This window comes from Streptomyces sp. NPDC018045, from assembly GCF_044327445.1.
Classification (GTDB): domain Bacteria; phylum Actinomycetota; class Actinomycetes; order Streptomycetales; family Streptomycetaceae; genus Streptomyces.
In genome coordinates this window covers 280,091-334,905 of record NZ_JBIRFL010000007.1, presented here as the reverse complement: position 1 = coordinate 334,905, position 54,815 = coordinate 280,091, and the positions used below count along the sequence as shown (strand labels likewise).

55 protein-coding genes, 1 pseudogene and 1 riboswitch (2 of these 57 running past the window's edge) are annotated in these 54,815 nt (G+C 72.8%); of the genes and pseudogenes, 21 read left to right on the top strand and 35 right to left on the bottom strand.

From position 1 onward, the window contains the following. Window positions 1-383, top strand: partial view of an anion permease gene (locus tag ACH4EB_RS19905; protein WP_398348846.1) — the 3' portion only. It extends 616 nt beyond the left edge of the window; the window shows 383 of its 999 coding nt (coding positions 617-999); its start codon lies off the left edge, out of view; its stop codon occupies window positions 381-383. A gap of 139 nt (window positions 384-522) precedes the next feature. Here the strand turns inward: ACH4EB_RS19905 and pstB are convergent, their stop codons facing one another. The 4 genes from pstB to pstS form a co-directional block, all read right to left on the bottom strand. Then, on the bottom strand, window positions 523-1,299 hold the full coding sequence (gene pstB, locus ACH4EB_RS19900; protein WP_398348845.1) for a phosphate ABC transporter ATP-binding protein PstB: 777 nt from the start codon (window positions 1,297-1,299) through the stop codon (window positions 523-525). A 93-nt stretch (window positions 1,300-1,392) separates the two neighbouring features. Beyond that, window positions 1,393-2,472, bottom strand: coding sequence for a phosphate ABC transporter permease PstA (pstA, locus tag ACH4EB_RS19895; protein WP_398348844.1), 1,080 nt, complete (start codon window positions 2,470-2,472; stop codon window positions 1,393-1,395). Beyond that, window positions 2,469-3,470: a phosphate ABC transporter permease subunit PstC gene (pstC, locus tag ACH4EB_RS19890; protein ID WP_398348843.1), complete on the bottom strand. Its 1,002-nt coding sequence runs from the start codon at window positions 3,468-3,470 to the stop codon at window positions 2,469-2,471. Before pstC ends, pstA begins: the two co-directional genes overlap by 4 nt. Before the next feature lie 97 nt (window positions 3,471-3,567). Next, on the bottom strand, window positions 3,568-4,695 hold the full coding sequence (gene pstS, locus ACH4EB_RS19885; protein WP_398348842.1) for a phosphate ABC transporter substrate-binding protein PstS: 1,128 nt from the start codon (window positions 4,693-4,695) through the stop codon (window positions 3,568-3,570). Window positions 4,696-5,037: 342 nt separating this feature from the next. On the opposite strand from pstS, the gene ACH4EB_RS19880 reads away from it, so the two are divergent. Continuing rightward, on the top strand, window positions 5,038-6,282 hold the full coding sequence (locus tag ACH4EB_RS19880; protein ID WP_398348841.1) for an NlpC/P60 family protein: 1,245 nt from the start codon (window positions 5,038-5,040) through the stop codon (window positions 6,280-6,282). A gap of 419 nt (window positions 6,283-6,701) precedes the next feature. Further along, window positions 6,702-8,123, top strand: coding sequence for a PP2C family protein-serine/threonine phosphatase (locus ACH4EB_RS19875; protein WP_398348840.1), 1,422 nt, complete (start codon window positions 6,702-6,704; stop codon window positions 8,121-8,123). Window positions 8,124-8,140: 17 nt separating this feature from the next. On the opposite strand, the gene ACH4EB_RS19870 is transcribed toward ACH4EB_RS19875, so the two are convergent. The 8 genes and pseudogenes from ACH4EB_RS19870 to ACH4EB_RS19835 form a co-directional block, all read right to left on the bottom strand. Further along, window positions 8,141-8,482 (bottom strand): DUF2516 family protein, encoded by a 342-nt coding sequence (locus ACH4EB_RS19870; protein ID WP_398348839.1) that lies wholly within the window; start codon window positions 8,480-8,482, stop codon window positions 8,141-8,143. 128 nt (window positions 8,483-8,610) lie between these two features. Further along, window positions 8,611-9,228, bottom strand: a complete 618-nt coding sequence (locus ACH4EB_RS19865) for a hypothetical protein (protein ID WP_398348838.1) — start codon at window positions 9,226-9,228, stop codon at window positions 8,611-8,613. A gap of 34 nt (window positions 9,229-9,262) precedes the next feature. After that, window positions 9,263-9,697 (bottom strand): helix-turn-helix domain-containing protein, encoded by a 435-nt coding sequence (locus tag ACH4EB_RS19860; RefSeq protein ID WP_398348837.1) that lies wholly within the window; start codon window positions 9,695-9,697, stop codon window positions 9,263-9,265. Window positions 9,698-9,992: 295 nt separating this feature from the next. After that, window positions 9,993-10,109, bottom strand: a pseudogene (locus tag ACH4EB_RS19855) (zinc-binding dehydrogenase); the annotation flags it as partial. Between the two features lie 270 nt (window positions 10,110-10,379). Continuing rightward, on the bottom strand, window positions 10,380-10,709 hold the full coding sequence (locus ACH4EB_RS19850) for a deoxyxylulose-5-phosphate synthase (protein WP_398348836.1): 330 nt from the start codon (window positions 10,707-10,709) through the stop codon (window positions 10,380-10,382). Between the two features lie 177 nt (window positions 10,710-10,886). Continuing rightward, entirely contained in the window at window positions 10,887-11,375 is a 489-nt protein-coding gene (locus ACH4EB_RS19845; RefSeq protein WP_398348835.1) for an SRPBCC family protein, read from the bottom strand. Next, the gene (locus ACH4EB_RS19840; RefSeq protein ID WP_398348833.1) at window positions 11,363-12,259 is read right to left on the bottom strand and encodes an RNA polymerase sigma-70 factor; all 897 of its coding nucleotides are present in this window, start codon (window positions 12,257-12,259) and stop codon (window positions 11,363-11,365) included. The genes ACH4EB_RS19845 and ACH4EB_RS19840 overlap by 13 nt, the downstream gene beginning before the upstream one ends. A 289-nt stretch (window positions 12,260-12,548) precedes the next feature. After that, window positions 12,549-13,418, bottom strand: coding sequence for a putative protein N(5)-glutamine methyltransferase (locus ACH4EB_RS19835; protein WP_398348832.1), 870 nt, complete (start codon window positions 13,416-13,418; stop codon window positions 12,549-12,551). Window positions 13,419-13,766: 348 nt separating this feature from the next. On the opposite strand from ACH4EB_RS19835, the gene ACH4EB_RS19830 reads away from it, so the two are divergent. Further along, window positions 13,767-15,152 carry a carotenoid oxygenase family protein gene (locus tag ACH4EB_RS19830; protein WP_398348831.1) on the top strand — a complete coding sequence of 462 codons (1,386 nt, stop codon included), beginning with the start codon at window positions 13,767-13,769 and terminating at the stop codon, window positions 15,150-15,152. A gap of 85 nt (window positions 15,153-15,237) precedes the next feature. Then, window positions 15,238-15,441 (top strand): hypothetical protein, encoded by a 204-nt coding sequence (locus tag ACH4EB_RS19825; protein WP_398348830.1) that lies wholly within the window; start codon window positions 15,238-15,240, stop codon window positions 15,439-15,441. Window positions 15,442-15,621: 180 nt separating this feature from the next. On the opposite strand, the gene ACH4EB_RS19820 is transcribed toward ACH4EB_RS19825, so the two are convergent. The 5 genes from ACH4EB_RS19820 to ACH4EB_RS19800 form a co-directional block, all read right to left on the bottom strand. After that, on the bottom strand, window positions 15,622-16,188 hold the full coding sequence (locus tag ACH4EB_RS19820; protein WP_398348829.1) for an NADPH-dependent FMN reductase: 567 nt from the start codon (window positions 16,186-16,188) through the stop codon (window positions 15,622-15,624). Between the two features lie 181 nt (window positions 16,189-16,369). Next, entirely contained in the window at window positions 16,370-16,801 is a 432-nt protein-coding gene (locus ACH4EB_RS19815; protein ID WP_398348828.1) for an ankyrin repeat domain-containing protein, read from the bottom strand. Between the two features lie 135 nt (window positions 16,802-16,936). Further along, a complete protein-coding gene (locus ACH4EB_RS19810; protein WP_398348827.1) occupies window positions 16,937-18,178 on the bottom strand; it encodes a GNAT family N-acetyltransferase in 1,242 nt (413 codons plus the stop codon). A gap of 73 nt (window positions 18,179-18,251) precedes the next feature. Further along, on the bottom strand, window positions 18,252-19,232 hold the full coding sequence (locus ACH4EB_RS19805) for an asparaginase (RefSeq protein WP_398348826.1): 981 nt from the start codon (window positions 19,230-19,232) through the stop codon (window positions 18,252-18,254). A 53-nt stretch (window positions 19,233-19,285) separates the two neighbouring features. Continuing rightward, window positions 19,286-19,828 (bottom strand): ABC transporter substrate-binding protein, encoded by a 543-nt coding sequence (locus tag ACH4EB_RS19800; protein WP_398348874.1) that lies wholly within the window; start codon window positions 19,826-19,828, stop codon window positions 19,286-19,288. Window positions 19,829-20,137: 309 nt separating this feature from the next. Between ACH4EB_RS19800 and dtd the strand changes: the two genes are divergently transcribed. After that, on the top strand, window positions 20,138-20,563 hold the full coding sequence (gene dtd / locus ACH4EB_RS19795) for a D-aminoacyl-tRNA deacylase (protein ID WP_398348825.1): 426 nt from the start codon (window positions 20,138-20,140) through the stop codon (window positions 20,561-20,563). Window positions 20,564-20,616: 53 nt separating this feature from the next. On the opposite strand, the gene ACH4EB_RS19790 is transcribed toward dtd, so the two are convergent. From ACH4EB_RS19790 to ACH4EB_RS19765, 6 genes are all read right to left on the bottom strand, one after another. Then, entirely contained in the window at window positions 20,617-21,597 is a 981-nt protein-coding gene (locus ACH4EB_RS19790) for a YgfZ/GcvT domain-containing protein (RefSeq protein ID WP_398348824.1), read from the bottom strand. Window positions 21,598-21,644: 47 nt separating this feature from the next. Continuing rightward, entirely contained in the window at window positions 21,645-22,100 is a 456-nt protein-coding gene (locus ACH4EB_RS19785) for a Fur family transcriptional regulator (RefSeq protein WP_398348823.1), read from the bottom strand. Between the two features lie 21 nt (window positions 22,101-22,121). After that, the gene (locus ACH4EB_RS19780; protein WP_398348822.1) at window positions 22,122-23,171 is read right to left on the bottom strand and encodes an ABC transporter substrate-binding protein; all 1,050 of its coding nucleotides are present in this window, start codon (window positions 23,169-23,171) and stop codon (window positions 22,122-22,124) included. A gap of 89 nt (window positions 23,172-23,260) precedes the next feature. Further along, window positions 23,261-24,055, bottom strand: coding sequence for an ABC transporter ATP-binding protein (locus ACH4EB_RS19775; protein ID WP_398348821.1), 795 nt, complete (start codon window positions 24,053-24,055; stop codon window positions 23,261-23,263). Further along, window positions 24,055-25,164, bottom strand: coding sequence for a FecCD family ABC transporter permease (locus ACH4EB_RS19770; RefSeq protein WP_398348820.1), 1,110 nt, complete (start codon window positions 25,162-25,164; stop codon window positions 24,055-24,057). Before ACH4EB_RS19770 ends, ACH4EB_RS19775 begins: the two co-directional genes overlap by 1 nt. Before the next feature lie 99 nt (window positions 25,165-25,263). Next, window positions 25,264-25,395: riboswitch (cobalamin riboswitch) on the bottom strand. A gap of 23 nt (window positions 25,396-25,418) precedes the next feature. Next, on the bottom strand, window positions 25,419-25,982 hold the full coding sequence (locus ACH4EB_RS19765; RefSeq protein WP_398348819.1) for an FABP family protein: 564 nt from the start codon (window positions 25,980-25,982) through the stop codon (window positions 25,419-25,421). Window positions 25,983-26,297: 315 nt separating this feature from the next. On the opposite strand from ACH4EB_RS19765, the gene ACH4EB_RS19760 reads away from it, so the two are divergent. Next, window positions 26,298-26,663, top strand: coding sequence for a DsrE family protein (locus ACH4EB_RS19760; protein WP_398348818.1), 366 nt, complete (start codon window positions 26,298-26,300; stop codon window positions 26,661-26,663). A gap of 32 nt (window positions 26,664-26,695) precedes the next feature. Here the strand turns inward: ACH4EB_RS19760 and ACH4EB_RS19755 are convergent, their stop codons facing one another. The 7 genes from ACH4EB_RS19755 to ACH4EB_RS19725 all read right to left on the bottom strand — a co-directional run bounded on the left by ACH4EB_RS19755 (window position 26,696) and on the right by ACH4EB_RS19725 (window position 31,540). Continuing rightward, window positions 26,696-26,983 carry a DUF3099 domain-containing protein gene (locus ACH4EB_RS19755; protein WP_030660506.1) on the bottom strand — a complete coding sequence of 96 codons (288 nt, stop codon included), beginning with the start codon at window positions 26,981-26,983 and terminating at the stop codon, window positions 26,696-26,698. A gap of 113 nt (window positions 26,984-27,096) precedes the next feature. Continuing rightward, window positions 27,097-27,384 (bottom strand): DUF1416 domain-containing protein, encoded by a 288-nt coding sequence (locus tag ACH4EB_RS19750; RefSeq protein ID WP_398348817.1) that lies wholly within the window; start codon window positions 27,382-27,384, stop codon window positions 27,097-27,099. 55 nt (window positions 27,385-27,439) lie between these two features. Further along, entirely contained in the window at window positions 27,440-28,285 is an 846-nt protein-coding gene (locus ACH4EB_RS19745) for a sulfurtransferase (RefSeq protein ID WP_398348816.1), read from the bottom strand. A gap of 152 nt (window positions 28,286-28,437) precedes the next feature. Then, complete coding sequence (locus ACH4EB_RS19740; RefSeq protein ID WP_398348815.1) at window positions 28,438-28,545, bottom strand: putative leader peptide; 108 nt, start codon at window positions 28,543-28,545, stop codon at window positions 28,438-28,440. Between the two features lie 253 nt (window positions 28,546-28,798). Next, entirely contained in the window at window positions 28,799-29,509 is a 711-nt protein-coding gene (locus ACH4EB_RS19735; protein WP_398348814.1) for a DUF2993 domain-containing protein, read from the bottom strand. A 265-nt stretch (window positions 29,510-29,774) separates the two neighbouring features. After that, entirely contained in the window at window positions 29,775-31,286 is a 1,512-nt protein-coding gene (locus ACH4EB_RS19730; protein WP_398348813.1) for a hypothetical protein, read from the bottom strand. 8 nt (window positions 31,287-31,294) lie between these two features. Continuing rightward, window positions 31,295-31,540 (bottom strand): MoaD/ThiS family protein, encoded by a 246-nt coding sequence (locus ACH4EB_RS19725; protein WP_398348873.1) that lies wholly within the window; start codon window positions 31,538-31,540, stop codon window positions 31,295-31,297. A gap of 216 nt (window positions 31,541-31,756) precedes the next feature. Between ACH4EB_RS19725 and ACH4EB_RS19720 the strand changes: the two genes are divergently transcribed. Together ACH4EB_RS19720 and ACH4EB_RS19715 are read left to right on the top strand one after the other, a co-directional pair. Then, on the top strand, window positions 31,757-33,490 hold the full coding sequence (locus ACH4EB_RS19720; protein ID WP_398348812.1) for an ABC transporter ATP-binding protein: 1,734 nt from the start codon (window positions 31,757-31,759) through the stop codon (window positions 33,488-33,490). A gap of 59 nt (window positions 33,491-33,549) precedes the next feature. Continuing rightward, complete coding sequence (locus ACH4EB_RS19715; protein WP_398348872.1) at window positions 33,550-35,451, top strand: ABC transporter ATP-binding protein; 1,902 nt, start codon at window positions 33,550-33,552, stop codon at window positions 35,449-35,451. Window positions 35,452-35,560: 109 nt separating this feature from the next. On the opposite strand, the gene ACH4EB_RS19710 is transcribed toward ACH4EB_RS19715, so the two are convergent. Then, window positions 35,561-36,421: an alpha/beta hydrolase gene (locus ACH4EB_RS19710; protein ID WP_398348811.1), complete on the bottom strand. Its 861-nt coding sequence runs from the start codon at window positions 36,419-36,421 to the stop codon at window positions 35,561-35,563. Window positions 36,422-36,712: 291 nt separating this feature from the next. On the opposite strand from ACH4EB_RS19710, the gene ACH4EB_RS19705 reads away from it, so the two are divergent. The 6 genes from ACH4EB_RS19705 (at window position 36,713) to ACH4EB_RS19680 (ending at window position 42,844) form a co-directional block, all read left to right on the top strand. Next, window positions 36,713-37,552, top strand: coding sequence for a response regulator transcription factor (locus tag ACH4EB_RS19705; protein ID WP_398348810.1), 840 nt, complete (start codon window positions 36,713-36,715; stop codon window positions 37,550-37,552). 24 nt (window positions 37,553-37,576) lie between these two features. Then, complete coding sequence (locus ACH4EB_RS19700; protein ID WP_398348809.1) at window positions 37,577-38,647, top strand: LacI family DNA-binding transcriptional regulator; 1,071 nt, start codon at window positions 37,577-37,579, stop codon at window positions 38,645-38,647. A gap of 88 nt (window positions 38,648-38,735) precedes the next feature. Continuing rightward, window positions 38,736-39,881, top strand: a complete 1,146-nt coding sequence (locus tag ACH4EB_RS19695) for a S1C family serine protease (protein ID WP_398348808.1) — start codon at window positions 38,736-38,738, stop codon at window positions 39,879-39,881. A 253-nt stretch (window positions 39,882-40,134) separates the two neighbouring features. After that, window positions 40,135-40,434, top strand: a complete 300-nt coding sequence (locus ACH4EB_RS19690) for a hypothetical protein (RefSeq protein WP_398348807.1) — start codon at window positions 40,135-40,137, stop codon at window positions 40,432-40,434. A gap of 170 nt (window positions 40,435-40,604) precedes the next feature. After that, the gene (locus ACH4EB_RS19685) at window positions 40,605-41,342 is read left to right on the top strand and encodes a response regulator transcription factor (protein WP_398348806.1); all 738 of its coding nucleotides are present in this window, start codon (window positions 40,605-40,607) and stop codon (window positions 41,340-41,342) included. Next, window positions 41,339-42,844: a sensor histidine kinase gene (locus tag ACH4EB_RS19680; protein WP_398348805.1), complete on the top strand. Its 1,506-nt coding sequence runs from the start codon at window positions 41,339-41,341 to the stop codon at window positions 42,842-42,844. Before ACH4EB_RS19685 ends, ACH4EB_RS19680 begins: the two co-directional genes overlap by 4 nt. A 103-nt stretch (window positions 42,845-42,947) precedes the next feature. Here ACH4EB_RS19680 and ACH4EB_RS19675 read toward each other — a convergent pair whose 3' ends face one another. Then, complete coding sequence (locus tag ACH4EB_RS19675) at window positions 42,948-44,351, bottom strand: DUF2993 domain-containing protein (protein ID WP_398348804.1); 1,404 nt, start codon at window positions 44,349-44,351, stop codon at window positions 42,948-42,950. A 361-nt stretch (window positions 44,352-44,712) separates the two neighbouring features. Here ACH4EB_RS19675 and ACH4EB_RS19670 point away from each other — a divergent pair, with 361 nt between their 5' ends. Together ACH4EB_RS19670 and ACH4EB_RS19665 are read left to right on the top strand one after the other, a co-directional pair. Next, window positions 44,713-45,567 carry an SDR family oxidoreductase gene (locus ACH4EB_RS19670; RefSeq protein ID WP_398348803.1) on the top strand — a complete coding sequence of 285 codons (855 nt, stop codon included), beginning with the start codon at window positions 44,713-44,715 and terminating at the stop codon, window positions 45,565-45,567. 51 nt (window positions 45,568-45,618) lie between these two features. Beyond that, window positions 45,619-45,834, top strand: a complete 216-nt coding sequence (locus ACH4EB_RS19665; protein WP_398348802.1) for a DUF4287 domain-containing protein — start codon at window positions 45,619-45,621, stop codon at window positions 45,832-45,834. 22 nt (window positions 45,835-45,856) lie between these two features. Here the strand turns inward: ACH4EB_RS19665 and ACH4EB_RS19660 are convergent, their stop codons facing one another. From ACH4EB_RS19660 to ACH4EB_RS19650, 3 genes are all read right to left on the bottom strand, one after another. Then, the gene (locus ACH4EB_RS19660) at window positions 45,857-46,573 is read right to left on the bottom strand and encodes an NADPH-dependent F420 reductase (RefSeq protein ID WP_398348801.1); all 717 of its coding nucleotides are present in this window, start codon (window positions 46,571-46,573) and stop codon (window positions 45,857-45,859) included. A 145-nt stretch (window positions 46,574-46,718) separates the two neighbouring features. Further along, on the bottom strand, window positions 46,719-47,231 hold the full coding sequence (locus ACH4EB_RS19655) for a DUF3574 domain-containing protein (protein ID WP_398348800.1): 513 nt from the start codon (window positions 47,229-47,231) through the stop codon (window positions 46,719-46,721). Window positions 47,232-47,570: 339 nt separating this feature from the next. Next, complete coding sequence (locus ACH4EB_RS19650; RefSeq protein WP_398348799.1) at window positions 47,571-49,436, bottom strand: bifunctional metallophosphatase/5'-nucleotidase; 1,866 nt, start codon at window positions 49,434-49,436, stop codon at window positions 47,571-47,573. Window positions 49,437-49,571: 135 nt separating this feature from the next. Between ACH4EB_RS19650 and mshD the strand changes: the two genes are divergently transcribed. From mshD to ACH4EB_RS19630, 4 genes are all read left to right on the top strand, one after another. Next, window positions 49,572-50,519, top strand: coding sequence for a mycothiol synthase (mshD, locus tag ACH4EB_RS19645; RefSeq protein WP_398348798.1), 948 nt, complete (start codon window positions 49,572-49,574; stop codon window positions 50,517-50,519). 458 nt (window positions 50,520-50,977) lie between these two features. Further along, on the top strand, window positions 50,978-53,260 hold the full coding sequence (locus ACH4EB_RS19640) for an RNA degradosome polyphosphate kinase (protein WP_398348797.1): 2,283 nt from the start codon (window positions 50,978-50,980) through the stop codon (window positions 53,258-53,260). Continuing rightward, on the top strand, window positions 53,244-54,398 hold the full coding sequence (locus tag ACH4EB_RS19635; protein ID WP_398348796.1) for a CHAD domain-containing protein: 1,155 nt from the start codon (window positions 53,244-53,246) through the stop codon (window positions 54,396-54,398). The genes ACH4EB_RS19640 and ACH4EB_RS19635 overlap by 17 nt, the downstream gene beginning before the upstream one ends. A 7-nt stretch (window positions 54,399-54,405) precedes the next feature. Next, on the top strand, window positions 54,406-54,815 hold the 5' portion of the coding sequence (locus ACH4EB_RS19630) for an NUDIX hydrolase (RefSeq protein WP_398348795.1). It continues 34 nt past the right edge of the window; only the first 410 of its 444 coding nucleotides appear in the window; its start codon is at window positions 54,406-54,408; its stop codon lies beyond the right edge, outside the window.

Genomic DNA, 54,815 nt, shown 5'->3' with positions numbered 1-54,815 from the left:
ATGTCGAGGGCCAGGGCGACGCCATCCCGGTCTGGGTGAAGATCGCCTGTGCGCTGACCCTGTCGCTGGGTACGTACGCGGGCGGCTGGCGCATCATGCGCACGCTCGGCCGGCGGATCATCGAACTGGACCCGCCGCAGGGCTTCGCGGCCGAGACGACCGCGGCGTCCGTCATGTACACCGCCTCGTTCATGTTCCACGCGCCGATCTCCACCACCCACGTCATCACCTCGGCGATCATGGGTGTGGGCTCGACGAAGGGCACCCGGGCGGTGCGCTGGGGCGTCGCCAAGAACATCGTCATGGGCTGGTTCATCACCATGCCCGCCGGCGCGGCGGTGGCCGCCTTGACCTACTGGTGCGTCCACCTCGTGTTCGCGTGACGTGACCCGGCCTGCGGGCCGTACGTGCGTGTGGGCCCGCCCTCCGGTACCGGAGGGCGGGCCCTCGTCCTTGCGGTGGCACCGCCATGCAGCACCGCAGGACGTACGGGGCCGGTCGGCGCGGGACGCGCGGGGCCGGTCAGCCGAAGCGGCCGGAGATGTAGTCCTCCGTGGCCTGGACCGACGGGTTGGAGAAGATCCGCTCGGTGTCGTCGATCTCGACCAGTTTGCCGGGCTGCCCGACCGCGGCCAGATTGAAGAAGGCCGTACGGTCCGAGACGCGGGCCGCCTGCTGCATGTTGTGCGTCACGATGACGATCGTGAAGCGTTCCTTCAGCTCGCCGATCAGGTCCTCGATGGCGAGGGTGGAGATCGGGTCGAGGGCCGAGCACGGCTCGTCCATCAGCAGGACCTGCGGCTCGACCGCGATGGCGCGGGCGATGCACAGCCGCTGCTGCTGGCCGCCGGACAGGCCGGAGCCGGGCTTGTTCAGCCGGTCCTTGACCTCGTTCCAGAGGTTGGCGCCCTTGAGGGACTTCTCCACGATCGCGGACAGCTCGGACTTCTTGTACGAGCCGTTCAGGCGCAGGCCCGCCGCGACATTGTCGAAGATCGACATGGTGGGGAACGGGTTGGGGCGCTGGAAGACCATGCCGACGGTACGGCGGACCGCGACCGGGTCCACGCCGCTGCCGTAGAGGTTCTCGTCGTCCAGCATCACCTTGCCCTCGACGCGGCCGCCGGGGGTCACCTCGTGCATCCGGTTCAGGGTGCGCAGGAGCGTCGACTTGCCGCAGCCGGAGGGGCCGATGAAGGCGGTCACCGAGCGGGGCTCGACGGTCATGGAGATGTCGTCGATGGCGCGGTGGCTGCCGTAGTAGGCGGAGAGGCCGCTGACGTCGATTCGCTTGGCCATGGGGATCACTGCTTCTTTCGGGGAACTAGGATCCCCCACGCCGTGCAGGCTGTGGGTGGGGGTCCCCCCACGCCGTGCAGGCTGTGGGGGAGGTCAGCGGCCGGACTTGGGGGCCTTCCAGCGGGCGATGCCGCGGGCCACCAGGTTGAGGATCATGACGAAGGCGATCAGGACGAGCGCCGCGCCCCAGGCGCGGTCGTACGCCGCGTCCGTGCCGATCTGCCACTGCTGGAACACGTACAGCGGCAGCGACTGCTGGGCGCCTTCGAAGGGGTTGCTGTTGATCATCTTCGCGCCCCAGACCAGCAGCAGTACGGGCGCGGTCTCGCCGGTGATGCGGGCGATGGCCAGCATCACGCCGGTGGCGATGCCGCCGATCGAGGTGGGCAGTACCACCTTGAGGATGGTGCGCCACTTCGGTACGCCGAGCGCCAGCGACGCCTCGCGCAGCTCGTTCGGTACCAGTTTGAGCATCTCCTCGGTGGAGCGCACGACCACCGGCATCATCAGGATGGCCAGCGCCATCGCGCCGGCGAAGCCGGACGGGCCGAAGCCGAGGATCAGGATCCACACCGACAGAACGAACAGGCCGGCGACGATCGAGGGGATGCCGGTCATCACGTCGACGAAGAACGTGACGGCCTTGGCGAGCTTGCCGCGTCCGTACTCGACGAGGTAGATCGCGGTGAGCAGGCCGATCGGCGCGGCGATCAGGGTCGCCAGGCCCACCTGCTCCAGGGTGCCGATGAGGGCGTGGTAGATGCCGCCGCCGGCCATCGCGTCCGGCAGGGTGCCCATCGAGTGGCTGAGGAAGTAGCCGTCGACGACCTTGGCGCCGCGCGCGACCGTCTCCCAGATGAGGGAGGCGAGCGGGATCACGGCCAGCAGGAAGCAGATCCAGACCAGGCTGGTGGCCAGGCGGTCCTTGGCCTGCCGGGTGCCTTCGACGGCGGCGGCGGTCAGGAACGTGCCGAGGACGAACAGCAGCGCGGCGATCAGGCCCCACTGGATGCGGCTCTCCAGGCCGAAGACCAGGCCGATGCCGCTGCCCGCGGCGGCCGCGACGACGGCGAGGCCGGCCGGGGCCCAGCGGGGCAGCCGGGGCTGCTTGAGCGAGACCGGGAGGGGTGCGCTGTCGGCGACGGGCCGCCGCGCGGTGACCGTGTTACTCATGCGTTGGCCCCCGAGTACTCCTTGCGGCGGGCGATGATCAGGCGGGCCGCGCCGTTGACGAGCAACGTGATGACGAAGAGGACGAGGCCGGAGGCGATCAGGGCGTCCTGCCCGAACTCGTCGGCCTCGCTGAACTTGCTGGCGATGTTCTGGGCGAAGGTGCCGCCGCCCGGGTCCAGCAGACTGGTGTTGATCAGGAAGCTGGGGGACAGGACGGTGGCCACCGCCATCGTCTCGCCGAGCGCGCGGCCCAGGCCCAGCATCGAGGCGCTGATGACACCGGAGCGGCCGAACGGCAGGACCGACATCCGGATGACTTCCCAGCGGGTCGCGCCGAGCGCGAGCGCGGCCTCCTCGTGCATCTTCGGCGCCTGGAGGAAGACCTCGCGGCTGACGCTGGTCACGATCGGCAGGATCATGATGGCGAGCAGGATGCCTACGGTGAACAGCGACCGGGCGGCGCCGTCCCCGTAGGCGAAGACGCCGGTCCAGCCGAGGTGGTCGTCCAGCCAGCCGTACAGGCCGGTGAGGTGGGGCACGAGGAACAGGGCGCCCCACAGGCCGTAGATGATGCTGGGGACGGCGGCGAGCAGGTCGATGACGTACCCGAGCGGGGAGGCCAGCCTGCGCGGCGCGTAGTGCGAGATGAACAGCGCGATGCCGACCGCGACCGGGACCGCGATGACCATCGCGATCACCGAGCTGACGACGGTGCCGAAGGCGAGGACCGCGATGCCGAACTTCGGCTCGGTGCCGGTGGCGGACCAGTCGAGGTAGGTCAGGAAGTTCGCGTGGTCCCCGGAGATGGCGATCACGGAGCGCACGGTGAGGAAGGCCGCGATGGCGGCCATGATCACCAGGAGGGCGATGCCCGAGCCGCGGGTCAGGCCGCGGAAGATCCGGTCTCCGGGGCGGACCGCCCGGCCGGCCGCCGGGGCGTCGGCGGGCGCGGGTGGTGGCGGTGGTGGGGCGCTGGATATCGACGGTGCTGAGTTCATGGTTTCTCCGGTCTGCGGGGCCCGGCGGGGGCTCCTGGCGCGGCGGTGCACCGGACGGGCGGCGGCCTGCGCGGGACGCGGGCCGCCGCCCGGTGGGTCAGGAGAGCGCGGCGACGGCCGAGCGGACCTTGTCGGCGATCTCGGCCGGCAGGGGCGCGTAGCCCAGCTCCCCGAGGGCGTTCTGGCCGTCCTTGCCGGCGATGTAGGTCAGGAAGGACTTGGTGGCGGGCAGGGTCTCCGCCTTGTTGCCCTTGTCGCAGGCGATCTCGTACGTGACCAGGGTGATCGGGTAGGCGCCCTCGGCCTTGGTGGTGTAGTTCAGCTTCAGTGCCAGGTCGCTGCCCTTGCCGACCTGCTTGGCCTCGGCGATGGCCTTGGAGGCGTTGTCGACGGTGGCCTCGACCGGGTCCTTGGCGCCGGTGTCCAGCTTGACGGTGTTGAGCTTGCCGGCCGTGGCGTACGACAGCTCGAAGTAGGAGATGGCCCCGCTGGTCTGCTTGACCTGCGAGGACACACCGGCCGAGCCGGACGCGGCCTGGCCGCCCTTGCCCTCCCAGGTCTTGCCCGGCTCGTGCTTCCAGGCGTCGGGGGCGGCGCCCTTGAGGTACTTGGTGAAGTTGTCGGTGGTGCCGGAGTCGTCGGAGCGGTGGAACGCCTGGATCTTGAGGTCCGGCAGCTTGGCGTCCGGGTTGAGCTTCTTGATTGCCTCGTCGTTCCAGTTGGTGATCTCCGAGTCGAAGATCTTGGCGAGGGTCGGCGCGTCCAGTACGAGGTTGTCGACGCCGGGCACGTTGTAGCCGACCGCGATCGGGCCGCCGACCATGGGCAGGTTGATCGCCTGGCCGCCCTTGCAGACCTTCTTGGACTTCTCCACCTCCTCGGGCTTGAGCGCCGAGTCGGAGCCCGCGAAGGCGGTCTGGCCCTGGAGGAAGGTGGTGATGCCCGCGCCGGAGCCGGTGGGCTGGTAGTTGATGTCGGTGTCCTTGCAGGCGCCCGAGTAGGCCTGCACCCAGGCGTCCATGGCGTTCTTCTGCGCGGACGAGCCGGACGCGAGCAGTTTGCCCTTGCCCTCGCACTTGATGTCGCCGGTCTTCGCCGCGGAAGCCGCCCCGCCGCCACCACTGGTGTCGTCGGAGCCGCACGCCGACAGGGTCAGGGCACCGGTGACGGCGAGAGCGCCGACGGCGAGGGCGCGAGCCCGGTTCTTGCGCTGCAGCAGCTTCACTGTCGTGAGTTCCTTCCTGGGGCGCGCCGCTTGGTCGGCGTGCGGGGTGGAGATTCGGCTGGTCGTCGGCGCGGCGACCGGGTGGTGACGTTGCGGTCACTGTGCGGCGGCCGCGGGGATCGGGCAAGGGTCGCGGGGGCCGGTGGCCCGGTGGTTCAAGCAATGCCGTGCCGCGTTCCCCCCGCAGGAGGGGCGCGCCGCTCGGTACGGCCGAAATTAGGCAGATCAGGTGAAGCGGCCGATGGAGGAGAGTGAACGCGGGGTGAACCTCGGCCGTCGGATGGGGGCGGCGTACGAACGGTCCGGAATCCTCCGCGTTGCTCTGTCGGATTACCCGCCGGTATGGCAGCATCCGCGCCTGTAGAGGTGCGCGAATCGGTGCGGACCGACCGGAGGTGGCTGGTGGGGCGGCAGGGGGCAGGGCGGGGCAAGCACGGCGGGTACGGCAAACGCGACGTACGGGACCGGGCGGGTGCGGCGGACGCGCCGCGGGAGCCGGGGGAACGGAGCCGGGCGGGCGCGGGGAGCCGGCGGGGTGTGCGGAAGCCGCGCGGCAGCGTGCCGGCCGCGGCGGCGGTGGTCCTGGGGGTGACCGGAATCCTCGGCGGGACGGCTCCGGCCGCGTACGCCGATCCCGGCCCGGCCGTGTCCGAAAAGCGTCTCGAAGAGGTGCGCAAGGAGCTCGAAGGTCTCTATCGCACGGCGGAGCGGGCCACCGAGGCGTACAACGCGGCGCAGGAGCAGGTCGCCCTCCAGCAGAAGGAGATCGTCAAGCTGGCGCGGACCATCGACCGGACGCAGCGGACGATGGACGAACTCAAGCGGCAGGCGGGCGCGCTGGCCAGCGCGCAGTACCGGGGCGGCGGCATTCCCCCCGAGGCCCGGCTGATGCTCAACGAGGACCCCGAGCGCTTCCTCGACAACGCCACTCTGGTGCGCAAGGGCCAGCACGCCGCGAAGGACCTGAGCGATCAACTCGCGCGCACCAGGTCGGCGTTGGACGGGTACGCGCAGGACGCCACCGACCGCTGGGAGCGGCTGGAGGAGAACCGCAGGAAGGCCGGGGCCGCGCAGCTCGATGTCCGCAAGAAGATCGAGGCCGCACAGCAGCGGGAGTCGGAGCTGGCCGCCGGGGAGAAGGAGCGGCTGAAGAAGCTGGAGGACGCGCGGGCGCTCCAGGAGCAGCAGAAGTGGCTGGATTCCGGTGTGCTCAAGGACATCGGCGCGCATGCCTCGGACGCGGGCAAGAAGGCCGTGGCGTACGCGACTTCGCAGATCGGCAAGGACTACGTGTGGGGCGCGGAGGGCCCGGACACCTTCGACTGCTCGGGCCTGACGATGCGGGCCTGGCAGGCGGCCGGCCGGCCGGTCCCGCGGACGTCCCAGGAGCAGTGGCGTCAGTTGCCGCGCGTCGGCGTGCGGGAGATGCGCCCGGGCGACCTGATCATCTATTTCCCCGACGCGAGCCATGTCGGCATGTACATCGGTGACGGCGCGATCGTGCACGCGCCACGGCCGGGCCGGCAGATCACCGTCACCGGGGCCGGGTCGATGCCGGTCCTCGGGGTGGTGCGGCCCGACCAGTAGGGGCCGGGGCGGTGTGCGGGGGCGCACGTAGGGGGTGCGGTGCCGTGCGGGCCGCGGCTCGGGCCGTGCGTGGCGGGGCTCGTGCCGCCGTGCGCGACGGAGTCCGCGGTTCCCTACGCAGCGTGAGGGGTACGTGCGTTTCGTCACGGGGCGCGGGGGGCCAACCTGACGCGGTCGGGGTGATGTTCGTCATTCCGCGGTCCCGCTTTTCCAGGTCACACGGTGTGTGGGGGATGGCATATGACAAGTGGCGGGTGCCGCCGACCATTCCGTAAGGCTCCGCGCTAGCGCTATGGTCACCTCTCGGTGCCCGGTTGGCGCACTGCCCGGACCGACCGCCGGGCGGCGGCGGAACCGGGCACAGTGGCGCGCCGTTCGGCGGGCCGGTGCACCCTCGGGGGGAGGGAAGGAAGCAGAGCATGTCCGTACCCATTCCGCGCCAGCGGACGGCCGTACTGCCGCAGGAGGCGGCGCCGGCGGGCGACGCGCGCGACGACGCGGCGCGCGCGGCCGGACCGGCGGCGGCGCCCGCGGGCGCCGTGGGCGGCCCGGACGCCTCTGCCGCCGCCGGCCCCGAAGCCACGCACCCCGGCCCCGCCGCGCCCGCTTCCTCGGCCGCCTCCCGCTCCGGCGACACCGGCCTGACCCTGCTGCTCATAGGCGAGGACCCCACCAGCTCCGTGCCCGAGACGCGGGACTGGGAAGGCCGCAAGGTCCGCGTCCGTACGGCCCGCAACCTCACCGAGGCGGAGCGGCTGCTCACCGACGACGTGCACTGCATCCTGCTCGACCTGGCGCCCGCGGGCACGCGGGAGCGTACGGACCGGGACGGACCCGCGGCGGCGGAGGACGGCGGTCACGACGAACTGGGCGCCCTGCGCGCGGTGCTGCGGCTGGCCCCCTCCCACGCCGTCCTCGCGCTGACCTCCGAGGCCGACGCCGAGCGGGCCGCCGAGGCCGTCCGCGTCGGCGCGCAGGACTACCTCTTCCGGGACGAACTCGACGGCGCGGTCCTCAGCCGGGCGGTGCGCTACGCCGTCGAGCGCAAGCGCGCCGACCTCGCGCAGCGGCAGCTCACCGAGTCGCGGATGCTGGCCCAGGAGAACCGCCGCCTGGAGCGCGGCCTGCTGCCCACGCCGCTCCTGGACGGCTCCGACCTGCGCTTCGCGGCCTGCTACCGCCCCGGACGCAGCCGCGCGCTGCTCGGCGGCGACTTCTACGACACCGTACGGACGGCCGACGGCACCGTGCACGCGATGATCGGCGACGTCTGCGGCCACGGCCCCGACGAGGCCGCGCTCGGGGTGGAACTGCGCATCGCCTGGCGGGCGTTGACCTTCGCCGGGCTGTGCGGTGACGCCCTGCTGTGCACCCTCCAGAAGGTCCTGGAGAACGAGCGCGCCGACGATGAGATCTTCGCGACGCTGTGCCTGGTGGACATCGCGCCGGACGGGCGGCACGCCGGGGTGTGCCTGGCCGGCCACCCCGCGCCGCTGCTCGCCCGGTCCGGCGGGGCGCCGCGGCTGCTCCCGCAGGAGGACGGCGGCCCGGCGCTCGGCCTGCTGCCGCACGCCCGCTGGCCGCGCCGCCAGGTCGCGCTGGGCGGCGCCTGGAGTCTGATGATGTACACGGACGGCCTGATCGAAGGCCGCGTCGGCAACGGCAACCAGCGCCTCGGCCAGGAAGGCATGGCGGAACTGGTGGGGCGGCGGATGGCCGCCGGGCTGCGGGGCGAGGACCTGCTCGACGCGGCGGTCACGGAGGTGCGGGACCTCAACGGCGGGGAGCTGACGGACGACGTGGCCGTCCTCCTGCTGGACCGGGAACGCGCACGGAACTGACGGACGCGCTCGCGCCGCTACCGGCCGCCGTTGAACGGCCCGTACGGACCGTCGGAACTCGACCCGCCGCGGCGCGGGCCCCGGCCGCCGGCGATGCCCTTGAGCGCGGGCCGCACGTCGACCGTATAGACGATCACGGCGATCAGCCCGATGACCGGCAGGAACGACATCAGCGGCAGCAGGAACAGCAGCGCGGTGGCCAGCACCAGGAAGATCAGCCACATGCCCTTGGTCTGCTTGTCGGCCGCCCGGTAGGCGTCCTCCCGGCGCACGGCTGCGTCGACGAGCATCACGGCGGCGTACACGGCCAGCACTAGCTGCACCCAGCTCAGCACGTTCTGGAATCCGTAGATCAGCACTGCCACCACCCGTTCGACTCGGTCCGTCGTCGGCCCACCGTACCCGGAGAACGGGCCGGACACGCGTCGCGTGCCCGGCCCGCTGTCGCGGAGTCGTCAGAGCCTGGGGCCCCGACCCTTGCTTGTCGTTACTTGTCGTTCTCGCCCGGCGTGGTCTTCTTGGCCGTCGTCTTCTTGGCGGGCGTGGTCTTCTTGGCCGGAGCCGTCTTCGCCTCGGTGCCGCCCTCCGCGCCGACCGGGCCGGTCACGCCCGGGACCACGGGGCGGGGCTCCGTCACGGGCTCCGTCACGGGCTCCTGCTTCGGCTCCGGCTCGATCGCGACGGCGAGGTCCTCGGTGGCGTCGGCGGCATCGCTGCGCCAGTTCTGCACCGCGCCGCGACCGCGGTCGGCCAGACCCTCGTAGCCCTCCCGTGCCTTGACGGCGGTCTCGGCCAGCCGGCCCACGCCCTGGAGCACGAGGTCCTGCGTCTGCTGGCTCAGCTTCTTGAAGTCGGCGTCGAGCAGGCCGAACTGCCGGGTGATCCAGTCCTGCGCCTCCTTCGCCTCCTTGGTGACGCGGTCCTGCACGACCTTCGGGTCGGTGTTGCGGACGGCCTCGAAGCGCTTGGGGGCCTCCTCGCGGATCTTCTCGACCAGAGCCGGGAACTCCTTGGCCTTCTCGGCGGCGAGGTCCACACCGCCGGCGAGGGCGTACAGCGGCGTCGGGTCGGTGACAGCCTTGCGGAGGTCGTCGGTGATGGCCATGGCGTGGTTCCTCCTGGAATCGGTGGTCGGTCGCTCAGGTGGCGTGCGGGTCGCCGTCGGCCTCTCGGGCGTCCGGAGCGGGCTCGGGCGCCGTGGCGCCACCGCTCTCGCCGCGTCCGCTCCCGTGTCCGTTCTCCTTGCGGAAGGACTCGTAGATCTGGAGCAGCACCTGCTTCTGCTGCTCGGTCAGCGCGGGGTCGGTGAGGATCGCGGTGTGCACCTCGACCCCGTCCACCTTCCGCTCGTCGAGGATCCCGGCCTGCACGTACAGCGTCTCGGCGGAGATCCGCAGCGCCTTGGCGAGCTGCTGCAGGATGTCCGCGCTCGGCTTGCGCAGCCCGCGCTCGATCTGACTGAGGTACGGATTGGACACCCCGGCGGCATCCGCGAGCTGCCGCAGGCTGAGCTGCGCGGTGCGCCGCTGCTCCCGCAGGAACTCGCCGAGATTGCCGACGTTGAGTGATGCCATACCCCGATGGTGCGCCATCGTGCTAACTATTGCAAGCGAGCGCTAGCAAAAGTGGCGCAGGGCGTGGGGGCCGAGCGCTTCGGTTGGCCGGTGAGCGGTTCGTGTCGCGTCTCTGGGGAGCTGAGGCGGTGGCGGTCGTCGTGCGGCATGTGGTTGCACGCCTCACTCGATCCCGGGCATCCGGTGCGGTGTCTCGGTCATCCTGAGGCGCCTCTGCCACGAACGCCGCCGCGGCCGCGCTCACGCGAGGCCCCTCGACGTGCCGGACGGTCGAGGCCCCACGACGGGGCCGGGCGGTGAGGACGAGCTTGCCCCGGAGGTGACCGGCGTCGAGCAACCGGTGCGCGTCGGCGACGCGTTCGGACGGGCACGTCTCCCGCACATGGACCCGGAGGCTGCCCTGTTCGACGAGACCTCGACGCGCTCGACACCGCCGGTCCCGAGCCGGTCGCCCGCAGCGACTGAGGCCCCCGCCGGGGCACTCGGTCGGCGCGGCGTTCCCGTGGTCACCGGCTGGGCTCGTCACCTTTGGTGTGGCAAGCAGCCGATGCCTCGTCTCAAGCGGGGCAGACGGCTGCGCATCGTCTCGCTGGACCTGAGGTGCCGCAGGTTGGACCCTTCCCCTGCCCCACCGTGAGTGGGCCCCGACCGTTCGATGGGCCGGTTGAGTGTTCCGTGACCGTCAGGGCACGTCTCGGAGTGCGAGTGCCTCGGCGACCGTCGTGCCGCTGCGCCGCGCGTACGTCATGCGTTCGCGTACGGCACGCAGCGTTCGGGGCCGGTATCCGGATCCGCCGCAGCAGCTCTTGTGGAAGCCCACGCCGGCGTTCAGCAGCACGGTGAGCGTCCGCCATGCCGCGACGTCCCGCCGCCGGGGCGCCGCGAACGCCGATCCCGCATGGATCATCGGCTCCGCGCAGCGCGGGCAGACACGCTGTCTCGCCCGGTCGTGAGGCTGCTTGTACGAGACCCGGCAGGAGAGGCAGACGTACGAGGTTTTCCCATTGGTCACCTGGTCAGCCTATAGATCGTTGTGAAGTCCGCCAGTGGGTTTCCTGGGGCGGAGGGCTCGGTCGGGGGGGATCGGCCGTCCCGCTCGACCGGCCGGCTGAAGCGCTCAGGCACGCCACGGGTCCGCGCGCGCCCCGGTGACCGCCCGGCGCGTCCCGTGGCCCGGCGTGGTGCGCCGTCACCGAGGTGGTGGGACCTGGGCGTCCGGTGTGGGGCGGGTGGGGGCGGTCAGCGCTGTGGAGGCGGCGGTGAGGATGTTGGCGAAGGTGCGGGTGATGATCGGTCGTGCGACGGACCGGGTGAGGAAGCCGCCGATGAGGGGGACGGGGATTTCGGCGCGGGTGGTCCACCGTACGTGGGTGCCGCCGTCGGCGGTCTCGGTGAACGTCATACGGCCGAGTTCGTGCCGGGACGGCGGCAGGCTGCGCTCGACGACGTACTCGGTGGCGTACGGCGGGTCGTACTGGGTGATGCGTTCGCGGAACCAGCCGATCAGCCAGAGGTGGCTGCGTACCGCGCCGACGCCGTAGGGCGCGGTCTCGCCGTGCCGGGTCAGGCGGCAGCGCACCACCAGGGGCGAGCGGGTGTAGTGGGTGGTCGTGGTGAGCCAGGCGAACACCGTTGCGATCGGGGCGTCGATGACGCGTTCCACGGTCATGGTTTCCATGGCTGGGGTCCTCCTCTGTCGAGTGTGCGCACCGCGTCGGCGCGGTGCAGCTTGTCCGGGTTGCGGACGCCGTAGAGGCCGGTGATCCGCCCGTCGCGGACCTCGAAGGCGACCAGCCAGTCCAGCCCCTCGTCCGTCACGAACCGCGCCGCGGCCATGCCGTTGTACGTGGCGGGCTCGACGCGGGCGGTGGCGGCGCTGGTGCGGTACACGCCGAGGACGAACCGGGCGACCTCGGTGCGGCCGGTGACCGGGCGGCGGGCGGCGGCCGCCTTCCCGCCGCCGTCGGAGATCACCACGACGTCGGGCGCCAGCAGGTCCATCAGCGACTGGATCTCACCGGTGGCCGCCGCGGCCAGGAACCGCTGGACGACCTCCCCGGTGGCGTCCGAGACGGGCTCGAAGCGGCGGCGCCGCGCGTGGACGTGGCGCCGCGCGCGGTGCGCGATCTGCCGTACGGCGACCTCGGTCTTGCCGATCGAGGCGGCGATCTCGGCGTGGGTGTAGCCGAACACCTCGTGCAGCACGAACACCGCGCGCTCGGTCGGGTTCAGCGTCTCCAGGACGAGCATCATGGCCATCGACACCGACTCGGCCAGCAGCGCGTCCTCGCTCACCCCCGGCGTCGTACGGATCGGCTCCGGCAGCCACATGCCGACGTAGTCCTCCCGCCGCGCCTTGACCGCGCGCAGGTGGTTGAGGGCCTGCCGGGTCACGGTGCGGACCAGGTAGGCGCGCGGATGCTCGACCGTGGCCGGATCGACCGCGCTCCACCGCAGGTAGCTCTCCTGGAGCACGTCCTCGGCGTCGGCGGCGCTGCCCAGCATCTCGTAGGCGATGGTGAACAGCAGCGAACGGTGCTCGGTGAAGGCGTCCTCAGCCACGGTGTACCCCCACGTCGGGCGGGCTCTGGCACCCCTGCATGGCAGCCGGCTCCTTTCCTCGGATGTCATGGAGACACCCCGTGTCGCAAAAGCGTGACAGGTCGCCGGTGTGGCCCGCCTCACAGCGGACGGGCGGCGCCGCCCGGGGCGGGCGAGTGGGCCCGTACCGCCGGGGACCCGCTCCGGAGGGGGAAGGAGCGGCGGCGGTACGGGCCCGGCCGGCCCGGCGCCTGGGGCGAGGGTGCGGTGCCCGGCGGAGGGTCCGGTGCCCAGCGCGCGGGCCCGCCGCCTAGTGCGGCGGTCTGGTGCCCATGGCGACCGTGGCGCAGAGGTCGTCGTCCGTCACCAGCCGGGTGGCGAGGCCGTTGCGGCGGAAGGCTTCGAGGGTGTGCGGGGCCTGGCGTTCGCTGGTCTCGATCAGGAGGTGGCCGCCGGGGGCGAGCCACCGGAGTGCGCCGGCCGCCACCCGGCGCTGGACGTCGAGGCCGTCCGTGCCGCCGTCGAGCGCCACACGGGGCTCGTGATCGCGGGCTTCCGGGGGCAGCAGGCCGATCGCCTCGGTCGGGACGTAGGGGGCGTTGACGACGAGGAGGTCGACGCGTCCGCGCAGGGCGGGCGGCAGCGGGGCGTAGAGGTCCCCTTCGTACACCCGGCCGGCGGCGGGCGGGATGTTGCGGCGGGCGCAGCGTACGGCGGCGGGTTCGATGTCGGTGGCGTGCAGATCGATACGCGGAGCCGGGGCGGGCGGTGCGGCGGCCGGGGCCGCGGGGCCGGTCACGGCCGCGGCCAGTGCCGCGCCGACCGCGCCCGTACCGCAGCACAGGTCGACGACGACGGGCCGCGGTCCGGCCGCGGCGCGGGCGCGCAGCAGTGCGGCGGCCTGTCCGACGAGGAACTCGGTGCGGCGGCGGGGGACGAAGACGCCGGGGTCGACGGCGATCCGCAGGCCGCAGAACTCGGCCCAGCCGATGACCTGTTCGAGGGGGAGGCCGGCGACCCGGCGGTCCGTCATGGCGGTGAGGTCGGACGGGGTGCGGGCCGTGGTGGCGAGGAGGTGTGCCTCGTCCTCGGCGAACACGCAGCCGGCCGCGCGGAGTCGGGCGACGAGGCCGTCGAGGGCGGGGGCGGCGGGGGAGGGAGAGGGCGGGGGAAGCGACATGCGGTCGAGCCTTTCGGGGTGCCGAAGGGCGCTCTCGCGGTCACCTGCCTCGGAGGGACCGTTCAGCCGTGGGGTGAGAGCACCCGGCCTGGACAGCGGTAATGGGTCTCACCTCCTTGGTCGTCCACTGTGTGGGCTGGTCACTTTACCCGAACCAGGGGGCCGGGGCGGGGCGGATGCGCGGGCCGGGGCCCCGGCCAGGGGGCGCGCGGTGGCGGGCTTCGCGCCCGTCGGGCCGTCGCCGGTCTCGACGTGGCGGTGCCGGGGCTGGAGGGTGGAGGCGGGGGCCACCGCGGGAGGTGGTGACCGGCGGGTCACCGCGGCGCGTGGCCGGGAAGGCGGGCGGCTGTGGCGGGTGCCGAGAACCCTTACATGCGGGGGCTGTTCGCCCCGGTGCGGGAGGAGACCACCGCGTACGACGTGGCCGTGACCGGCCGGATTCCGGAGGAGCTGGACGGGCGCTACGTCCGCAACGGGCCCAATCCGCTGGGCGTGGACGACCCGGCGGCTTACCACTGGTTCAGCGGCGACGGGATGCTGCACGGCGTACGGCTGCGCGGCGGCCGCGCCGAGTGGTACCGCAACCGCTGGGTGCGGTCCGACGCGATGGCGCTGCGGCTGGGCGAGAAGATCCTGCACGGCCCGCGCCACCTGGACATGGACTTCGCCCCGAACACGCACGTCACGCGCTTCGCCGGGCGCCTGCTCGCGCTGGTCGAGGGCGGCGCGCTGCCGTACGAGCTGGACGGTGAGCTGGACACGGTGGGCCCCTTCGACTTCGCCGGCACCCTGCCGGGCGGCCTCGCCGCGCACACCACCATCGACCCGGACACCGAGGAGCTGCACTGTGTGGCGTACTGCTGGGCCTGGCCGTACGTGCAGTATCTGGTCGCGGGGACGGACGGCCGGATCCGGCGGCGCGTGGACATACCGGTCGACGGGCGGCCGATGATGCACGACTTCTCGCTGACCGAGCGACATGTGCTGCTGTACGACCTGCCGGTGGTCTTCAACCCGGGCGGTGTGGGAATCGGCCCGTCCTTCCCGTACGTGTGGGAGCCGGGGCGCCCGGCCCGGCTGGGTGTGCTGCCGCGCGAGGGGGAGGCGTCGGACGTGCGGTGGCTGGAGATCGACCCGTGTTTCGTCTTCCATCCGATGAACGCGTACGAGACGGAGGACGGCAGCGGCCGGATCGTCGTGCATCTGGTGCGCTACGACCGGCTGTTCGCGAAGGGGCGCACGGGTCCGGACGGGGCGCCGCCCGCGCTGGAGCGGTGGACGGTGGACCTCCGGGCGGGCCGGGTCCGGCGGGAGCGGGTGGACGACCGGCCGGTGGAACTGCCGCGGGTGGACCCGCGGCGGCTGACGCTGCCGCACCGGTACGGGTACGCGGTGCTGGAGTCCGGCGCCGCGGACGTGCGGGTGGCGCAGTTCCCGGGGACGGAGCGGGTGGGGGCCGGGCTGCTGAAGTACGACCTGGCGCGCGGCACCAGCGAGGTGCGCCGCTTCTCGCCGTGGGGCGGCGTGGGGGAGGCCGTGTTCGTGCCCGCCGGCCCGGACGCCGCCGAGGACGACGGCTGGCTGCTGGCGTACGTGCTCGACCCGGAGCGTGACGCCACGGATCTGGTCGTGCTCCACGCCCGGGACTTCACGGGCGAGCCGGTCGCCCGGGTGCACCTGCCGGTGCGGGTGCCGGTCGGGTTCCATGGCGCCTGGATACCGGACCGGGAGTGAGCGCGGAGGAGGGAAACCGTTGCCCCCGGTTTTTCCGATGCGTTTGCATTGGTACGGTGTCGGGACGGCGACGGAAGGGGACGGCATGTCCGGGAACGACGAACGGGTGGCGCGCGCCGGGGCGGCGCTGGAGACGTACACGCTCTCCGAAGAGGGCTGGCGGGCGAGCCCGGGGGAGACGCTCCAGCGGGTACTGGCCGACCTGATGCACTGGTGCGACGCCACCCAGCGCGGCTTCGACCGGTCGCTGGCGGCCGCCCGGGAGCGGTACGCGGAGGAGCGGGGGTAGCGAGTCGCCCCGGCGCGGTCCGGGCGCCCGCACGCGGTCCGGGCGCCCGCACGTGGTCCGGCTCCGCTGCGCGGTCCGGCCGGCCCTCCGCGGTCCGGCCGCCACGCGGGGCACGAGCCCGACCCCCGTGCGGGATCGTGCCCCACCTGCGAAGAACCGGGCCGGCCGGACCGTACGGACTCACCCCCCGTACGGCCGCGCCTCCCGCGCCTCGCGCAGCGCGTGCGCCCACCAGGCGAGCTGGTCCAGCAGCACGGTGGCGGCCCGGTCGGCGTCCAGGGGCTCGCGCAGCGCCCCCTCGTCGTCGAAGAGGCGGCCGGCCATCGGGAAGCTGACCGTTTCGCGCACGGTCGTCGCGTGCAACTCGGCGAACACCAGACGCAGTTGCTCGACGGCGCGCAGGCCGCCGGAGATCCCGCCGTACGACACGAAGCCGACCGGCTTGGCCTGCCACTCCTCGCGCAGCAGGTCGACGGCGTGCTTGAGCGGGGCGGGGAAGGAGTGGTTGTACTCGGGGGTGATGACGACGAACGCGTCCGCCGTGCCGACGCGCTTGGCGTAGGCCGCCATCTCCTCGCTGCCGTAGCGCAGTTCGTAGGGGCGGATCTCGTCGAGGTCGATCACGTCGGTCACGACGTCGGCGCGTCGGCCGGCGTGCCCGGCGAACCAGTTCGCGACGACGGGTGCGAACCGGCCCTCGCGGGTGCTGCCGACGATGACGGCGAGGGTGAAGGGGCGCTCGGGCATGGCGGGGCCTCCAGAAGGCGGTGGAGCGAAACCGGCGGTCGGCTTCGGAACCAGACGCTAAAACCTCAACCAAAGTTGATGTCAAGGAGTGGCCCTGGGCTCACGCCGCTCCGGCGGGCCGGCCCCGGCGGGGCCACCGCCCCGCCGCCCTCCCGCCCCGCCGCCCCCGGACGCCCCGGGGTCACTCCGCCCCGAACAGCGCCAGCAGATCGGCCTTCTGGAACATCCGGGCCGTCTCCACCGCCGACGGCGTTCCCGCGGACGGGTCGGCGCCGTGCGCCACCAGGAGGCGGACGACCGCGTCCTCGCCCTTGAAGACGGCCCCGGCGAGCGGCGTCTGGCCCCGGTCGTTGGGGCGGTCCGGATCGGCGCCGCGCTCCAGCAGGGCCGTCACCGCGCCGGCGTGGCCGTGGTAGGCGGCGAGCATCACCAGGGAGTCGCCCTTGTCGTTGGTGAGGTTGGCGGGCACACCGGCGTCCACGTACGCGGCGAGGGTGTCGGTGTCACCGTGCCGCGCCAGGTCGAAGACCTTGGCCGCGAGTTGCAGCACCTCGGGGTCGTGCGCGTGCTCGGTCGTGTCGGGACCCTGTGGCTCCGTGTTCGCGTCACTCATGGTCGCCGGCCTCCTGCTCTGGTGGTGCGGCGGTGTCCTGCAACTCCCGCCTGGGCCTTTACTTGTCCCCGCCACCCTATTCAGCACACCTGCCGGGCGGCCTCGGCGCGCGCCGGGGCCGCGTCCGGCGGCGCGTCAGAAGCTGTCCGGGCACCACGGCCGGCGCGCCGTGTGCAGCAGGAGGTCGGCGGTCGCCAGGGCGCCCGGCCGCTCCTCGTCGACGTGGCCCAGCGCGGCCAGCCGGACCGCGGACTCGTCGCCCAGGTAGAGCGCCGCGAAGGCACCGGCGTCCAGGGTGAGTTCCGCGCTCCGCCGCGTACGCGTGCAGGTGGCACCCTCCGGCCCGGCTTCCAGCAGGAACCGCCCGTCGGCCAGGCCGGCCGCGTCCCGCACCTGGAGGACCAGGGAACCGCTCAGCGGATACGTCCGGGCCGCCAGCAGCCGCGGCAGGTCCAGCGGCCGGATCCACAGGAAGTCGGCGTGCTGCGCGGTGCGCGCCGCGCGCGGGTCGCCGAGGTGGAACGGCAGCAGGTCGCCGGGCCCGCGCAGCCCCGTCCTGACGTGCAGCACCCAGTCGATCGAGCACAGGAACCGCCACAGGGCCCGCTCGGCGGCCGGGGTCGTCGCGGTCAGGCGGTCGACGATGACGGTGTTCCGCGGCAGCTTGTGCTCCCACACGTCGTCCACCCGGTACGTGACCAGGCCCCCGACCTCGCCGGACGCGGACCGGTGGACGGCGTGAAAGCGCTCCTTGGCGGGGATCTGCGGGAGCGGGACGGCACCGGTGTGGGTCTGCCACCAGGAGGGGGGCAGGTCGATCGCGCCGGGCTGCCCGGCACGGAACCGGTCGTGCAGCGCGGGGCCGACCTCCCGCACCTCGTCGGCGTCGGCGAAGTCGACCCGGCCGCCGTCGTCCGGGCCCGCGTACCGCGGATCCAGCCTGGCGCGCGCCACGTCGATGTGCCACTCGGTGCACCAGGTGGCCGGGCCGAAGCCGTACCGTCCGTAGATCGGGTACTCCGCGGAGATCAGCGTGGCGAGGGCGTCCCCGCGCTCCTTCGCGGCCCGCAGGTCGTTCGCCATCATCCGGCTGAGCAGGCCGCGCCGCCGATGGGTGGGGGAGACCGTCACGTTCGAGACCGCGTCGGCGGGCACCGCCGCCCCGCCGACGACGGTCAGCTCCTGCGCGAAGCTGCGGAACGTGGCGACACAGCGGCCGTCGTCGTACGCGCCCTGGGTGCGGTCCGGGTCGTACGTGCCGAGGCGGAGCTCGATCTCTTCCTTGGACACCTCCGGCGGCCGCAGGAAGCCCACCGCCATGGCCCGTGTCCAGTTGGGGAGATCCGTGTCGCCGACCGTACGCAGCTCGATGCCCATGGCCGTACGGTAGCGACGGCGCCGGCCCGCCCGCGCGGCAATATCGGGGGGGCGGGCCGGGCGCCGTACCGCCTCAGAACGCCGCGCGGATCTCCCCGACGCGCTCGGCGCCGCCGAGCAGCGGTGCCTCCTCGATGCGCGCCAGCACCGGCGACTCGACGCCCATCAGGCGCAGCACCCGGCCGAGTATCGGGCCGAGCGTGCGGGTCGCGCCGTCGTCCACCTTGAACGCCAGCGCCCGCCCGTCGGGCAGTGCCACCGCCTGCACGGCCTCCGCGCCCATCTTGGACAGCACGCCGGGCAGCGCCCGCATGAGCCAGGTGTCGGGGCGGCGGGTGCCGGCCACGTACTCCGGGTGGGCGCGCATCGCGTCGGCCACGCGCCGCTCCGGCGTACCGGCGTCGGCCAGCACGAAGTGCCGGAAGGAGCGGGCCAGGCCGGTCAGGGAGATCGCCATCAGCGGCGCGCCGCAGCCGTCCGTACCGATGTGCTCGACGCGCTCGCCGCTCGCGGAGCGCACCGCCTCCAGGGCGAGCCGCTGGAGCGGGTGGTCCGGGTGGAGGTAGGTGTCCAGCGGCCAGCCGTTGGCGGCGCAGGCGGCCAGCATGGCGGCGTGCTTGCCGGAGCAGTTCATGGTCAGCGACTCGCGCGCCCGGCCGGACGCCAGGTACGTCTCCGCCTCCACCGGGTCCAGCGGCAGGTCCGGCGGGGTCCGCACCAGTTCGGCGGACAGGCCGTGCTCGCTGAGCATCTTCTGTACGAGGTCGAGGTGGAAGCCCTCGCCGGAGTGGCTGGCGGCGGCCAGTGCCAGCCGTTCGCCCGACAGGTCCAGCCCCGCCCGCAGGATGGCGGCGGCCTGCATCGGCTTGTTGGCGGAGCGCGGGAAGACCGGGGAGGTCACATCGCCGAGCGCGGTCTGCACGCTGCCGTCCGCCGCCAGGACCACCAGCGCGCCGCGGTGCCGGCCCTCGACGAAGCCCGAACGCACGACTTCGGCGAGGACGGGGGATATACCGGCCGGGGCGGGCCCTTCGGTAACGGTGGTGGAGCTCATCGGCGGCCTTCCGGGAGGTGATCCGCGCCCCCCGGAGCGGTGCGGCCACCGGGTCAGGAGAGCAGATCGTCTACTTGTGCTTCACCTTCACGGTACCTGCGGGCGATCTCTGCACTGCAATCGTCGGCGGTCCGCTGCAGCGCCTGGCGCCGCCGGGACACCTGCTGCTCGTAGCGGACCAGGCGGCCCATCGCGTCGTGCAGCTCCTGGTCCGTACGGGCGGTGAGGTCCGACAGCTCCACCTCCCCGAGCATCTGCTCCGCGAGCTGCCGGTACTCCTCGCTGTGCGGCATCCCGAGCGTCACGTGGCGGGCCGAGGAGCGGTGCCGCGACGGCTCGTCCGTCAGGATCTCCGGGAGCCGGTCCAGCAGGGGCGAGTGCGGGGCCGTACGGCGGGTGCTCTCCGCCCGCAGGATGTCGATCCGGCCCTGGAGCAGCCGCCGCACATAGCTCAGATCGGCCTCCTCGCGCTGCGCCTCGCGCCGCAGTACGCGCAGGTCGGGCAGGCCCAGCAGACGCAGGTCGGGCCGCGGGACCGGGCGGAAGCGGTCGCGTTGCAGCGGCGGCCGGTGCGGTGCCGTGCCTGCCTGGAACATGGGACCGTCCTCCGTGCGGGCGGGCCCGGCGGGCGCCGGGGCCTGCGGGGTCGTACGGGCCGCCGTGGGCGCCGTACGGGCGATCGGTACGGGTCCGGGGGTGTGCCCGGGTCCGGCAGTGCTCATGAGTCGTTCCGTCCCCTCGTCCGGTGCGGTCGTGCGGGCACGTTGTCCGCGCGACGCACCGCGTGCACGCATCGTGCCACTGCGGGCGGGCCGTCCGCAGGGCCAGCCATGGCCATGGCACCCGAACGGCCCCGGACGGGCGGGGCTGTCAGGGCCCCGGCGGCGGCGTGCATCATGGGCGGTATGCGAGCTGTGGTGCAGAGGGTGGACGGCGCACGCGTCGAGGTGGACGGCGAGACGGTCGGGGAGATCGTCGGTGCGGGGCTGTGCGTGCTGGTCGGGGTGACGCACGACGACACTCCGGCGAAGGCGGCGCAGCTCGCCCGCAAGCTGTGGTCGGTGCGTGTCCTGGACGGCGAGAAGTCCTGCTCGGACACGGGTGCGGGCCTGCTGGTGATCAGCCAGTTCACTCTCTACGGTGACGCCCGCAAGGGCCGTCGGCCCACCTGGAACGCGGCGGCCCCCGGTCCGGTGGCCGAACCCCTCGTCGACGAGGTCGTCACCCGGCTCCGCGCCCTGGGCGCCGAGGTGGCCACGGGCCGCTTCGGCGCGGACATGAAGGTCACGCTGACGAACGACGGTCCGTTCACGGTCCTCCTGGAGGTCTGAGCGCCCGCGCCCGGCCGGCCCGGCGCCCTGGCCGGCCAGGGCGCCGGCCGCCCCTACGGTTCGACCACGACCTCCTGCGCCGCCGCGGTGCTCTCCGCGAGCAGCGGCGCGTCGATCGGGACGTTGCGCTTGACCAGGGCCAGCGCGATGGGGCCCAGCTCGTGGTGGCGGGCCGAGGTGGTGATGAAGCCGAGCTGGCGGCCCTCGGCACCGTCGGCGGCGAGCCGCACGGGGGCGCCGTGCGGCGGCAGGTGCACCTCACTGCCGTCCAGGTGCAGGAAGACCAGGCGGCGCGGCGGTTTCCCCAGGTTGTGGACGCGGGCCACGGTCTCCTGGCCGCGGTAGCAGCCCTTCTGGAGGTGCACGGCGGTGCCGATCCAGCCCAGCTCGTGCGGGATGGTGCGGTGATCGGTCTCCATGCCCAGGCGCGGCCGGTGCGCCTCGACGCGCAGCGCCTCCAGGGCCAGGGTGCCGACGGCCGGGCCGTGGGCCGCGGCGAAGCTCTCCAGACCGGCGCGGGGCAGGAAGAGGTCCCGGCCGTGCGGGGTCTCCCGGACGGCCGCGTCCTTCGGCGCCTCGGCGATGGAGCCGGCCGGCAGGTGGACGACCGCGTAGGCGTCCGTACGGTCGGCGACCTCGACGCGGTAGAAGAACTTCATGCTCTCCAGGTAGGCGATCAGCGCCTCCTCGTCGCCCGGCTCGGTGTGCAGCCAGGTCGTCTCCCCGTCGTCGACGAGGTAGAGGGCGTGCTCGATGTGGCCGTTGGCGGAGAGGATCAGCGCCTCGGTGGCGTGGCCGGGCGCGAGGTCGGTGACGTGCTGCGTCAGCAGCAGGTGCAGCCAGCTCAGCCGCTCGGGGCCGCTGACGGTGACCACACCGCGGTGCGAGAGGTCGACGAATCCGCGGCCGTCCGCGAGGGCGCGTTGCTCGCGGAACAGGTCGCCGTAGTGTGCGGCGACCCCTTCGTCGGGGGCCTCGGCTGGAACGGCACCGGGCAGCGACAGCAGCGGACTGGCTTCACGTTGGCGCGGCATGCCCCCAGCCTACGACCGGCGGGAAGGTGGCCGGCGCGCCCCCGGTGTCAGGCGCGCGGCCGGTCGTCCGGCGTCGGCGCCGCGCGCTTGCCGGTGCACGCCGCGCAGCGTCCGAAGATCGCGAAGTGCTTCAGGTCCGTGTCGAAGCCGAAGGTGTCCCGCAGCGTCGCCGTGAACGGTTCGGCGACCGACAGATCGGCCTCGATCACGTCCGTGCAGTCCCGGCACACCAGGTGGATGTGGTGGTGCCGGTCGGCGAGGTGGTACGTGGGCGCGCCGTGCCCGAGGTGGGCATGGCTGACCAGGTTCAGCTCCTCCAGCAGCTCCAGCGTCCGGTAGACGGTGGAGATGTTCACGCCGCCCGCCGTCCTGCGCACCTCGGTGAGGATGTCGTCGGGGGTGGCGTGTTCGAGTTTGTCCACCGCCTCCAGCACGAGCTGTCGCTGCGGGGTCAGCCGGTACCCGCGCTTGCGGAGGTCGCTCTGCCAGTCGCTGCTCACCACGCTCACAGTGTAGGAGGGTGCTCAGCGCCCGCCTACGCTCCGCAGGTAGCCGGAGAGGGCGGTGACGGCCGCCGGGTTGCGCGGGCTCTCCACCAGGTCGGCGTAGTCCATCACGTAGATGCGGTCGTTCTTGACCGCCGAGACGTTCTTCAGCGGCGCGTACGACTTCAGGAACGCCTTCTTCTGTTCGGCGGTCGGTGTGCCGTAGTCGTTGATGACGATCACGTCCGGGTCCCGCTCGACCACCGTCTCCCACCCGACCGTGGTCCAGGAGTCCTTGAGGTCCTTCATGACGTGGTCGCCGCCGGCCTTGGTGATGATGTCGTGCGGCCCGGCGAAGCGGCCGGAGGTCATCGGCTTGTCCTGGCCGCCGTCGTAGAGGAAGACGGTGGGCCGGGCGCCGTCCTCGGGCGCCTTGGCCTGGGCGTCGGCCACCTGCTTGCGGTACGTGGCGATCAGCGCGTCCGCCCGGTCCTCGACGTCGAAGATCTTCCCGAGGGTCTTCAGGTCGGTGTAGAGCGCGTCCAGCGGCGGCATCACGCCGCGCGCGCCGCCCTGACGGCCGTCGGCCCCGTTGCGGCACGACTCGGTCAGGACGTAGCTGCCGATGCCGAGCTTCTTCAGGGAGGCGGGGGTGACGTCGCTGTCCTCGCCGAAGCCGTAGTTCCAGCCCGCGAAGACCAGGTCGGCCCTGGCGTCCAGGGCGATCTCCTTGGTGATCGCCTTTTTGGAGAGCCAGGGCACCTTGGCGTACGCGTCCTTCCAGGCGACGGCGTCGATCCGGCCCCGGTACTCCGGCATGACGTACCCGGCCATGTGGTCCTCCAGGCCGAGCGCGAACATGATGTCGGCGATCCCGACGTCGTTGGTGACCACCCGCCGGGGCGCCTTGTCGTACGTCGTCCTCGTCCCGCAGTTCTCGACCGTCACCGGGTAGTGACCGGACCCGCTCGGCCCGGACGCCTTGGCCGCGCCGTCCTTGCCGTCCTCGGCGACGTGCGCGCCGCAGCCGGTGAGCGCGGCGAGCGTGAGGGCGGTGAGCAGGGCGGCGGTGCGGTGGCGGGTGCGCATGGGGCTCCTCGGGGCGGGCTTCACGACGGGCTTCGCGGGGGTTGGTACGGCAGGTTGTAGGGGGCTTGGTCCGGGGGGCGCGGCGGTCGTCAGGAGGCGGCCGACGGGGCGGTACGGCCGGGCAGGCGGTCGAACAGGAGCTGTACGGCGCCGGTTTCGGGGTGCGGTACGCGGTGTGCGCGCACCCCGAACACCTCGGCCAGCAGCTCCGGCCCCAGCACGTCGTGCGGCGCGCCGGAGGCGACGATGCGCCCGCCGGAGATGACGTACAGCTCGTCGCAGTGCCCGGCGGCCAGGTTCAGGTCGTGCAGCGCGGTCAGCACCGTCAGTCCGCTGTCCCGCACCAGCGCCAGCAGTTCGAGCTGCTGGGCGATGTCGAGGTGGTTCGTCGGCTCGTCCAGCACCAGCACCCGCGGCTCCTGGGCCAGCGCGCGGGCGATCAGGACGCGCTGCTTCTCCCCGCCGGACAGGCTCAGGAACGAGCGCTCGGCCAGGTGGGCCGCGCCGGTCCGTACCAGCGCCCGCTCGCACACCCGGAGGTCCGCCGCGCTCGGCCGCCCGGACCCGCGCTGGTGCGGCAGCCGCCCCATCGCGACGACCTCGGCGGCCGTGAACCCGAACTCGGTCGCCGACTCCTGGGGCAGCGCGGCCAGGTGCCGGGCCCCTTCGCGTACGCCCATGGTGTGCAGGTCGGTGCCGTCCAGCCGCACCGTCCCGGCGGCCGGGCGCAGCGCGCGGTAGGCGCAGCGCAGCAGGGTGGACTTGCCGCTGCCGTTGGGCCCGACCAGCCCGACGACCCGGCCGCTGTCCGCGCGCAGGGTGATGTCGTGCACGAGCCGGGCACCGGCCACGTCCACGGACACCGCGTCGATGTCGACCCGCATCAGACCCCGCCCCCGAACGTGTAGCCGCGGCGCCGCATCAGGAGGACGAAGGCCGGTACGCCGATCACGGCGGTGATCACCCCGACCGGCAGTTCGACGGGCGCCAGCAGCACCCGGGACAGGACGTCCACCCACACCATCAGCACCGCGCCCAGCAGCGGAGCCACCGCCAGCACCCGGCGGTGCCCGGCGCCCACCAGCATCCGGGTCACATGCGGCACCATCAGCCCGACGAAGCCGATCGCCCCGCTGACCGCGACCACCGCGCCGGTGACGGCCGCCGTGACCGCGAACAGTTCCCGCCGCAGCCGTCCGGGGTCCACGCCGAGCGCGGCGGCCGACTCGTCGCCCATGGCGAGCGCGTTCAGGCGGCCCGCGGAGAGCATCAGGTACAGCAGCGCGCCGGCCACCGCCGCCGCGGCGACGGGCAGTGAGCCCCAGCCCGCCCCGCTGAGGCTGCCGAGCAGCCACATCATGGCGGAGCGCGCCGCCTCGCCCCGGTCGGCGGCGAAGACCATCAGGGTGGAGAGTGCGGAGAAGCCGTAGTACATCGCGGAGCCGGTCAGCACCAGCCGCAGCGGCGTCAGGCCGTGCGCGCTGCGGGCCGCCGCGTACACCAGCGCCATGGCCAGCAGCGCCGAGCCGAAGGCGGCCGTGGACAGCGCCCAGACGCCGAGCGCCGCCAGCGAGCCGAAGAGCAGGACGGCGTTGGCACCGACCGCCGCGCCGGAGGAGATGCCGAGTACGAAGGGATCGGCGAGGGCATTGCGCACCAGGGCCTGGACGGCCACGCCGATGGCGGACAGCCCCGCGCCGACGACGGCGGCCAGGAGCGCGCGCGGGAAGCGCAGCTCCCACACGATGGTGTACGCGGAGACCTCGTCGGAGGTGATGGTGCCGCCGCTCAGCCCGGAGCCGAGGTGGCGCAGCACCTCATCCCACCCGATGCCGGCGGCGCCGAGGCCGACGCCGCACACCAGCGAGGCGAGCAGGACGACGGCGAGCCCGGCGACCAGCGGCCCGGTGGGCACCGGCGAGCCGGTACGCGGCCGGGCGCCGGCGGGGTCCGCGCCGTGGGCGGGATCTGCGGTACGGGCGGAGGCGGCCAAGAGGACGTACGCCTTCGGCTCGGGCCGTGTCCGTACGGTCAGGGGCCGGCGCGTGGCGCGAGGCCGGCGGCGGTGTCCCCTCGCAGTCCACGGCGAGTTGTCAGGAACGGGCGCCCCCGCGGGTGATCGGGCTGGCGGAACGGACGTTCCGCACACCGTTGCGGGTCAGCGCCGGACTCTCACCGGACTTCCCCCGCGGGGCGCTCTGCGACTGTGTGTGCTGTCTTGCGTGTGCTGTCTGACGTGCAGGCCGTCTACTTGAAGAAGGCGATGCCGTCGTCCGGCAGGTCCTTGAGGTCCTTGGCCCACTCGCTGGGGTCGACGACCTTCTTCAGGTGGGCCGACATGTACGGGCGCAGCGGCACCTCGGGGGTGGCCTTCTCGCCGACCCACATCAGGTCGCTGTTCACGTACCCGTACAGGCGCTTGCCGCCGGTGTACGGGCCGGAGGCGGCGGTGCGCGCCACGGCGTCGGTCGCCAGGTCGATCTGCGGCTTCTGGTCGGCCAGCTCGCCGTACCAGACCTCCGCGACACCGCCGTCGCGGATCATCACGATCTCGACCTTGCGGTCCTTGTCGATGCGCCAGTAGCCGGACTCGGTCTCCAGCGGTGCGACCTTCTTGCCCTCGGCGTCGAGCACCCAACTGTGCGAGGTGTATTCGAGGAAGTCACGCCCGTCGTGGGTGAAGGTGACCTCTTGGCCGAAGTTGCACTTCTCGGTACCGGGGAAGTCCGCGACGCCCGCGCCCTCCCAGTTGCCGAGCAGGAAGGCGAGGGGCACGAGGGCCGGGTTCAGGTCGGACGGGATCTCGATCATCAGCTCAGGCGATCTGTATCGGGGAAAAGGTGGTAGGGGCGCGCGAAGCGCTCGTACCCGGGGTGCGGGCGGCGGGCGGGAGTCAGCGCTGGCCCTGGTACAGCTTCTTCCAGGTCAGCCCGGCGAAGGCGACGACGCCGACGGCGACCAGGACGAGCAGGGTGGTGAAGACTGCCTCAAGCACGAGCGCGCTCCTCGGACGGAGTGAGGTGTTACGGACCGGAAGCGAGTCTAGTCGGCATGGCCGGTGGCGGCGCTGTGAGGTCGGTCCCGCCGGGTGACCGGCGGCGTGGGCCGCGGTTCTAGAGTGACCGTATGGCCAAGAAGCTGGTGATCAAGGTGACGGCGGGGTCGGACGCCCCCGAGCGGTGCTCGCAGGCGTTCACGGTGGCGGCGGTGGCCGTGGCCAGCGGGGTGCACGTCTCCCTGTGGCTGACCGGGGAGTCGGTGTGGTTCGCGCTGCCGGGGCGCGCGGCGGAGTTCGAGCTGCCGCACGCGGCGCCGCTGCCGGACCTGATCGACGGGATCGTGTCGGGCGGCGGCACCATCACCGTGTGCACCCAGTGCGCGGCCCGCCGGGACATCGACGAGAAGGACCTCATCGAGTGCGCCCGGATCGCCGGAGCGCAGGTCTTCGTGAGCGAGATCATGCCGGACGGCGTGCAGGCGCTCGTCTACTGAGGGCGGCTGAGGGCGGCGGGCCGGAGGACGGCTCAGCGGCGGCCGGAGCCGGGGCCGTGGTCGTCCAGCTCGCGCCACCACCGGTCCGACTCGGGGTCGCCCGACTCGTCCCACCAGCGCTCACCCGGCTCCCGCCGGTTGCCGATGATCGCCGCGAACGGCGGGATGACCATGGCGACCACGCACATCGCCACGGCCGCCGGTACGGACCACAGCCGTACGACGCCCCACGCCAGCACGAACAGGGCGATGCACACGCCCATCAGGACGAAGTACCGGCGGTGCCGGCGCTGCGCGGGCGGACGCTGGTGCGCGGACATGGTTCCACCGTAGATCCGGCCGCCGCGGCTGGGAAGCGCGGCGGGCCGCACCCCTTGCGAAGGCGTCCAAACCCCTGGGGCGCGGCCCGGCGGCCGTACGTGCGTACGTGGTGTCAGACGGCGATGGCGACCTCCGCGAGGCCACCGTGCTGCGCGACGACGGTGCGGTCCGCGGTCGCGCCCGGGACCAGGGCGCGCAGCGTCCAGGTGCCCTCGGCCGCGTAGAAGCGGAACTGCCCGGTCGCCGAGGTGGGGACCTCGGCGGTGAACTCGCCGGTGCTGTCCAGCAGGCGCACGTAACCGGTGACGGGCTGGCCGTCGCGGGTCACGCTGCCCTGGATCGTGGTCTCGCCCGGCTTGATGGCCGAAGCGTCCGGGCCGCCGGCCTTGGCTCCACACATGGGGGTACTTCCTTGGTGGTTGAGGGGTACGGGAGGGAGGCGGTGCGGCGGTGCGCTACTTGGCGGCGCCGAGCTCGATCGGCACGCCGACCAGCGAGCCGTACTCGGTCCAGGAGCCGTCGTAGTTCTTGACGTTGCTCTGGCCGAGCAGCTCGTGCAGCACGAACCAGGTGAGCGCCGAGCGCTCGCCGATGCGGCAGTAGGCGATGGTGTCCTTCGTCAGGTCCACGTTCTCGGCCTCGTAGAGGGCCTTGAGCTCGTCGTCCGACTTGAAGGTGCCGTCGTCGTTGGCGTTCTTCGACCACGGGATGTTGCGGGCGCTCGGCACGTGGCCGGGGCGCTGCGACTGTTCCTGCGGCAGGTGTGCCGGGGCGAGCAGCTTGCCGCTGAACTCGTCGGGGGAGCGCACGTCGACCAGGTTCAGGCTGCCGATCGCGGCGACGACGTCGTCCCGGAAGGCGCGGATGGAGGTGTCCTGGGCCTTCGCCTTGTAGTCGGTCCTGGCGCGGTTCGGCACCTGCGAGCCGTCGACCAGGTCGCGCGAGTCCAGCTCCCACTTCTTGCGGCCGCCGTCGAGCAGCTTGACGCTGTCGTGGCCGTAGAGCTTGAAGTACCAGTACGCGTACGCGGCGAACCAGTTGTTGTTGCCGCCGTAGAGCACGACGGTGTCGTCGTTGGCGATGCCCTTCTCGGAGAGCAGCTTCTCGAAGCCCGCCTGGTCGACGAAGTCGCGGCGCACCGGGTCCTGGAGGTCCTTCTGCCAGTCGATGCGGACGGCGTTCTTGATGTGGTTCTTGTCGTAGGCCGAGGTGTCCTCGTCGACCTCGACGAGGACCACCTTCGGGTCGTCGATGTGGGCCTCGGCCCAGTCGGCGTCCACCAGGACGTCGCTACGGCTCATGTTGTTCTCCTCCGGGGCAGTTGCGGGGCACGCGTACGCCGATGCGCGCTGCGGCGAGGGGCGCGGCGCTGCGTGGGAAGTGGCAGGGACGGCCTGGGTGGGCCGGGCGGGGACGGGGAAAGACGGGGAAAGACGAGGAAAGAGGCCGTCCGTCAGACAGTGCGACAGAGCATGGCGGCGACGCGGCACAGGTCGACTGCCCGCCGCTTCGTGAGATTCGCCTGTCCCCGCGGACGGGAACCGCTCAGAGAGCTCCGCATGCGACCGATCGTAGGGAGGGACGGTGGGACGTGTCACCGGCGTGTCGGATGGTGAGACGTGCGAGTCCGCATGGCGGTACGCGGAGTAAGAGAGGTGGCGCGCGGGGTGACCCGCCGGGGCCGTGCGGCGGAGTGGGTCTGATGTGCGGGACGGGGCGTCTCAGTGCTCGGACGCCGCCCGATTCATGGCGTTCCGTACCGTCGGCGGCCGGCCGGGGGTGGGGGGTGCCCCGGCCGGGCACCGGTGGCGGGGTCAGCCCTGGAGCTTGACGTTCGTGCCGCTGGCCGAGATCGAGATGCCGTCGCGCGTCGAGACGACCTTGTCCAGCTTCAGGCCGCCGGGCAGCCGGTTCAGCTTCCACTCGTGGTCGGTCTGCGCGCGGATCTGGTCACGGCAGGCCGAGAGCTGGGCGCACAGGGCCGGGAGCTTGTCGGCGCGCAGCCGGACGGTGTCGCCGTTCACGACGCTCACCGTGCCGGTGACCTCCAGCGAGTTCAGCATCGGCAGGTTCGGCAGATTCGGGGAGATCTTCACCTGGCTCTTGCCGTTCTTCTCCCCGCCGTAGCTCACCTTGACGTTCCTGCCCGAGGCGGTGGTCAGGTCCGCGTACGAGATACGGGCCTCGCCGGTGGCGCTCGCGGCGCTCTCGATCGAGGTGTAGTCGCCGGTCAGCTTCACGTCGTGGAACTGCGCCGTCAGCTCCTGCACGCGCAGCGTGTGGCCCTCGGCCGTGGCGTTCAGACCGTCGATCCTGGCGTCCACCTGGTCCAGGCTGCGGCCCGCGACCTGCGTCAGGAACGGGAAGCCGGTGATGGACACCTCCGGCGCACGGTCCAGGCCCTGGCTGCTGCGGATCTTGTCAGCGGCCTTGTCCTCGGCGATGTTCACGGCCACGCGGTCGGCGGCCACGAACAGGCCGCCGAGTATCACGACGATCACCAACAGCACTCGCAGTGCGCGCATCGAACCACTACCCCCAGGCGTGGGGCCGATATCGGCCCGGTTTTTCCGGGTCGGACCCCCGGTCGGTCGTGATCGAGCCTAACCGGCCCGTGCGAGCCGGGGGTTTTCCGTGACCTGTGGTGCCTGCGCCGCCCGGCGAGGCGGCTCCGGGAAGGCCGGGGACGCCCGCGGGCCGCGGCCTGTCCCGGGCCCGGTCACCGTGTCCTCGACCGCCGGGCGGGCTTGCCGCCGGCTGGGCCCGGCCCGGTGCCCGGGGCGACCGCCCCTACGCCAGCGCCCTCCCCAGTACGTAGATCGCCGGGGCCGCCAGCGCCAGCGGCAGGGCCACTCCCGCCGTCATGTGGACGAAGCGGGACGGATAGTCGTAGCTGGCCACCCGGAGGCCGATCAGGGCGCAGCCGCCGGCGACCAGGCCCAGCAGGGCGCCGGCCGCGCCCAGACCGGTGAGCTGGCCGGCCGCGATGCCCGCGCCGGCGCCGCCGAGCAGGGCGACGACGAGTGAGGCGGTCTGCGGCAGCGGCAGCGCGCGGGCGAGGGTGGTCACGGCGACCGCGACGCAGCCCACCGTCACCGCGTTCGCCGCGGCGGCGAGCTGGCCGGCGGCCAGGACCGCGAGGGCGGTGGAGGTCAGGCCGGCGGTCAGCGCGTACATCCGTTCGTCCGCGCTGCCGTGGTTGCGGAGCTGGAGGACCAGGACGAACAGGCACCAGACGCCGAGGGTGCCGATGGCGACCACGGGTGCCTGCTCGCGTTCGGTGGCGAGCAGCGCGATGTCGGTGGTCACGCCCGCGAGGAAGGCGAGGGCGATGCCCTGCCGGGCGGGCCACATGCCGTTGAGGCGGAACCAGCCCGCCGCGGTGACGGCCTGGAGGAGCACCACCGGCACCATCAGGGCGACCCGGGGCAGCGGCGCGGCGAGGGCGAGGAGCAGGGCCAGCACGGCGGTGAGGGCGGCGGGCCGGAGGCCGGGCGGGATGATCGGCGAGCGGCCTTCGGCGCGGGCGCGCTGGTTGGGCGCCAGCCGTGCCGGGTCGGGCGTGGCCCCGGCCGCGGGCCGCTCGGTCTCCGGCGCGGCCCGGTGCCGGGACTGCGCCCGCGGCTGCGGGTCGCGGGCGGCGGCCGGGACCGGGCTCTGCTTCGGCAGGTACGCGGTCTCGGCGGCCGGGTCCGGTGCGGCCGGGTCCGGCTCGCTCATGACGGGGAGCTGGACGCTGGTGTCCCAGGTCGGCGCCGTCCAGATCTGGGTCGGCGGGTCCTCGTGGCCACCGCCCGTGGCGTGGCCGTCGGGCCCGTACGCGGAGGTCCCGGACGGGTGCTGACCGTAGGCGGGCCGCCCGTCGGGTCCGGTGGCGTACTGGCCGGACCGACCGGTTTGGCCCTGCTGTCCGTACTGGCCGCTCTGATGCTGCTGCCCGGCCGCCGCGGGCCAGGAGGTCTGCTGCGGCCGCCCGTACGCGTCGTAGGTCTGCTGGGGGTGGTGCTGGGGGTGAGGTTGGGGTGGCTGCTGCCCGTACGGCGGAGTGCCGTATGCCTGCTGGCCGTACGGCTGCTGCGGCTGCTGTCCGTAGCCCTGCTGTGCCGCCTGGCCGTACGTGCCGTCGTGACCGCCGTACGGCTGCGCCGCCTGCGCCCCGTACGCGTCGCCGGTCCCGTAGGACTCCTGCGCGTCGTACGGCGCCTGCGGGTCGGCCGCGGGCTGCTGCGGGTGCTGCCGCTGGTCCTGCGGCTGGTACGGGTCGTAGGACCCGTACGGGTGCTGCGGCTGGTTCTCGCTCATGGTCTCGCTCATCCTCCCGCGAACGGCGGCAGGACCTCGACGGTGCCGCCCTCGGCCAGCCGGACGGCCGCGTGGTCGCGGCTGCCGACCGGGTCGCCGTCCACCAAGAACGAGCAGCGCAGCAGGACGCGGGCGAACTCCGGGTTCGCGGCGTGCCTCGCGCGTGCCGCGGCCAGTGCCTCGGCGAGCGTCGCCGCCGCGTAGGGCTCCTCGGCGGTGCCGGCGGCGGCCTTCGCCGCGGCCCAGTAGCGCACGGTGCCTGTTGTTGTCACGGCGGCCTCTTCGTCTTCGTCGTCGTTCGTCGTGCGTCGTGCGTCGTCAGGGCCTCCATGATGGCGTACGCCGCGACGGGTCACGTTCCGGGCAAGTCCGTCGGCGGCCCGGACAAGTTCTGGCAAAACCTCCTGCTTCGTTCGAGTGGCGCCGCGAAATTCGATTGCCGCGGGTAAGAGCTCGCATAGGCTCGAACGGTGTTGGTCCGATTGGCGCGGGCGCATCTGCGGCCCCATATGCGCCCGATATCCCTGATCGTGCTGCTCCAGCTCGTCCAGACGCTGGCGACCCTCTATCTGCCCACCCTGAACGCCGACATCATCGACAGCGGCGTCGTCAAGGGGGACATGGGCTACATCCTGCGCCTCGGCGGCGTCATGATCGCCGTGACGCTGCTGCAGATCGCCTGCTCGATCGGCGCCGTCTACTTCGGTGCCCGCACGGCCATGGCACTGGGCCGTGACATCCGGGCCGCGGTCTTCGACCGGGTGCAGTCCTTCTCCTCCCGCGAGGTGGGCAGGTTCGGCGCGCCGTCCCTGATCACCCGTACCACCAACGACGTGCAGCAGGTCCAGATGCTGGTCCTGATGACGTTCACCATGATGGTGGCGGCGCCCATCATGTGCGTCGGCGGCGTGGTGATGGCGCTCAACCAGGACGTGCCGCTGTCCGGCCTGATCCTGGTCATCGTGCCGGTCCTGGCGATCCTCGTGTCGCTGATCATCCGGCGGATGCGGCCGCTGTTCCGCGGGGTGCAGGAGCGCATCGACACCGTCAACCGGGTGCTGCGCGAGCAGATCACCGGCATCCGGGTCATCCGCGCCTTCGTCCGCGACGGGTACGAACGCGAGCGCTTCTCCGGCGCCAACCACGACCTGTACGACGTGTCGCTGCGCGCCGGCCGGCTGATGTCGCTGATGTTCCCGCTGGTCATGCTGGTCGTGAACGTCTCCAGCGTGGCCGTCGTGTGGTTCGGCGGACACCGCATCGACGGCGGCGGGATGCAGATCGGCGCGCTGACCGCCTTCCTCAGCTATCTGATGTACATCCTCATGTCGATCATGATGGCGACGTTCATGGTGATGATGCTGCCGCGCGCCGAGGTCTGCGCCGAGCGCATCCAGGAGGTGCTGGCCACCGACACCAGCGTCACCCCGCCGAAGGCCCCGGTCACCGAGCTGCGCCGACGCGGGGAACTGGAACTGCGGGGCGTCGAGTTCCGCTTCCCGGGCGCCGAGGAGCCGGTCCTCAAGGACATCTCGCTGACCGCGCGCCCCGGCGAGACCACCGCCGTCATCGGCTCCACCGGCAGCGGCAAGTCCACCCTCCTCGGCCTGGTGCCGCGGCTGTTCGACGCGACGGGCGGCGCGGTCCTCGTGGACGGCGTGGACGTCCGCACCCTCGCGCCCGAGACGCTGGCCACCGCCATCGGCCTCGTACCCCAGAAGCCGTACCTCTTCTCCGGGACCGTCGCCACCAACCTGCGCTATGGCAACCCCGACGCGACCGACGAGGAGCTGTGGCACGCGCTGGAGACCGCGCAGGCCCGGGACTTCGTCGAGCGCATGGAAGGCGGCCTGGAAGCGCCGATAGCCCAGGGCGGCGGCAATGTCTCCGGCGGGCAGCGGCAGCGCCTGGCCATCGCGCGGGCGCTGGTCCGCAGGCCGGAGATCTACCTCTTCGACGACTCCTTCTCGGCCCTGGACTACGCGACGGACGCCGCGCTGCGGGCCGCGCTGGCCCGGGAGACCGACCGGGCCACCGTCGTGATCGTCGCCCAGCGCGTCTCCACCATCCGCGGCGCCGACCGCATCGTCGTCCTCGACGAGGGCCGGGTGGTCGGCACCGGCACACACGCCGAGCTGATGGCGGAGAACGAGACCTACCGGGAGATCGTGCTCTCCCAGCTCACCGAGCAGGAGGCGGCGTGAGTAGCCAACAGGCCCCGCAGCGGCGCGGGCCGGCGCCGGCCGCCGGGCCCGCGCGCATGATGGGCGGCCAGCCCACCGAGAAGGTCATGGACTTCAAGGGCTCCGGCCTGCGGCTGCTGCGGCAGATGAAGCCCGAACAGGCGGTCATGTGGGTGGCGCTGGCGCTGGGCCTGCTCAGTGTCGCGCTGTCCGTACTGGCTCCCAAGATCCTCGGCCACGCCACCGACCTGATCATGGCGGGTGTCGTCGGCCGGCAGCTCCCCGGCGGCATCAGCAAGGCCGAGGCCGTCGCACACCTGCGCGCGCAGGGCGAGAACGGGCTGGCCGACATGCTCGGCACGATGCCGGTCGTCCCCGGCCAGGGCATCGACTTCGGCGCCGTCGGCACGGTTCTGCTGTGGGTCTTCCTGATCTACGTCGGCGCCTCGGTCTTCGGCTTCGTGCAGGCCCGGATCGCCACCCGCGTCGTGCAGCGGACCGTCTTCCGGATGCGCGAGCAGGTGGAGGAGAAGCTGTCGCGGCTGCCGCTGCGCCACTTCGACCAGCAGCCGCGCGGTGAGGTCCTCTCCCGCGCCACCAACGACATCGACAACATCGCGCAGACGCTCCAGCAGACCCTGAGCCAGATCGTGGCCTCGCTGCTGACCATCGTCGGCGTGCTGGCGATGATGTTCTGGATCTCGCCGCTGCTGGCCCTGGTCGCCCTGATCACGGTCCCGGTGTCGGTCGTCGTCGCCACCAAGGTCGGCAAGCGGGCGCAGCCCCAGTTCGTCCAGCAGTGGAAGACCACCGGCAGGCTCAACGCGCACATCGAGGAGATGTACACGGGCCACTCCCTGGTGAAGGTCTTCGGCCGCCAGAAGGAGTCCGCCGAGCTGTTCCGCAAGCAGAACGACGCGCTGTACGAGGCGGGCTTCAAGGCCCAGTTCATCTCCGGGATCATCCAGCCCGCGATGATGTTCATCGGCAACCTGAACTACGTCCTGGTGGCGGTGGTCGGCGGGCTGCGGGTCGCCTCCGGCGCGCTGTCCATCGGCGACGTGCAGGCGTTCATCCAGTACTCCCGGCAGTTCAGCCAGCCGCTCACCCAGGTCGCCTCGATGGCCAACCTGGTGCAGTCCGGTGTCGCCTCGGCGGAGCGCGTCTTCGAGCTGCTGGACGCCGACGAGCAGGAGCCGGACGACGCCCGGCCGCAGCGCCCCGAGCACGTCACCGGGCACGTCGTCTTCGAGGACGTCTCCTTCCGCTACGAGGACGACAAGCCGCTCATCGACGACCTGTCGCTGGCCGTCCACCCGGGCCAGACGGTCGCGATCGTCGGCCCGACCGGCGCCGGCAAGACCACGCTGGTCAACCTGCTGATGCGCTTCTACGAGGTACGCGGCGGCCGGATCACCCTGGACGGCGTGGACATCAAGGCGATGAGCCGCGAGGAGCTGCGCTCCAACATCGGCATGGTCCTCCAGGACACCTGGCTCTTCGGCGGCACCATCGCCGAGAACATCGCCTACGGCGCGCCCGAGGGCACCTCGATGGACAAGATCATCGAGGCGGCGAAGGCCACCCACGTGGACCGCTTCGTCCGCACCCTGCCCGACGGGTACGACACCGTCATCGACGACGAGGGCGCCAACGTCTCGGTGGGCGAGAAGCAGCTCATCACCATCGCCCGGGCCTTCCTCGCCGAGCCGGCGATCCTGGTCCTGGACGAGGCCACCAGCTCGGTCGACACCCGTACCGAGGTGCTCATCCAGCACGCCATGGCGCAGTTGCGCACCGGCCGCACCAGTTTCGTGATCGCGCACCGGCTGTCCACCATCCGCGACGCGGACCTGATCCTGGTCATGGAGTCCGGCGCGATCGTCGAGCAGGGCACGCACGACGTGCTGCTGGCGGCGGACGGCGCCTACGCGAAGCTGTACGCGGCGCAGTTCGCGGAGCCGCTGGCGGAGGCGGAGTGAGTCCCCGGCGCCGGGCGGGGGGCCGGTGAGCACCGGCCCGTACGCACGTGGCGAGCGGCGGCCCGTACCTTCCGGTGCGGGCCGCCGCCCCTTTCCCGGCGCGTCGCCGTCAGCCTCCGTACGGGGCTGTGGCCCGTTCGGCCGTCCATGCCGCGATCCGTTCGAGCAGGGCCTCGGGCGCCGCGTTCTCCGCGTGGCCGAAGCCGCGCTCCAGCCACAGTTCGCTGGTCGCCGGGTCGGCAGCGGCGGCGAGCATCCTCGGATGGTCCAGCGGGAAGTACGGATCCTGGTCGCCGTGCACGAGGAGCAGCGGGGTCGGGGCGATGCGCGGGACGGCCGCCACGGGAGAGAGCGGTACGGGGTCCCAGTCCTCCGGGTGAATGCGGGTGCGCAGTCCCAGGCGGGACACCAGGCGTCCCGTGGGCCGCGTCACCACCCAGTGCAGCCTGCGCATCGAGGCCGTACCCCGGTAGAACCACCGCGCGGGAGCACTCACCGACACCACCATGTCGGTACGCGCATCCGTGCGCCCCTCGCGCGCCCCTTGGAAGAGCGCGGCGTGCCGCAGGACGACCGAGCCGCCCATGGAGAATCCCACGGTCGCGACCCGGCGGTGGCCCAGGGCGCGCGCCCAGCCGACCGCCGCGGCCAGGTCCAGCACCTCCCGGTCGCCGACCGTGGAGCGCCCGCCGGACCGCCCGTGCCCGCGGAAGGAGAACGTGATCACGGCCGCACGCTGGGCGAAGACCGCGGCCGCGCGGCGCAGCGCGGGCCGTTCCAGCGCCCCGGTGAAGCCGTGCGCGAGGACGATGGCCGGAGCCTCCGAGGGGGTGCCCGAGGGGGCGCGCGGAGGCGTGTACAGGGCGTCGATCCGGACCCCGTCCTCCGTCAACAACACCGTGCGCCGGCCACTCGAAGTGATCGACGGAACACAAGATCGCGCAAAATCCGCCTCGGGTCCGGAAGTCATGTGGGCTATTCTGCTGGGCAAGAAGGATCCGGGCAGCGTTGCCCCCGGGTCCTTTTGTGCTTTCACCCGCGTTCACGCGCGGATGAGCACACCGGCGCTCCACAGGGCCCCCAGGGGTCCCGGGAGCCACCCGTACGAAGCAGTGCCGCATACGCCCCCATGGCCAGGAGCGGGCATGGGAGGGGCCCCGTTCGCAGGGACCGAGGAGGAACCAGACGTAATGGGCGAGCGAAGCGTGCAGGACACACAGGGCAGTAAACGGCCGGCCGGTACCCGGGCGGGTGATCGGCGATGAGTTCGCTGCTGCTCCTGACCAACGCCCTCCAGCCCTCGACGGAGGTGCTGCCCGCGCTCGGCCTGCTGCTGCACAGCGTCCGGGTCGCCCCGGCCGAGGGACCGGCCCTGGTGGACACCCCCGGGGCCGACGTCATACTGATCGACGGACGGCGCGACCTGCCGCACGTACGGTCGCTGTGCCAGTTGCTGCGGTCCACCGGGCCCGGCTGCCCCCTCGTGCTGGTGGTGACCGAGGGCGGGCTGGCCGCCGTCACCGCGGACTGGGGCATCGACGACGTCCTGCTCGACACCGCGGGCCCCGCCGAGGTCGAGGCCCGGCTGCGGCTGGCCATGGGCCGTCAGCAGATCACCGTCGACGACTGCCCGACGGAGATCCGCAACGGCGACCTGTCGGTGGACGAGGCGACCTACAGCGCCAAGCTCAAGGGCCGGGTCCTGGACCTGACCTTCAAGGAGTTCGAGCTGCTCAAGTACCTGGCGCAGCACCCGGGCCGGGTCTTCACCCGCGCCCAACTGCTCCAAGAGGTCTGGGGCTACGACTACTTCGGCGGCACCCGCACCGTCGATGTGCACGTACGGCGCCTGCGCGCGAAGCTGGGCCCCGAGCACGAGGCGCTGATCGGCACCGTACGCAACGTCGGCTACCGCTTCGTCACGCCGGAGAAGCCCGAGCGCGGCACGGAGGACAGGGAGCCGCAGGGCAAGCACGGCGGCCGGGCCGCGGCGAACGGAGACGGCCCGGAGGACGGCGCGGGCGCCGGAGCGCGCCGCTCCGCGCCCTCACGCGCCGGTGCCGGGCGGGAAGCCGCCGCGGCTCGGCCTGCCGAGAGCTGAGGCCACCCGCGTAGACTGCCGCGCGTGGCCAAGGTGACGCGGGATGATGTGGCAAAACTGGCGGGTACCTCGACCGCCGTGGTGAGTTACGTCATCAACAACGGACCGAGGCCGGTCGCCCCGGCCACGCGCGAGCGGGTGCTCGCGGCGATCAAGGAGCTGGGGTACCGCCCGGACCGGGTCGCCCAGGCGATGGCGTCCCGGCGCACGGACCTCATAGGACTGATCGTGCCGGACACCCGGCAGCCGTTCTTCGCGGAGATGGCACACGCCGTCGAGCAGGCGGCCGCCGAGCGCGGGAAGATGGTCCTGGTCGGCAACGCCGACTACCTCGACGAGCGCGAAGTGCACTATTTGCGCGCCTTCTTGGGCATGCGGGTGGCCGGGCTGATCCTGATCAGCCAGGGGCCCAGCGAGCACGCGGCGGCCGAGATCGACGCCTGGGACGCCCGGGTGGTGCTGCTGCACCGGCGGCCCGACGCCATCGACGACGTGGCCGTGATGACGGACGACGTCGGCGGCGCGCAGTTGGCCACCCGGCACCTGCTGGAGCACGGCCACCCGTACGTCGCCTTCCTCGGCGGCACGGAGCAGACCCCGAAGTCCGGTGACCCGGTGACCGACCACCTGGAGGGCTGGCGCCGGGCGATGGAGGAGTCCGGAAAGTCGCTCGAAGGGCGGTATTTCCAGGCGCCGTACAACCGGTACGACGCCTACCGGGTCGCCCTGGAACTGCTCGCCGGCCCGGACCGGCCGCCGGCCATCATGTGCGCCACCGACGACCAGGCGATCGGCGTCCTGCGGGCCGCCCGCGAGCTGCGCATCGACGTACCGGGCGAACTGGCGGTGGCCGGGTTCGACGACGTCAAGGAGGCGGCGCTGACCGACCCGCCGCTGACCACGGTCGCCTCCGACCGGGAGGCGATGGCGCGGGCGGCGGTCGACCTGGTGCTGGACGACGGCCTGCGGGTGGTCGGGTCGCGGCGCGAGCGGCTGCGGCTGTTCCCGGCGCGGCTGGTGGTCCGGGGGTCGTGCGGCTGCGGACCGGCCGCCGCCGGCACGGTGCCGAGCGTCGAGCGCGCGCCCCGTAGCTGATCTTCCTTACACCGGGCATACCGACTTCTGTCGGGCCTCTCAGGGCGTTCTCAGACGGTTCTCATGGTCGGCTCGCACAGTCGGGTACATGACCGAGACCTACCGCCGAAGCGGCGACGAGACACCTCAGCACCAGGGTTACGCCCACGGGCCGCAGGCGCAGGGCGGGACGAGCGGAGCGGACTACCCGGCGCCGCCGCCCCACCCGCCGTACGCCGCGCCGCAGACGGCGGTCGGCACCCCCGCCGGCCCCGGCGGCACCGCCGGCCCCGGCGGCACCGCCGGTTTCGGCGGCCCGGGTGGTCCGGGTGGCTCGGGTGGTCCGGAGGGCACCGGCACCGGCGCGCCCGCACCGCGCCGCCGGGCCCGCCGTCCCATCGCGCTGATCGCGGCCGTGGCGCTCGCCTCCGGACTGATAGGCGGCGGCAGCGCGGCCCTCATCGGCAGCGTCACGGACCAGCCGCAGACCAACACCACCACCCCGGCCGTCAACGCGGGCTCCGCGAAGAGCAACGGCAGCGTCTCCGCGGTGGCCAAGGCCGTCACCCCCGCCATAGTCGAGATCAAGGCGCGGACGGCGAGCGGCGAGTCCACCGGCTCCGGCGTGGTCATCACCCCGGACGGCGAGATCATCACCAACAACCACGTGGTGGCCGGCGCGGACTCGGTCGAGGTCACCTTCAGCGACGGCAGCAAGAAGCAGGCCGACGTGGTGGGCACCGACCCGGACAAGGACCTCGCGCTGATCAAGGTCAAGGGCGCCAAGAACCTCACCACCGCCTCGCTCGGCAACTCCGACAGCCTGGCGGTCGGCGACGAGGTCGTGGCCATCGGCTCCCCCGAAGGGCTCACCGGCTCGGTCACCAGCGGCATCGTCTCCGCCCTCAAGCGCGATGTGACGGTCCCCAAGGACGAGGACCGGCAGCAGCAGGAGCGGGGCGGGCCCGGCTGGCCGTTCGAGTTCGGCGGCAACCAGTACAACGGCGACACCGGACAGTCGAAGACCACGTACAAGGCCATCCAGACCGACGCGGCGCTCAACCCGGGCAACTCCGGCGGAGCGCTGATCGACATGAAGGGCCAGGTCATCGGCATCAACTCCGCTATGTACTCGCCGAGTTCCGCACAGGGCAGCAGCTCGGCGGGCAGCGTCGGCCTCGGCTTCGCCATCCCGATCAACACTGTCAAGGCGGACCTCGCCAACCTGCGGGCGGGCGGCAGCAGCCAGAGCTGAGGCGGGGGACGGCGCTGTACCGGCTCCCGGCGACGGGGCGGCCCCGGACCCCGGAACCCCGGGCCCCCGGAACCTCGGCGGCTCCCTTGGGCCCGGTGGCCGTGATGCCGCGTGCCCCACCGCCGCCTGAAACGTTTCTGTTCTGCCCGTGCCCTCTCCCGTGGCCCCCGCGTTCCCCGCCCCCCACCCCCGCTTCTTACCTCCCGCCCCTCCCTCCTCCCCCGCCCCGAACCTCACGTACGAGGAGGCCGTCATGGCCAGCAAGATCACCGTCCCGGTCCACCGCGCCCGCCGTGCCGTCGCGGCCGTCATCGCCTGGAGCGCGGGCGAGAAGCGGCACAGCGCGGGCGTGCTGACCGTCGACCACGGCGCGGACGCCCGTACCGGCCCCGCCGACCTGGACCTGGCTCTCGACCTGGCCGAGGCCGACGCCCGGGTGGCGCGGGCCCGCACCGGACGCCCCACGGAGGTCGCGGCGGCAGCGCGGCCGCGCCCCAAGCGGACCGGCGCGGCGGGCCCGGCCCGGCCGCCACGGGCCGCCGCCCGGAGGTGACCGGCCCGTCCGCGCACCCCGGCTCCGTACCCCGCGCACCGGGCGCCGTACGGAGCGCCGACGAGACCGTGCCGAGCGGCATGCCCGGGCCGCCGACGTGCGAGGCTGACATGCTGGACCGCGGAATCCCCGGTCAGCCGTCCACACCCACACCCGAGGTAGTCACAGCGATGAGTCCCGCCGAGCACGGTGATCAGCCCGCCCGCATCCTGATCGTCGACGACGAGCCGGCCGTCCGGGAGGCGCTGCGGCGCTCCCTCGCCTTCGAGGGCTACGGGACCGAACAGGCCGTCGACGGGCTCGACGCGGTCGAGAAGGTCGCCTCCTACGACCCCGAACTGATCGTGCTGGACGTGCTGATGCCCCGGATGGACGGGCTGACGGCCGCCCGGCGGCTGCGGGCGAGCGGCGTGACCGTACCGATCCTGATGCTGACCGCCCGCGACACGGTGGGCGACCGGGTCACCGGACTGGACGCGGGCGCCGACGACTACCTCGTCAAACCCTTCGAGCTGGACGAACTGCTGGCCCGTATCCGCGCGCTGCTGCGCCGCAGCTCATACGCGGCGGCGGCCGGCGCCCAGCCCGCGGAGGGCGACGCGCTGACCTTCGCCGACCTGCGGATGGACCTGGCGACCCGGGAGGTCACCCGCGGGGGCCGGCCGGTCGAGCTGACCCGTACCGAGTTCACGCTGCTGGAGATGTTCCTCGCGCACCCGCGCCAGGTGCTGACCCGCGAGCAGATCCTGAAGGCCGTCTGGGGCTTCGACTTCGAGCCGACCTCCAATTCCCTGGACGTGTACGTGATGTATCTGCGCCGCAAGACGGAGGCCGGCGGTGAACCGCGGCTGGTGCACACGGTGCGTGGTGTCGGGTACGTGCTGCGTGCCGAGGGCGGCGCGGAATGACCGACGCCCCGGCTCCGGGCGCCGCCGCCCCTTCCGCCGGAGGTGCGCCGCGGCGCCCCGGCCTGAAGGAACGCGCCGTGCGCCGCTACCGACAGCTCCCGCTGCGCTCCCGGCTGGCCATGCTCACGGCCGTCGCCGTCGCGGTCGCCGTGGCCGCCGCGGCGGCCGCCTGCTGGCTGGTGACCCGCGACCGGCTCACCGAGCAGCTCGACGCGACGCTGGCCCGGCAGACCGTGTCGGCCGACACCGTGCAGGCGCTGGCCGGCAAGTGCGCCGGTACGCTGCCGCCCGGCGCGTGGGTGAAGCTCCCCACCGACTACACCACCCAGATCGTGGCCGCCGACGGCTCCGTCTGCACGTCGTGGCTGAAGGACGCCATCCCCGCGCAGCGGTCGGACGTGGACGTGGCCGCGGGCCGGTCCGACCACGCGATCCACACCACACCGAACAACGACGGCACGGAGATGCGGGTCCTCACCCGTCCGTATCCGGACGTGACCGACGCGTCGGGTCGCCCGGTCGCGATCTCCGTCGCGACCCCCATGGCCCCGGTCACCCGGCCCCTCAACCAGCTCGCGCTGATCCTGCTGATCGTCACCGGCGTCGGTGTGCTGGGCGCCGCGACCGCGGGCCTGTGGGTGGCCCGTGCCGGTCTGAAACCCGTCGACCGGCTCACCGAAGCTGTGGAACGCGTCGCCCGTACCGAGGACTTGACGATCCGTATCCCCGCTGAAGGCGAGGACGAGATCGCGCGCCTGTCGCGCTCCTTCAACTCCATGACGGCGGCGCTGGCCTCCTCCCGCGACCTCCAGCAACAACTGATCGCGGACGCCGGCCACGAGCTGCGGACGCCGCTGACCTCGCTGCGTACCAACATCGACCTGCTGGTACGCAGCGAACAGTCCGGCCGGCAGCTCCCGGCCGAGGACAAGCAGGCGCTGCTGGCCTCGGTGAAGGCGCAGATGGGGGAGCTGGCCGCGCTCATCGGCGACCTCCAGGAACTCTCCCGCACGCCGGAGTCCGGGCCGGGCGGCTCGGCCGCCGTGCCGGTCGTCGCGCTGCACGAGGTCGTCGACTCGGCCCTGCGCCGCGCCCGGCTGCGCGGCCCCTCGCTGGACATCACCGCCGAGCTGGACCCCTGGTACGTACGGTCGGAGCCCGCGGCCCTGGAGCGCGCGGTGGTCAACCTGATGGACAACGCGGTCAAGTTCAGCGCGGAGGACGGCGCCGTCGAGGTGGATCTGCGCAAGGGCGAGCTGCGGGTACGCGACCACGGCCCCGGCATTCCCGAGGAGGAACTGCCGCACGTCTTCGAGCGGTTCTGGCGTTCGCCGTCCGCCCGCAGCCTGCCGGGCAGCGGGCTCGGGCTGTCGATCGTGGCGCGTACGGCGTACCAGGCGGGCGGCACGGTCGAGCTGCGGGCGGCACCGGGCGGCGGCACGGAAGCCCTGCTGCGCCTGCCGGGAGCGGCCACCCCACCGCCGGAGATGCCGCAGGAGTGAAGGGGCCCAGGGGCCGGTCAAGGAGCGGGGCCGGGCGGCCGCGGTCCCGGCCGGGCCCCGCCCGGCCCGCGACCCCGACTCCCCTCGCCGTTGTCCTTCGCCGCTACTTCACCTTGCCGCCCTTGTCCTCGCCCTCGCCCTTGTCCTCCGCCGCGCTGCCGATCGGCAGGCCGGAGCCGGTGATCCGTACCCGGATTCCGTCCTTCTCCACGGAGATGTCCCGCAGTCGCACGTCACCGGGCGTGTCCGGCAGCCGGAAGGACAGCGACAGCCGGTCGGCGAGCTGCGGTTTGGTCAGGCCGGACAGCGCGCCCAGGATCTTCGGGTCGATGCCGACCTTCTGGAGCAGCCACGGGTGGTCGATCACCACATCGACGAGGTTGACCTTCATGAGCTGCTCGATGAAGCGCGGTGCGCCGGTCAGTTCGTGCAGTTTCTTCTCGCTGCGCAGCGCGTCGTCGATGGCCTGTTGCGGGATGCCGAGGCGCTCCGCGATGGCCGGCACACCCAGCAGCGACTTCACCTTGGCGGCCTGCCGGCTCACCTCGGCCGCGGCCTTGCGGGTCAGCCGCAGGCCCTCTTCCTTGCCGGTGCCCGGGCGGTAGACGGCCACATCCGCGATGTCCAGGCGCATCTTGCTGATGTCGGTGGAGATCCCGCGGTCCCCGGCCTGCCGGATGTGCGCCTCCGCCCGTACGCGCAGCTCGTGCCCGGCGATCGGCAGTTGCCCGACGGCGCGTACGGAGTTGGGGCCCAGCTCACTGAAACGTACCTGTGAGGCGCCCAGTTCCCGGTTCATGTCGTCGAACGACAGCAGCACGGTGCCGCGCACGGTGCCGATGGTGGCGCCGCTGATGGAGGCGGGCAGGTCGCCGTCGAGCCGGACGTCCCGCGCGCTCGCCTCGACCTTGGCCAGGGACACCCGGTCGGCCGCCAGGTCGGGCACGGTGACATCCACCTGTTCGAGCCGCTTGCCGAGCACCTGCGTCAGGAAGGGAAAGCCCTTGATGTCCACTTCCGGGTTGGCGTTCAGGTGCAGCGACTCCTTGAGCTTCTCCTCGGCCTTGTTCTGCGCGTACAGCACGGCGAAACGGTCCGACAGGGCCAGGAACGCCACACACACCAGGACCGCGACCAACAGCTTCGCCGTCTTGGGCACCGCCGCGAACCGGCTGATCCCGCGCTTGCGGCGGCGGTGGTTCGGCGGTGTCCAGGCCTTCGGGTCGTCCTCGTCGGAGCGCAGCCCCAGGCCCAGCGGGTCGTCGCTGTCGTCGCGCTCGTTGAGGTAGGTACGCCGGGTCAGCGGCGCGTTGCCGGGCGGGGGCTCCTCGCCGGGCTCCGGCTCGGGATCGGCGAGCGCGGCCAGGTCCGCGTACGGGTTGATCCTCTCGAACTGCGCGGTGTCACGGATGCCGCGGTCACGTCCGCCGTCGCTCCCGCCCGTACCGCCCGTACCGCCCGTACCGCCCGTACCGCTTGTGTCGTCCGTACCGGCCGTACTGCCCATGGCGCCCGTGCTGCCCTGTTCGTCACGCGCGGCTGCGGGGCGGGGGTGCCGGTCCGCTGCTGCTCTCTGCGGTGTTGTCCGAGATTCCGAGGTGTCCGGTGTGGGGGAGGGGTTCGAGGAGGGTGAAGGTATGCGTGTGGGGATGCGCATCAGGACATCCCACCACGATGACAACCCTCGAACGCAAGTCCTACTGGCGGTAAGTGAGGTATACGCGGGCTTGTCCGGTCCGCTTGGCCGGAACCGGCCGGTGTCCCGGTTGCCGGACGCCTGGCGCCCCCCGCCGGGGCGGGAATTCCCCGTGCGCCCCGGTGTTGGTCATGATCAGCAGTCGTATCACGTCTCCTGAAAGGGCGCAGTGATGATCGTAGTAACCGGAGCCACCGGCAACATCGGCCGCAGTCTCGTCGGGCAGCTTCTCGCGGAGGGCGCCTCCGTACGGGCCCTGACCCGCGATCCCGAACGGGCCGGGCTGCCGTCCGGAGCCGAGACGGTACGGGCCGACCTGACCGACCCGGCCTCGCTCGAACCGGCCCTGAACGGCGCCGACGCGCTCTTCCTCAACCTGGCGGCGGGCGGCGGCGACGCGGCCGCGGCCGTCGTCGAGGCGGCGGCGAAGGCCGGTGTGCGCCGTATCGTCCTCAACTCCTCGATAGCCGTCACCGACGAGCCGGCGGACGAGGGGGACTTGCTCGCCCGGATGCACGGTGCCGTCGAGAGGGTGGTGCGGGACTCCGGCCTGGAGTGGACCTTCGTACGCGGTGGTGCGTACGCCGCCAATGCCCTGCAGTGGGCCGCGGAGATCCGGGCGGGCGGCGTGGTCCGTGACCCGCAGCCGGACGCCGTCTTCGCGCCCGTGCACGAGGAGGACCTCGCCGCCGTCGCCGCGGTGGCCCTCCTGGACCGTACGGGTGCCCACGCCGGCCAGGTGTACGTGGTCACCGGTCCGGAGGCCCGCACCAGGGCGGAGCAGGTCGCCGAGATCGGCCGCGTCCTCGGGCGCGAGACGCGGCTGGAGGTGATCTCCGAGGAGCAGGCGGCCGAGGAGTACGCCATACCGAACCTGTCCAAGGAGGCCATGCTCGAACTCTTCCGCTTCTTCGGCACCACCGTCGGCACCACTCCGCTGATCACCGACACCGTCCAGCGGGTCGTCGGCCGCCCGGCCCGCACGTTCGCCCAGTGGGTCCAGGACCACGCCGCCGACTTCCGCTGAGCGGCCACGCGGGCCACGGACGTTGTCAGTGGTGGGTGCCAGACTGCGGACATGACCGATAACGCTGTGCAGGGCCCGGCCGGTTGCTTCCCGTCCATCGAGAAGAAGTACGGGCGGCCCATGGCCGAGTGGCGGGTCCTCGTCCGTGCCGCGCCGCTGAGCCGGCATCTGGAGCTGGTCGGCCGGCTCAAGGCCGAGCACGGGATGAGGCACGGACACGCCAACGCCCTGGTGGCGCAGACCCTCGCGGAGGCCGGTGGCAGGTAACGCGTGGCAGGGCGGGGCTCGCTCACGCCGTGCGGTCGCCGACGCGTACGCGCCGGGCCTGGGCGAGGGCGGCGCGCAGGCCCTCGGCCGGCACGGGCAGGGCGGGGACGTCGGCCAGGCGCTCGCGCGGGGCGTCCGGGTCGGCGGCGTACAGCCGGGTGCAGGCGGTCGCTCCCGGCTCGAACCGCCAGCTCGCGGCGAGCGGACCGGCGTCCACCGTGTCGAAGCCGAGCCGGTCGATCAGGGCCGCCGCCGCGGCCTTCGCCCCGTCCTCGTCACCGGCGATCGGCAGGGCGGAGCGGTCCGGGGCGCCGGTGGGGCGGGCGAGTTGGGGCAGGTGGTGCGCCAGGACGGTACTGAACGCCTTGACCAGGTGTGCGCCGCGCAGATGCTGGCCGACGAGTTCGCCGGTGGTCAGCTCCGCGCGGTCGAGCGAGGTGATCCGGCCGTCGCGGGCCGGGCGGTAGTTGCTGGTGTCCAGCACGGTCCGGCCCCGTAGGGCGGCCACGGGCAGGGCCGGGACGGCGGTCAGCGGTACGGCCGTCACGATGAGGTCACCGGCCCGCGCGGCCTCCTCGGCGGTACCGGCGGCGGCCCACGGGCCCAGCTCGGCGACGAGTCCCGTGAGGCTGTGCGGGCCACGGGAGTTGGCCAGCACCACCGGGATGCCGGCCGCCACCGCCAGCCGGGCGACCGCCGTGCCGATGTGCCCGCTCCCGATGATTCCCAGAGTCGGCATTGCCCTCAACCTCGCTGCTGTCGTGGCGGATCGTCGGTCCGGCCGGTCACGCGTACGGGCATGCCCCCCGAGCCCGGTCGGGATGCCGCCACCCTAGCCCATGTTCACGCAGAGGCGAACATGGGTGGGCGGGTGCGGCCGGGTCTCAGAAGTCCACCCGCGCACGGTCGTCGACGCGGGCCACCGACTCCTGACCGAAACGCTTCAGGTAGGCGGCGCGAATCTGTTCGATCTTGGGATCGTCGGCCCCCGCCGCGGAGACGGGACGGAGCAGGATCAGCTCGTACGAGCGCTCCCGTTCGATCGTGCCGTGCGCGTCGCGGTACTGCCCGTACCCGTCCTGGACGGTGAGGCCGCCGGGGAAGCGCGGGGTGACGACCGCGTCGACGAAGGCCCGGAACTCCCGGTCGGTGACCGCCGGACCGCCGTTAGGCCGCGCGGTGCCGAACAGCAGGCTCGTCTCGACGTAGGGCCGCCCCGCGGCGGCCTGCTGCGGCGCGGCAGCGGTCGCGGCGGCCCCTGACTCGCCGGTGAACGCGGCATACGCGGCTGGGGCACCGGCGCCCAGCAGCGCGGCACTCAGGGTGAGCGCGGCCAGACGCGAACGGGAGCGGTGGGGACGGCGGGGGTCGCAGGAACGGTCGGAGGTCGGCGTCATCGCACGTGCCTTTCGGGGAGCGGAGTGCGGACGGGGAGCGAAGGTAGCGAGCGACAGCGAGCGGCGCGCTCCGCGTACGGTCGCTTCCGGCCACCCCGGCGGCGCACGCCCGGCCGGGGCCACACCGCGCACGCCCGGCCGGGGCCACACCGCGCACGCCCGGCCGGGGCCACACCGCGCACGGCCGTTCGGAACCCCACGGCGTACGGCCGTCCGGGAGCCCATCGGCGTACGGCCCGGCGGAAGCCACCCGCCGGGCCGTACCCGTACCCATGTCCCTCTCCGGTCCGTCTCCGAACCGTCTCCGGCCCGTCTCCGGTCCGAAGCCCCGCCCGAGGGTTACTTCACGACCGTGATCCGGTCCGTCTTCGGCGGCGCGAGCGGCGCGGAGGCCGAGGAGTGCGCCGTCAGGTACGCGGTCAGCGCGTCCAGGTCGGACGGCCCGACGTACTTGTCCTTGCCCTGCTTGAGGGCGGCGAAGCCGTCCCCGCCACCGGCCAGGAACTCGTTCATGGCGACCCGGTAGCTCTTCGCGGGGGCGATCGGGGCGCCGTTCAGCCGCACCGTGTCCTTGACCACGCGGCCGGCGCCGGACTTGGTCAGGTCCAGGGTGTACGTCAGCCCCTTCGACACCTGAAGGATCTTCGGCGACGCCTCGTTCGCGCCGCTGACCTGCTGCTGGAGCGCGGTCAGCAGGTCGGCGCCGGTGAGGGTCACGACGGTGGTCAGGTTGGTGAAGGGCTGCACGGTGAAGGCCTCGCCGTACGTGACGACGCCGTCCCCCTCGTTCCCGGACGCCTTGTGCGCCAGGTCGGCGCGCACCCCGCCGGGGTTCATCAGGGCGAGCTGCGCGCCGCCCTTGCCGGCCGCCTGGGTGGCCTCGAACTGCGCGTCGGAGATCAGGTTGCCGAGCGGCGTCTCGGGGCTTGCCGAGCCGCGGCCCGGGATGTCGGCGGAGATGTAGCCGACGGGCTTGTCCGCGACCGGCGCGGCGAGCTTGTTCCAGCGCTGGATGAGCGCGGTCATGTCCGGGGCCTTGGGCTGCGTGCGGTGGACGACGTGGTTGCGCGCGGCGGCCGACTTCACCGACGTACGGACGATGTCCTTGGTGCGGCGGTCGTAGGTGAGCGTCGTGTCCGTGTACAGCTTGCCGAACGAGGCGGCCGAGGTGACGGTGCGCGGCATCCCGGCCGGGTCCGGGATCGTGCAGGTGTACGCCTGGTGGGTGTGGCCGGTGACCAGCGCGTCCACCTTCGGCGTGACCTTCTTGGCGATCGCGGCGATCGGTCCGGATATCCCCGCGCCGGGCCCCGGGCTGTCGCAGTCGTGGTTGTACGCGGTGGAGGCGGGCAGACCACCCTCGTGGACGAGCGCGACGATCGACTTCACGCCCTGCCGGTCCAGCTCCTTGGCGTACTTGTCGATGGTCTCGGCCTCGTCGTGGAACTTCAGGCCCTTGACGCCGTTGGCGCTGACCACGTCGGGCGTGCCCTCCAGCGTGACCCCGATGAAGCCGATCTTGACGCCCTTGTGCTTCCAGACGGTGTACGGCTTGAGGATCGGCCGGCCGGTCTTCTCGTCGGTGACGTTGGCGGCGAGGTACGGGAAGCCGGCGCCCTTGAAGCGCTTGCCCTTCTCGTAGCAGCCGTCGGTGGGGTGGCAGCCGCCCTTCTGGAGGCGGGTCAGCTCGGCACGGCCCTCGTCGAACTCGTGGTTGCCGACGGAGGTGACGTCCAGGCCGAGCTTGTTCATGGCCTCGATGGTCGGCTCGTCGTGGAAGAGCCCGGACAGCAGCGGGCTGGCGCCCACCATGTCGCCGGCCGCGGCGGTGACCGAGTACGGGTGGCCCTTGCGGGCCGTACGGAGCGCGTTGGCCAGGTACTCGACACCGCCCGCCGCGATCTTCTTCGTGCTGCCGTCCGGCTGCTGCTCCTCGACGGTGCCGGCGGAGCCCTGCGGGGGCTCCAGATTGCCGTGGAAGTCGTTGAAGGACAGGAGCTGCACGTCGACGGTGCGGGCGGCGTGTCCGCCCCCGTGACCGGGCCCGTGGCCGTTCCCCGGGCCGGTGTGGCGGGCGTGGGCGGCGGGCGCGGTGGTTTCGGCGCCGGCCGGTGCCGCGGCCGAGATGCCGACGGCGGCGGCGAGCACCGCCGCCCCGGCCGTCAGTCTGCGCGTCGCGCGCCGCCGCTGCGGTCTCGGTGACATGAGGAGGGTCTCCCTTGTGGGCTGGTGTCCGAGCGCACGCAGCCTACGGTCAACGCGCGTAGCGGAACAGGGGTCGGCCGGTGACGGGCCGGTGTGCATCCGGTGTACCGGTGCCCGGGCCGTACGCTTCGAAGCATGACTGACGCAGCACAGGACAAGGGCCGGACGGGCCGGCGGATCGAGGTCGTGGACGAGCCGGCGCCGGATGCGGCCGCCGCCGTCCTCGCACTGATCGAGCAGGCCGCGGCGACGGACGGGCAGCCCGCCGTGTCCGAGCAGGGGCGGCTCCAACTGCGCGGCGGGCGGCGTACGGGCGTACGGCACCTGTTGCTGTACGTACCGGGCGGGCCGGACGACGAGGCCGGGGTGCTCGCCGGATACGCCCAGTTGGAGGACACCGACCCCGTGGAGGCGCCGGCCGCCGAACTGGTGGTGCACCCGTCGCACCGGGGGCACGGCCACGGCCGCGCGCTGGGCACCGGACTGCTGGAGCAGTCCGGCCGCCGCCTTCGGGTGTGGGCGCACGGCGGCCATGCCGCGGCCCGTCACCTCGCCCAGACCCTCGGCATGACGCTCTTCCGCGAGCTGCGGCAGATGCGCCGTCCGCTGAGCGGCCTGGAGCTGGCGGAACCGCCCCTTCCGGAAGGGGTGTCCGTACGGACCTTCCAGCCGGGCACCGACGACGCCGCGTGGCTGGAGGCGAACGCGGCGGCCTTCGCCCACCACCCCGAGCAGGGCTCGCTGACCCAGCGGGACCTGGACGACCGCAAGGCCGAGCCGTGGTTCGACCCCAAGGGCTTCTTCCTCGCGGAGCGGGACGGCCGGCTGGTCGGCTTCCACTGGACCAAGATCCACGCCGAGGAGGGCCTGGGCGAGGTGTACGTGGTCGGCGTGCGGCCGGACGCCCAGGGCGGCGGGCTCGGCAAGGCGCTCACCGCGATCGGACTGCGGCACCTGGCGGGGCAGGACGTACCGACGGCGATGCTCTACGTCGACGCGGACAACGTACCCGCCGTGACCGTCTACGAGCGGCTCGGTTTCACCACGCACGAGACGGACCTGATGTACCGCACGGAGACGTGAGGACGCGCGGCGCGGCGTCGTCCGGACGCCACCCGGCACGCGCCTGCCGGCCGCCTCCGGCGCGGACAGAACCCGGCGTACCGGCCGACTCGTTGGGCCGGACGGCGGACGTGACCGATCGTCTTCCGCGCCTGCCGCCGGGGCCCGGGCCCGGTCCGTACGGGGCCCGGCGCCCGGGCGGCGAACGGTGCCCGGAGGGGCGTACGCCGGAGCGATCGCGCGCCCCCTCGTGCGCCCCGTGGGGCGCGCCACGGGAAGCGCAAGACACGGGAATGTAAACACCGGGGAGTAGCGCCCCGCTTGCCTGGCCGCCACATCCGCGTTACCGGCGATTCAACGTCGCTTGCGAGCATCACGGAATGCAGCCCGCTGTCCCGAATGCCGCCGGTCGCCGCCTGCGCCCCGTACCGACTCCGTCCGACGGGCTGACAAAGCCCCCGGCGCGGAAGAATAAGGTCATGAACCAGCAGCCCAGCGCCCAGGCCACGGACCGGACCGAGCCGACCACGCCCCGGGCGGTGGACCACCTGCCGCCGTCCGCGCAGCCGTCGGTGGGCTCCATAGCGGCGCACCGCCCGCACGCGGTCGCCGTGCCGGTGCCCGAGCTGGAACCGGACCTCGACGCGGACCTGGACGACTACGAGGAGACCGGCGCGGCGGGCGCCGACGGCGAGGGGCTGCCCGCCGGCCGCTTCCTGGACCGCGAACGGAGCTGGCTCGCCTTCAACGAGCGGGTGCTGGAACTGGCCGAGGACCCGGCCACCCCCCTCCTGGAACGGGCCAACTTCCTCGCGATCTTCGCCGGCAATCTCGACGAGTTCTTCATGGTGCGGGTCGCGGGCCTCAAACGGCGCATCGCGACCGGCGTCGCCACCCGCTCCGCCTCCGGCCTCCAGCCCCGCGAGGTGCTGGACCTCATCTGGACCCGCTCGCGCGAGCTGATGGCCCGGCACGCCGCCTGTTACCAGCAGGACGTCGCTCCCGAACTGGCCGACCAGGGCATCCACCTCATCCGCTGGCCCGAGCTGACCGAGAAGGAACAGGCCCGGCTGTTCACCCTGTTTCGCCAGCAGATCTTCCCGGTCCTGACCCCGCTCGCCGTCGACCCGGCCCACCCGTTCCCGTACATCTCCGGCCTCTCCCTCAACCTGGCCGTCGTCGTCCGCAACCCGGTCAGCGGACACGACCACTTCGCGCGGGTCAAGGTCCCGCCGCTGCTCTCCCGCTTCCTGGAGGCCGCGCCGCAGCGGTACGTGCCCATCGAGGACGTGATCGCCGCCCACCTGGAGGAACTGTTCCCCGGGATGGAGGTACGGGCGCACCACATGTTCCGGGTGACCCGCAACGAGGACCTCGAAGTCGAGGAGGACGACGCGGAGAACCTCCTCCAGGCGCTGGAGAAGGAGCTGATGCGGCGCCGCTTCGGGCCGCCGGTCCGCCTGGAGGTCGAGGAGTCCATCGACCCGGCCGTGCTGGACCTGCTCGTCCAGGAGCTGAAGGTCTCCGACTCCGAGGTCTACCCGCTGCCCGGGCCGCTGGACCTGACCGGCCTGTTCGGCATCGGCGCCCTGGACCGGCCGGAACTGAAGTACCCCAAGTTCGTGGCGGGCACCCACCGCGACCTCGCCGAGGTCGAGTCGGCGTCCGCGCCCGACATCTTCGCCGCGCTGCGCGCCCGTGACGTCCTGCTGCACCACCCGTACGACTCGTTCTCCACCTCCGTCCAGGCGTTCCTGGAGCAGGCCGCCTGTGACCCCGACGTGCTGGCCATCAAGCAGACGCTGTACCGGACGTCCGGCGACTCGCCGATCGTCGACGCCCTCATAGACGCCGCCGAGTCCGGCAAACAGGTGCTCGTCCTCGTCGAGATCAAGGCGCGCTTCGACGAGCAGGCCAACATCAAGTGGGCGCGCAAACTGGAGGAGTCGGGCTGCCATGTCGTGTACGGACTGGTCGGGCTCAAGACGCACTGCAAGCTGTCGCTCGTCGTCCGCCAGGAAGGCGAGATGCTGCGCCGCTACTCCCATGTGGGGACGGGCAACTACCACCCCAAGACGGCCCGGCTGTACGAGGACCTGGGGCTGCTGACCGCCGATCCGCAGGTCGGCGCGGACCTCTCCGACCTCTTCAACCGGCTCAGCGGCTACTCCCGCCGGGAGACCTACCGGCGGCTGCTGGTCGCCCCCAAGTCCCTGCGGGACGGCCTGGTGCAGCGCATCCACAAAGAGATCGCGCACCACCGCGCCGGGCGGCCCGCCTACGTCCGCGTCAAGGTCAACTCGATGGTCGACGAGGCCGTCATCGACGCGCTGTACCGCGCGTCCCAGGCCGGTGTGCCGGTCGATGTGTGGGTACGCGGCATCTGCGCCCTGCGGCCCGGCGTCGAAGGGCTCAGCGAGCACATCAGGGTACGCAGCGTGCTCGGCCGCTTCCTCGAACACTCCCGGGTGTTCGCCTTCGGCAACGGCGGCGAACCCGAGGTCTGGCTCGGCAGCGCCGACATGATGCACCGCAACCTCGACCGGCGGATCGAGGCGCTGGTACGGGTCACCGACCCGGCCCACCGCGCCGCCCTCAACCGGCTCCTGGAGACCGGCACCTCGGACGCCACCTCGTCCTGGCACCTGGGCCCGGCCGGCAACTGGACCCGGCACGCGGTCGACGCGGACGGCGCGCCGCTGCGCAACGTACAGGAACTGCTCATTGACGCCCGGAGGCGCCGACGTGGCCCAGCGACATGACTTCCCCCCGCTCCGCCGCGAGCCCGCCGGGCCCGGCGGCGCACCCGCCGCGGTGGCCGACGGCCCGGCCCGGCCCGGGGCGCCGGCCCGCTCCGGCTCCCTGCCGCGCCCGTACGGAACCGACGGCTGCGCACTGACCGGACGCACCGCCCGCGACGTCCTCGCCGCCTACCTGCACCACCAGGCGACGGACTTCCTGCGCAGCCTGCGCTCGCACCGCGAGAGCGGCCCCGACGCGGAGGGCGCCCGCGAGGCCGCCCGCCAACTCCGGTCCGCCGCCCGGCGCATCGGCAGCGCACTGCACACCTTCCGCCCGCTCACGGACGAGAAGTGGGCCGACCACCTGCGGGCCGAACTCGCCTGGCTGTCCGGCACGCTGGCCCGCGAACACGCCGGAACGGCCCGGCTGGACCGCCTGATGGGAGCGCTCCAACGGCTCACCGGCCGCCCCGCCCCGGCCGCCGGGACGGCCCCCCTCTCCGCCCCCCAGGACAAGCCGGACCCCGACGCGGCCGAAGCCCTCCTCTCCGCCGGGGCCGCGCGGGCCGGTGCCCTGCTGGAACGGCAGATCACCCTCGCCCGCACCCGCGCGCACTCGGCCGCCCTCCAGGCGCTCGGCTCCTCCCGCTTCCACGCCCTCGCCGACGCCGTAGCCGTACTCGCCTCGGAAGCGCCACTCGCCGCCGCGGCCGACCGGCCCGCCACGGACGCGCTGCTCCCGCCCGCCGAACAGGCCCACCGGCGCCTCGCGGAGGCCGTCGCGGCCCTGCCGCTGGCCCGCGCGGGCCAGGCGTACAACGGCGAAGCCTGCACCGCCGGCTCCCGCCAGGACGCGCCCTGGCACCAGGTACGGCAGCTCGCCCGCCTCAGCCGGTACGCCCGGGAGGTGACCGACCCCGACGACACCGACCCGCGCCTCACGGAGGCCGGCCGCGCTCTCGAACGCCACCGGGACGCCGCCGAAGCCGCCGCCGCGGCCGCCGCGGCGGCCCGCACCCCCCGCATCGCCCCCGCCACCGCCTACGCCCTCGGCGTCCTCCACGCCGACCAGCGCCGCGAGGTCGAAGCGGCCCGCTTCGTGTTCGGCCGGGTATGGCTCCCCGCCCCGCCCCCCGAGGCCGGCCCGCGGAAGGGATGACGGCGCCATGGCAGCACCCCCCAAGCCGGTCAGAGCCGCGGGCTGCGTCCTGTGGCGCCGTTCCCCGGCCACCGGCGACCTGGAGATCGCCCTCGTCCACCGCCCGAAGTACGGCGACTGGTCCCATCCCAAGGGCAAGCTGAAACGCGACGAGGACTGGCTCGCCGGCGCCCTCCGGGAGGTCGCCGAGGAAACCGGCATGCGATGCCGCCCCGGCGCCCGGCTCCCCACCGTCCACTACCTCGCCAACGGCCGCCCCAAAGAAGTCCGCTACTGGGCCGCCGAAGCCACCACCGGCACCTTCGACCCGACCCCGGAGGTCGACCGCCTCCTCTGGCTTCCGCCGGACCGGGCCCGCCCCGTCCTGACCCAGGAGCGGGACCGGCACCTGGTGGACGCGTTGCTGGGGGCTCTGCG

What these genes read in the sequence shown, in the direction of transcription:
- pstB (WP_398348845.1), bottom strand. Translation starts at nt 1,299, where the DNA reads ATGGCCAAGCGAATCGACGTCAGCGGCCTCTCCGCCTACTACGGCAGC.
- pstA (WP_398348844.1), bottom strand. Translation starts at nt 2,472, where the DNA reads ATGAGTAACACGGTCACCGCGCGGCGGCCCGTCGCCGACAGCGCACCC.
- pstC (WP_398348843.1), bottom strand. Translation starts at nt 3,470, where the DNA reads ATGAACTCAGCACCGTCGATATCCAGCGCCCCACCACCGCCACCACCC.
- ACH4EB_RS19880 (WP_398348841.1), top strand. Translation starts at nt 5,038, where the DNA reads ATGGCAGCATCCGCGCCTGTAGAGGTGCGCGAATCGGTGCGGACCGAC.
- ACH4EB_RS19875 (WP_398348840.1), top strand. Translation starts at nt 6,702, where the DNA reads ATGTCCGTACCCATTCCGCGCCAGCGGACGGCCGTACTGCCGCAGGAG.
- ACH4EB_RS19865 (WP_398348838.1), bottom strand. Translation starts at nt 9,228, where the DNA reads ATGGCCATCACCGACGACCTCCGCAAGGCTGTCACCGACCCGACGCCG.
- ACH4EB_RS19860 (WP_398348837.1), bottom strand. Translation starts at nt 9,697, where the DNA reads ATGGCATCACTCAACGTCGGCAATCTCGGCGAGTTCCTGCGGGAGCAG.
- ACH4EB_RS19845 (WP_398348835.1), bottom strand. Translation starts at nt 11,375, where the DNA reads ATGGAAACCATGACCGTGGAACGCGTCATCGACGCCCCGATCGCAACG.
- ACH4EB_RS19835 (WP_398348832.1), bottom strand. Translation starts at nt 13,418, where the DNA reads ATGTCGCTTCCCCCGCCCTCTCCCTCCCCCGCCGCCCCCGCCCTCGAC.
- ACH4EB_RS19825 (WP_398348830.1), top strand. Translation starts at nt 15,238, where the DNA reads ATGTCCGGGAACGACGAACGGGTGGCGCGCGCCGGGGCGGCGCTGGAG.
- ACH4EB_RS19820 (WP_398348829.1), bottom strand. Translation starts at nt 16,188, where the DNA reads ATGCCCGAGCGCCCCTTCACCCTCGCCGTCATCGTCGGCAGCACCCGC.
- ACH4EB_RS19815 (WP_398348828.1), bottom strand. Translation starts at nt 16,801, where the DNA reads ATGAGTGACGCGAACACGGAGCCACAGGGTCCCGACACGACCGAGCAC.
- ACH4EB_RS19810 (WP_398348827.1), bottom strand. Translation starts at nt 18,178, where the DNA reads ATGGGCATCGAGCTGCGTACGGTCGGCGACACGGATCTCCCCAACTGG.
- ACH4EB_RS19805 (WP_398348826.1), bottom strand. Translation starts at nt 19,232, where the DNA reads ATGAGCTCCACCACCGTTACCGAAGGGCCCGCCCCGGCCGGTATATCC.
- ACH4EB_RS19800 (WP_398348874.1), bottom strand. Translation starts at nt 19,828, where the DNA reads ATGTTCCAGGCAGGCACGGCACCGCACCGGCCGCCGCTGCAACGCGAC.
- dtd (WP_398348825.1), top strand. Translation starts at nt 20,138, where the DNA reads ATGCGAGCTGTGGTGCAGAGGGTGGACGGCGCACGCGTCGAGGTGGAC.
- ACH4EB_RS19790 (WP_398348824.1), bottom strand. Translation starts at nt 21,597, where the DNA reads ATGCCGCGCCAACGTGAAGCCAGTCCGCTGCTGTCGCTGCCCGGTGCC.
- ACH4EB_RS19780 (WP_398348822.1), bottom strand. Translation starts at nt 23,171, where the DNA reads ATGCGCACCCGCCACCGCACCGCCGCCCTGCTCACCGCCCTCACGCTC.
- ACH4EB_RS19775 (WP_398348821.1), bottom strand. Translation starts at nt 24,055, where the DNA reads ATGCGGGTCGACATCGACGCGGTGTCCGTGGACGTGGCCGGTGCCCGG.
- ACH4EB_RS19765 (WP_398348819.1), bottom strand. Translation starts at nt 25,982, where the DNA reads ATGATCGAGATCCCGTCCGACCTGAACCCGGCCCTCGTGCCCCTCGCC.
- ACH4EB_RS19760 (WP_398348818.1), top strand. Translation starts at nt 26,298, where the DNA reads ATGGCCAAGAAGCTGGTGATCAAGGTGACGGCGGGGTCGGACGCCCCC.
- ACH4EB_RS19755 (WP_030660506.1), bottom strand. Translation starts at nt 26,983, where the DNA reads ATGTCCGCGCACCAGCGTCCGCCCGCGCAGCGCCGGCACCGCCGGTAC.
- ACH4EB_RS19750 (WP_398348817.1), bottom strand. Translation starts at nt 27,384, where the DNA reads ATGTGTGGAGCCAAGGCCGGCGGCCCGGACGCTTCGGCCATCAAGCCG.
- ACH4EB_RS19745 (WP_398348816.1), bottom strand. Translation starts at nt 28,285, where the DNA reads ATGAGCCGTAGCGACGTCCTGGTGGACGCCGACTGGGCCGAGGCCCAC.
- ACH4EB_RS19740 (WP_398348815.1), bottom strand. Translation starts at nt 28,545, where the DNA reads ATGCGGAGCTCTCTGAGCGGTTCCCGTCCGCGGGGACAGGCGAATCTC.
- ACH4EB_RS19735 (WP_398348814.1), bottom strand. Translation starts at nt 29,509, where the DNA reads ATGCGCGCACTGCGAGTGCTGTTGGTGATCGTCGTGATACTCGGCGGC.
- ACH4EB_RS19730 (WP_398348813.1), bottom strand. Translation starts at nt 31,286, where the DNA reads ATGAGCGAGAACCAGCCGCAGCACCCGTACGGGTCCTACGACCCGTAC.
- ACH4EB_RS19715 (WP_398348872.1), top strand. Translation starts at nt 33,550, where the DNA reads ATGGGCGGCCAGCCCACCGAGAAGGTCATGGACTTCAAGGGCTCCGGC.
- ACH4EB_RS19710 (WP_398348811.1), bottom strand. Translation starts at nt 36,421, where the DNA reads ATGACTTCCGGACCCGAGGCGGATTTTGCGCGATCTTGTGTTCCGTCG.
- ACH4EB_RS19705 (WP_398348810.1), top strand. Translation starts at nt 36,713, where the DNA reads ATGAGTTCGCTGCTGCTCCTGACCAACGCCCTCCAGCCCTCGACGGAG.
- ACH4EB_RS19695 (WP_398348808.1), top strand. Translation starts at nt 38,736, where the DNA reads ATGACCGAGACCTACCGCCGAAGCGGCGACGAGACACCTCAGCACCAG.
- ACH4EB_RS19690 (WP_398348807.1), top strand. Translation starts at nt 40,135, where the DNA reads ATGGCCAGCAAGATCACCGTCCCGGTCCACCGCGCCCGCCGTGCCGTC.
- ACH4EB_RS19685 (WP_398348806.1), top strand. Translation starts at nt 40,605, where the DNA reads ATGAGTCCCGCCGAGCACGGTGATCAGCCCGCCCGCATCCTGATCGTC.
- ACH4EB_RS19680 (WP_398348805.1), top strand. Translation starts at nt 41,339, where the DNA reads ATGACCGACGCCCCGGCTCCGGGCGCCGCCGCCCCTTCCGCCGGAGGT.
- ACH4EB_RS19675 (WP_398348804.1), bottom strand. Translation starts at nt 44,351, where the DNA reads ATGGGCAGTACGGCCGGTACGGACGACACAAGCGGTACGGGCGGTACG.
- ACH4EB_RS19670 (WP_398348803.1), top strand. Translation starts at nt 44,713, where the DNA reads ATGATCGTAGTAACCGGAGCCACCGGCAACATCGGCCGCAGTCTCGTC.
- ACH4EB_RS19665 (WP_398348802.1), top strand. Translation starts at nt 45,619, where the DNA reads ATGACCGATAACGCTGTGCAGGGCCCGGCCGGTTGCTTCCCGTCCATC.
- ACH4EB_RS19660 (WP_398348801.1), bottom strand. Translation starts at nt 46,573, where the DNA reads ATGCCGACTCTGGGAATCATCGGGAGCGGGCACATCGGCACGGCGGTC.
- ACH4EB_RS19655 (WP_398348800.1), bottom strand. Translation starts at nt 47,231, where the DNA reads ATGACGCCGACCTCCGACCGTTCCTGCGACCCCCGCCGTCCCCACCGC.
- ACH4EB_RS19650 (WP_398348799.1), bottom strand. Translation starts at nt 49,436, where the DNA reads ATGTCACCGAGACCGCAGCGGCGGCGCGCGACGCGCAGACTGACGGCC.
- mshD (WP_398348798.1), top strand. Translation starts at nt 49,572, where the DNA reads ATGACTGACGCAGCACAGGACAAGGGCCGGACGGGCCGGCGGATCGAG.
- ACH4EB_RS19640 (WP_398348797.1), top strand. Translation starts at nt 50,978, where the DNA reads ATGAACCAGCAGCCCAGCGCCCAGGCCACGGACCGGACCGAGCCGACC.